The sequence below is a fragment of the Undibacterium umbellatum genome (assembly GCF_014284125.1).
GTDB classification, from domain to species: domain Bacteria; phylum Pseudomonadota; class Gammaproteobacteria; order Burkholderiales; family Burkholderiaceae_D; genus Undibacterium; species Undibacterium umbellatum.
In genome coordinates this window covers 398,990-456,660 of the sequence record NZ_JACOFX010000001.1, presented here as the reverse complement: position 1 = coordinate 456,660, position 57,671 = coordinate 398,990, and the positions used below count along the sequence as shown (strand labels likewise).

The 57,671-nt window shown below is 49.7% G+C and carries 47 protein-coding genes (1 of these 47 cut by a window edge); 35 read left to right on the top strand and 12 right to left on the bottom strand.

Going from position 1 to position 57,671, the window contains the following annotated elements:
• From phaR to H8L47_RS02135, 5 genes are all read left to right on the top strand, one after another.
• Nucleotides 1-408: the 3' portion of a polyhydroxyalkanoate synthesis repressor PhaR gene (gene phaR, locus H8L47_RS02155; RefSeq protein ID WP_186951587.1), read on the top strand. Its footprint begins 150 nt before the window's first position; 408 of the gene's 558 nt are visible here — the last part of the coding sequence; its start codon lies off the left edge, out of view; it ends in the stop codon at nt 406-408.
• 156 nt (nt 409-564) lie between these two features.
• Nucleotides 565-1,947 (top strand): 30S ribosomal protein S12 methylthiotransferase RimO, encoded by a 1,383-nt coding sequence (gene rimO, locus H8L47_RS02150; RefSeq protein ID WP_230413544.1) that lies wholly within the window; start codon nt 565-567, stop codon nt 1,945-1,947.
• Nucleotides 1,947-2,423, top strand: coding sequence for a hypothetical protein (locus H8L47_RS02145; protein WP_186951586.1), 477 nt, complete (start codon nt 1,947-1,949; stop codon nt 2,421-2,423). The genes rimO and H8L47_RS02145 overlap by 1 nt, the downstream gene beginning before the upstream one ends.
• 119 nt (nt 2,424-2,542) lie before the next feature.
• Nucleotides 2,543-3,487, top strand: coding sequence for an alpha/beta hydrolase family protein (locus H8L47_RS02140; protein WP_222616371.1), 945 nt, complete (start codon nt 2,543-2,545; stop codon nt 3,485-3,487).
• Between the two features lie 172 nt (nt 3,488-3,659).
• Nucleotides 3,660-4,841, top strand: coding sequence for a cystathionine beta-lyase (locus tag H8L47_RS02135; protein ID WP_186951585.1), 1,182 nt, complete (start codon nt 3,660-3,662; stop codon nt 4,839-4,841).
• Nucleotides 4,842-4,879: 38 nt separating this feature from the next.
• Here H8L47_RS02135 and H8L47_RS02130 read toward each other — a convergent pair whose 3' ends face one another.
• The 5 genes from H8L47_RS02130 to H8L47_RS02110 all read right to left on the bottom strand — a co-directional run bounded on the left by H8L47_RS02130 (nt 4,880) and on the right by H8L47_RS02110 (nt 10,634).
• On the bottom strand, nt 4,880-5,119 hold the full coding sequence (locus tag H8L47_RS02130) for a hypothetical protein (RefSeq protein ID WP_186951584.1): 240 nt from the start codon (nt 5,117-5,119) through the stop codon (nt 4,880-4,882).
• A gap of 172 nt (nt 5,120-5,291) precedes the next feature.
• On the bottom strand, nt 5,292-8,027 hold the full coding sequence (acnA, locus tag H8L47_RS02125; protein WP_186951583.1) for an aconitate hydratase AcnA: 2,736 nt from the start codon (nt 8,025-8,027) through the stop codon (nt 5,292-5,294).
• Nucleotides 8,028-8,113: 86 nt separating this feature from the next.
• The gene (locus H8L47_RS02120; protein WP_186951582.1) at nt 8,114-8,596 is read right to left on the bottom strand and encodes a hypothetical protein; all 483 of its coding nucleotides are present in this window, start codon (nt 8,594-8,596) and stop codon (nt 8,114-8,116) included.
• Nucleotides 8,597-8,606: 10 nt separating this feature from the next.
• Nucleotides 8,607-9,578, bottom strand: coding sequence for an HpcH/HpaI aldolase/citrate lyase family protein (locus H8L47_RS02115; protein WP_186951581.1), 972 nt, complete (start codon nt 9,576-9,578; stop codon nt 8,607-8,609).
• Nucleotides 9,579-9,644: 66 nt separating this feature from the next.
• Nucleotides 9,645-10,634: a malate dehydrogenase gene (locus H8L47_RS02110; protein WP_186951580.1), complete on the bottom strand. Its 990-nt coding sequence runs from the start codon at nt 10,632-10,634 to the stop codon at nt 9,645-9,647.
• 354 nt (nt 10,635-10,988) lie between these two features.
• Here H8L47_RS02110 and H8L47_RS02105 point away from each other — a divergent pair, with 354 nt between their 5' ends.
• The 15 genes from H8L47_RS02105 (at nt 10,989) to H8L47_RS02035 (ending at nt 30,588) form a co-directional block, all read left to right on the top strand.
• A complete protein-coding gene (locus H8L47_RS02105) occupies nt 10,989-11,801 on the top strand; it encodes a GntR family transcriptional regulator (RefSeq protein ID WP_186951579.1) in 813 nt (270 codons plus the stop codon).
• Nucleotides 11,802-12,006: 205 nt separating this feature from the next.
• Nucleotides 12,007-12,414 carry a succinate dehydrogenase, cytochrome b556 subunit gene (gene sdhC, locus H8L47_RS02100; protein WP_186951578.1) on the top strand — a complete coding sequence of 136 codons (408 nt, stop codon included), beginning with the start codon at nt 12,007-12,009 and terminating at the stop codon, nt 12,412-12,414.
• Nucleotides 12,415-12,783 (top strand): succinate dehydrogenase, hydrophobic membrane anchor protein, encoded by a 369-nt coding sequence (gene sdhD, locus H8L47_RS02095; protein ID WP_186951577.1) that lies wholly within the window; start codon nt 12,415-12,417, stop codon nt 12,781-12,783.
• Between the two features lies 1 nt (nt 12,784).
• Complete coding sequence (gene sdhA / locus H8L47_RS02090) at nt 12,785-14,560, top strand: succinate dehydrogenase flavoprotein subunit (RefSeq protein ID WP_186951576.1); 1,776 nt, start codon at nt 12,785-12,787, stop codon at nt 14,558-14,560.
• A gap of 12 nt (nt 14,561-14,572) precedes the next feature.
• A complete protein-coding gene (locus H8L47_RS02085; protein WP_162041574.1) occupies nt 14,573-15,283 on the top strand; it encodes a succinate dehydrogenase iron-sulfur subunit in 711 nt (236 codons plus the stop codon).
• 140 nt (nt 15,284-15,423) lie between these two features.
• Nucleotides 15,424-15,705: an FAD assembly factor SdhE gene (locus tag H8L47_RS02080; protein WP_186951575.1), complete on the top strand. Its 282-nt coding sequence runs from the start codon at nt 15,424-15,426 to the stop codon at nt 15,703-15,705.
• 60 nt (nt 15,706-15,765) lie between these two features.
• Nucleotides 15,766-17,070 (top strand): citrate synthase, encoded by a 1,305-nt coding sequence (gene gltA, locus H8L47_RS02075; RefSeq protein WP_186951574.1) that lies wholly within the window; start codon nt 15,766-15,768, stop codon nt 17,068-17,070.
• Between the two features lie 285 nt (nt 17,071-17,355).
• Nucleotides 17,356-20,211, top strand: coding sequence for a 2-oxoglutarate dehydrogenase E1 component (locus H8L47_RS02070; RefSeq protein ID WP_186951573.1), 2,856 nt, complete (start codon nt 17,356-17,358; stop codon nt 20,209-20,211).
• A gap of 61 nt (nt 20,212-20,272) precedes the next feature.
• Complete coding sequence (odhB, locus tag H8L47_RS02065) at nt 20,273-21,529, top strand: 2-oxoglutarate dehydrogenase complex dihydrolipoyllysine-residue succinyltransferase (RefSeq protein WP_186951572.1); 1,257 nt, start codon at nt 20,273-20,275, stop codon at nt 21,527-21,529.
• Nucleotides 21,530-21,562: 33 nt separating this feature from the next.
• Complete coding sequence (locus H8L47_RS02060) at nt 21,563-21,895, top strand: PspC domain-containing protein (protein WP_186951571.1); 333 nt, start codon at nt 21,563-21,565, stop codon at nt 21,893-21,895.
• Nucleotides 21,896-21,982: 87 nt separating this feature from the next.
• Nucleotides 21,983-23,410: a dihydrolipoyl dehydrogenase gene (gene lpdA / locus H8L47_RS02055; protein WP_186951570.1), complete on the top strand. Its 1,428-nt coding sequence runs from the start codon at nt 21,983-21,985 to the stop codon at nt 23,408-23,410.
• Nucleotides 23,411-23,555: 145 nt separating this feature from the next.
• Nucleotides 23,556-24,653, top strand: a complete 1,098-nt coding sequence (gene zapE, locus H8L47_RS02050) for a cell division protein ZapE (protein WP_186951569.1) — start codon at nt 23,556-23,558, stop codon at nt 24,651-24,653.
• A complete protein-coding gene (locus tag H8L47_RS02045) occupies nt 24,653-25,057 on the top strand; it encodes a hypothetical protein (protein ID WP_186951568.1) in 405 nt (134 codons plus the stop codon). Before zapE ends, H8L47_RS02045 begins: the two co-directional genes overlap by 1 nt.
• A 219-nt stretch (nt 25,058-25,276) precedes the next feature.
• On the top strand, nt 25,277-29,140 hold the full coding sequence (locus tag H8L47_RS02040; protein WP_186951567.1) for a DUF2339 domain-containing protein: 3,864 nt from the start codon (nt 25,277-25,279) through the stop codon (nt 29,138-29,140).
• Nucleotides 29,137-30,588: a DUF3999 family protein gene (locus tag H8L47_RS02035; protein WP_186951566.1), complete on the top strand. Its 1,452-nt coding sequence runs from the start codon at nt 29,137-29,139 to the stop codon at nt 30,586-30,588. The genes H8L47_RS02040 and H8L47_RS02035 overlap by 4 nt, the downstream gene beginning before the upstream one ends.
• A gap of 27 nt (nt 30,589-30,615) precedes the next feature.
• On the opposite strand, the gene H8L47_RS02030 is transcribed toward H8L47_RS02035, so the two are convergent.
• Together H8L47_RS02030 and upp are read right to left on the bottom strand one after the other, a co-directional pair.
• Nucleotides 30,616-31,782 (bottom strand): pyridoxal phosphate-dependent aminotransferase, encoded by a 1,167-nt coding sequence (locus H8L47_RS02030; protein WP_186951565.1) that lies wholly within the window; start codon nt 31,780-31,782, stop codon nt 30,616-30,618.
• A gap of 43 nt (nt 31,783-31,825) precedes the next feature.
• Nucleotides 31,826-32,458 carry a uracil phosphoribosyltransferase gene (gene upp, locus H8L47_RS02025; RefSeq protein ID WP_186951564.1) on the bottom strand — a complete coding sequence of 211 codons (633 nt, stop codon included), beginning with the start codon at nt 32,456-32,458 and terminating at the stop codon, nt 31,826-31,828.
• A gap of 154 nt (nt 32,459-32,612) precedes the next feature.
• Here upp and H8L47_RS02020 point away from each other — a divergent pair, with 154 nt between their 5' ends.
• Nucleotides 32,613-38,384: a hypothetical protein gene (locus H8L47_RS02020; protein ID WP_186951563.1), complete on the top strand. Its 5,772-nt coding sequence runs from the start codon at nt 32,613-32,615 to the stop codon at nt 38,382-38,384.
• A 342-nt stretch (nt 38,385-38,726) separates the two neighbouring features.
• On the opposite strand, the gene H8L47_RS02015 is transcribed toward H8L47_RS02020, so the two are convergent.
• Both H8L47_RS02015 and ompR read right to left on the bottom strand, forming a co-directional pair.
• Nucleotides 38,727-40,025, bottom strand: coding sequence for an ATP-binding protein (locus H8L47_RS02015; RefSeq protein ID WP_230413543.1), 1,299 nt, complete (start codon nt 40,023-40,025; stop codon nt 38,727-38,729).
• 110 nt (nt 40,026-40,135) lie between these two features.
• Nucleotides 40,136-40,903, bottom strand: a complete 768-nt coding sequence (gene ompR, locus H8L47_RS02010; protein ID WP_186951561.1) for an osmolarity response regulator transcription factor OmpR — start codon at nt 40,901-40,903, stop codon at nt 40,136-40,138.
• Between the two features lie 244 nt (nt 40,904-41,147).
• On the opposite strand from ompR, the gene H8L47_RS02005 reads away from it, so the two are divergent.
• Entirely contained in the window at nt 41,148-41,504 is a 357-nt protein-coding gene (locus H8L47_RS02005) for a hypothetical protein (RefSeq protein WP_186951560.1), read from the top strand.
• Nucleotides 41,505-41,528: 24 nt separating this feature from the next.
• Here the strand turns inward: H8L47_RS02005 and smpB are convergent, their stop codons facing one another.
• Entirely contained in the window at nt 41,529-41,978 is a 450-nt protein-coding gene (gene smpB / locus H8L47_RS02000) for an SsrA-binding protein SmpB (RefSeq protein ID WP_186951559.1), read from the bottom strand.
• A 111-nt stretch (nt 41,979-42,089) separates the two neighbouring features.
• Here smpB and H8L47_RS01995 point away from each other — a divergent pair, with 111 nt between their 5' ends.
• Both H8L47_RS01995 and H8L47_RS01990 read left to right on the top strand, forming a co-directional pair.
• On the top strand, nt 42,090-42,521 hold the full coding sequence (locus H8L47_RS01995) for a type II toxin-antitoxin system RatA family toxin (protein ID WP_186951558.1): 432 nt from the start codon (nt 42,090-42,092) through the stop codon (nt 42,519-42,521).
• A gap of 10 nt (nt 42,522-42,531) precedes the next feature.
• Nucleotides 42,532-42,813: an RnfH family protein gene (locus tag H8L47_RS01990; RefSeq protein ID WP_230413542.1), complete on the top strand. Its 282-nt coding sequence runs from the start codon at nt 42,532-42,534 to the stop codon at nt 42,811-42,813.
• Nucleotides 42,814-42,833: 20 nt separating this feature from the next.
• Here the strand turns inward: H8L47_RS01990 and H8L47_RS01985 are convergent, their stop codons facing one another.
• Nucleotides 42,834-43,337, bottom strand: a complete 504-nt coding sequence (locus H8L47_RS01985) for a DUF4124 domain-containing protein (protein ID WP_186951556.1) — start codon at nt 43,335-43,337, stop codon at nt 42,834-42,836.
• A 103-nt stretch (nt 43,338-43,440) separates the two neighbouring features.
• Between H8L47_RS01985 and guaB the strand changes: the two genes are divergently transcribed.
• From guaB to H8L47_RS01945, 8 genes are all read left to right on the top strand, one after another.
• Nucleotides 43,441-44,901, top strand: coding sequence for an IMP dehydrogenase (gene guaB / locus H8L47_RS01980; protein ID WP_186951555.1), 1,461 nt, complete (start codon nt 43,441-43,443; stop codon nt 44,899-44,901).
• Between the two features lie 42 nt (nt 44,902-44,943).
• Nucleotides 44,944-45,993, top strand: coding sequence for a GGDEF domain-containing protein (locus H8L47_RS01975; RefSeq protein WP_186951554.1), 1,050 nt, complete (start codon nt 44,944-44,946; stop codon nt 45,991-45,993).
• 3 nt (nt 45,994-45,996) lie between these two features.
• Nucleotides 45,997-47,589 carry a glutamine-hydrolyzing GMP synthase gene (guaA, locus tag H8L47_RS01970; protein WP_186951553.1) on the top strand — a complete coding sequence of 531 codons (1,593 nt, stop codon included), beginning with the start codon at nt 45,997-45,999 and terminating at the stop codon, nt 47,587-47,589.
• A 304-nt stretch (nt 47,590-47,893) separates the two neighbouring features.
• Complete coding sequence (locus H8L47_RS01965) at nt 47,894-48,670, top strand: hypothetical protein (RefSeq protein WP_186951552.1); 777 nt, start codon at nt 47,894-47,896, stop codon at nt 48,668-48,670.
• Between the two features lie 292 nt (nt 48,671-48,962).
• Nucleotides 48,963-49,598 (top strand): 7-carboxy-7-deazaguanine synthase, encoded by a 636-nt coding sequence (gene queE, locus H8L47_RS01960; protein ID WP_186951551.1) that lies wholly within the window; start codon nt 48,963-48,965, stop codon nt 49,596-49,598.
• Between the two features lie 6 nt (nt 49,599-49,604).
• Complete coding sequence (gene queD, locus H8L47_RS01955; protein ID WP_186951550.1) at nt 49,605-50,048, top strand: 6-carboxytetrahydropterin synthase QueD; 444 nt, start codon at nt 49,605-49,607, stop codon at nt 50,046-50,048.
• The gene (gene tadA, locus H8L47_RS01950) at nt 50,048-50,572 is read left to right on the top strand and encodes a tRNA adenosine(34) deaminase TadA (protein WP_186951549.1); all 525 of its coding nucleotides are present in this window, start codon (nt 50,048-50,050) and stop codon (nt 50,570-50,572) included. Before queD ends, tadA begins: the two co-directional genes overlap by 1 nt.
• Before the next feature lie 40 nt (nt 50,573-50,612).
• Nucleotides 50,613-51,518: an LD-carboxypeptidase gene (locus tag H8L47_RS01945; protein WP_186951548.1), complete on the top strand. Its 906-nt coding sequence runs from the start codon at nt 50,613-50,615 to the stop codon at nt 51,516-51,518.
• Between the two features lie 85 nt (nt 51,519-51,603).
• On the opposite strand, the gene H8L47_RS01940 is transcribed toward H8L47_RS01945, so the two are convergent.
• Nucleotides 51,604-53,268: an MFS transporter gene (locus tag H8L47_RS01940; protein ID WP_186951547.1), complete on the bottom strand. Its 1,665-nt coding sequence runs from the start codon at nt 53,266-53,268 to the stop codon at nt 51,604-51,606.
• Nucleotides 53,269-53,677: 409 nt separating this feature from the next.
• Between H8L47_RS01940 and H8L47_RS01935 the strand changes: the two genes are divergently transcribed.
• The 3 genes from H8L47_RS01935 (at nt 53,678) to H8L47_RS01925 (ending at nt 57,655) form a co-directional block, all read left to right on the top strand.
• A complete protein-coding gene (locus tag H8L47_RS01935) occupies nt 53,678-54,856 on the top strand; it encodes an acetyl-CoA C-acyltransferase (protein WP_186951546.1) in 1,179 nt (392 codons plus the stop codon).
• A gap of 90 nt (nt 54,857-54,946) precedes the next feature.
• On the top strand, nt 54,947-56,764 hold the full coding sequence (locus H8L47_RS01930; RefSeq protein ID WP_186951545.1) for an acyl-CoA dehydrogenase: 1,818 nt from the start codon (nt 54,947-54,949) through the stop codon (nt 56,762-56,764).
• 108 nt (nt 56,765-56,872) lie between these two features.
• Nucleotides 56,873-57,655 (top strand): SDR family oxidoreductase, encoded by a 783-nt coding sequence (locus tag H8L47_RS01925; protein WP_186952003.1) that lies wholly within the window; start codon nt 56,873-56,875, stop codon nt 57,653-57,655.
• The last annotated feature ends 16 nt before the right edge of the window (nt 57,656-57,671 follow it).

Genomic DNA, 57,671 nt, shown 5'->3' with positions numbered 1-57,671 from the left:
ACTGGCGAAGATTTGACGCGCAGCATACTGTTGCAAATCATTCTGGAAGAAGAGGCGGGCGGTTCACCGATGTTTTCCAGCGTCGTATTGTCGCAAATCATTCGCTATTATGGTCATGCCATGCAAGGCATGATGGGTAATTATCTGGAAAAAAACGTCCAGGCCTTTATCGACATCCAGAACAAGCTGGCCGAGAATTCCAAGGGCATTTATGAAGGCAAGCCTTTCAGCCCTGAAATGTGGACCCAGTTCATGAATGTTCAGGGCCCGATGATGCAGGGCATGATGGGCAACTACATAGAACAGAGCAAGAATTTGTTTGTGCAAATGCAAGAACAAATGCAAAGCCAGACAAAAAACATGTTCAATGTCTTCCCGTTCAATCCTGAAGATGTGAATAAAAAGTAAATAAACAATAAATAAAATACAGCTTGAACAGGTTAGTATTCTGACTTAAGCCCCTGATTCTTCAGGAAATTAATCGCAGATGCGGCAAGTTGGGCTGGCAAAAAGGGTACAATAGCGGATTCGCTTTTGTACCCTTTTTGCTATTAATTATCCCATATGTCTATCTCAGAAATTCGTCGTCAAGAAATGCCTGCTACCCACAAGGTGGGATTTGTTTCCCTGGGTTGTCCGAAGGCTCTCGTCGATTCCGAACAAATCCTGACCCAATTGCGTGCTGAGGGTTATGACACTGCCAAATCCTATGATGGTGCTGACCTGGTCATCGTCAACACCTGCGGCTTCATTGATGCCGCCGTACAGGAATCCCTGGATGCAATAGGCGAGGCTTTGGCTGAAAATGGCAGGGTGATTGTGACCGGTTGTCTGGGCGCTAAAAAAGGTGCTGATGGCAAGGACATGATACAGTCCATACACCCCAAAGTACTTGAGGTGACTGGCCCGCACGCAGTCGGCGAAGTCATGGCGGCAGTGCATAAGCATTTGCCAAAGCCGCATGAACCCTTTATGGATTTAGTGCCTCCACAAGGCGTCAAACTGACGCCCAAGCATTTCGCTTACCTGAAAATATCCGAAGGCTGCAACCATCGTTGCAGCTTCTGCATTATCCCCTCCATGCGTGGTGACTTGGTATCTCGCCCGATTGCCGATGTGATGATGGAAGCAGAAAACCTGTTCAAGGCCGGTGTCAAGGAATTGCTGGTGATTTCCCAGGACACCAGTGCCTATGGCGTTGATGTGAAGTTCCGCATGGGATTCTGGAACGGCAAGCCGGTCAAAACACATATGACGCAATTGGTAGAGGCCTTGGGTGAATTGGCCAAGCAGTATGATGCCTGGGTGCGCCTGCATTATGTCTATCCGTATCCGCACGTAGACCAGATCATTCCTTTCATGAACAATGGACATGTCCTGCCTTACCTGGACGTTCCTTTGCAGCATGCTCACCCTGACGTGTTGAAGCGCATGAAGCGTCCAGCCAGTGGCGAAAAAAATATAGAACGTATCAAGGCATGGCGTGAAATGTGCCCTGAGATCACGATACGCTCTACCTTCATCGCCGGCTTTCCAGGTGAGACAGAGGAAGAGTTTGAGTATCTGCTCGATTTCCTGAAAGAAGCTGAAATTGACCGTCTGGGTTGCTTTGCCTATTCGCCAGTCGAAGGCGCAACCGCCAATGAAATCGCCAATCAATTGCCAGATGAGGTTCGCGAAGATCGCCGCCGTCGCGTTATGGAATTGCAGGAGGGTATATCCAAAAAACGCCTCCAAGCAAAAATCGGCAAAACTATGCGCGTGCTGATCGATTCACTGGATCGCAGCGGTGGCGTAGGCCGCAGTTCTGCTGATGCGCCTGAGATTGATGGCGTCGTCTATGTGAAGCCACCTTTCGAACCACACCGTAAACTCAAGGTTGGTGAATTCGTTGAAGTAAAAATTACTGCGGCTGATGCCCATGATCTGTGGGGCGAAGCAGTCTGATGAGATTTTTACGTTTAGTTTTATTGCCACTGACTCTGCTGTCAGGGTTTGCAGCTCAGGCTGAAGATAAGTCCGAACCTGTTCCTGCTGTGAAATCAGGCTTTGCGCCCATGTCCAATCCTTTTTTTGCCGGTGCAATTGAATTGCGTGGCACCATGGGGAGTGACAAAATCCGTATGCACATACAGCCCAAACCCGAAGACCGCGACAGTGTCGAAGGCTCTTATGTTGTTGCAGGTGGCAAACGCAATAATGGGAAGAAGATTTTGCTGGCAGGCGAAGTCAGTAAAAACAAACTCAGTATGGAAGAGTCAGAGGACGGCGTAGATGTCTCTGGTCAATGGGATGGCGAGCTCAAGGATAATGTGATACGCGGCGTCTGGCAATCAGACGATGGCAAAGTCAGCAAGGAATTTGTGTTGGAATTGTTGCCACCTTCCAAAACAAGGAAAGTCAAAGCTTCCTCTGCTAAATAAAGTTTTAGGTTTGGTGCTCTAGTCATGCACTGTCATCGAATTCATCGAATGATTGCAGACGTGTAGTACGTCTGCAATGTCCGACCTATCTCTATGTGATTTTTTCCTGACCCATAAAAATGCTTACCATACGAAAATTCTGTGCACTTGCTTTACTATCTGCTTCAGTTTCTCAATTTGCACTTGCTGATAGCGCGCCAAATCCTGCATCCTTTGCTACATTTCGCAAGCAGTTCAAGACTCAGGTAAGTTATGACGGCGACTATCGTAGCCCGGTAGGCAACTCACCAGACAATGTGTTTAAGGCCGTACGCTATCAGTCAGCAGTGGGGCAGCTTGCCGCTATGTTGACTTCAGATCCTAAAGACGGAAAAAAACACCCAGCCGTAATCTGGATTACTGGTGGCGATAGTAATTCAATTGATGGAACATCCTTGTCAAAGGTCAAGCCGAGAGCAAATGATCAATCTGCGGCAGCCTATCGCAAAGCAGGTATTGTGATGATGTTCCCAACTTTGCGTGGCGGTAATGACAATCCGGGCAAACATGAAGCGCACTTTGGTGAGATCGATGATGTGCTGGCAGCGGCCGATTATTTGGCGCAACAACCCTGGGTTGATCCGGCCCGAATCTATCTTGGAGGCCATAGTACTGGCGGTACTCTGGTATTGATGACTGCAGAAGCCAGTAAACGATTCAGGGCAGTTTTTTCATTTGGTCCGGTCGCCAATTTGCGTGACTACGGAAACATGATACCTGTTAATTTCGACAAGATCAGCTATGCAGAGCAGGTGTCACGTGCGCCCTATTACTGGCTACCATCTGTCCAAAGCCCTTTATTCATTATCGAAGGGGTAGATGGCAATATCGATTCTTTGGAATCACTACGTAGCAAATCCAGCAATCCCAATATCCAATTTCTGTCGGTAAAAGGAGCGTCACATTTTACGATTTTGGCTCCAGGTAATGATCTTATTGCCAGAAAAATTTTGCTTGATGATGGTGTTGTCAGCAATATCAAATTGACGGAAAGTGAAATGATTAACGAGCTCTCAAAAAAATAGATCAACTCATTTGCTGTCATAGGCTTGTTCCTTTGAAGTCAGTGATACCCCAAAAAGACGCGGCAAGCGTCTTTTTTGCCATCATGGAGTGATGTGCTACATCTGCGCTAACATGCTCCAGATACAATGAACTCATTTTGAGTTGCTTGCGAATCGGGAATCAGGAATCAGCATGTCAGAAAACACTAAACCAGAGCCAGGGTTCAATACCCGTATTGTTCATAGCGAGTATGAAGCACCGGAAGGCTTTGCTGCTTTTTCAGTCGGCATCCATCATGCATCCACAGTCTTGTTTGACAATGTTGCCACCATGCGCGAGCGTAGCTGGCTGGACAAATCGTCTTATACCTATGGCTTGCATGGCACGCCCACTAGTTTTACCTTGGAAGCCAGGCTGGCAGAAATAGAGAAGGGCGAGCATTGCCTGTTGACGCCCAGTGGTCTGGCAGCGATCACACTGGTGAATATGGCTTTCCTGCAAAGCGGTGATCATGTATTGATACCGGATAATGTGTATGGCCCCAGTCGCGATCAGGCTGAATGGCTGTCGCGTAGTTTTGGTATCAGTGTGAGCTTCTACGATCCTTTAATAGGTGCTGGCATCGCCGCTTTGATAGAAGAACGCACCTGCCTGATGTGGGTGGAGGCACCTGGCTCGGTCTCGATGGAGGTGCCGGACGTGCCTGCGATATGCGCAGTTGCCCATGCGCGTGGTGTGCTGGTGGCTCTGGATAATACCTGGTCGGCAGGCATTGCATTTGCAGCTTTTGAGCACGGTGTGGATATCATCATGCAGGCGCTGACTAAATATCAAAGTGGTGGTTCAGATGTATTGATGGGGGCAGTCATTACCCGTGACGAGGCACTCAATGCCCGGCTGCAAATGGCGCACATGCGGCTGGGTTTTGGCGTGGGTATGGATGATGTCTATCTGGTCCTGCGCAATTTGCCGACACTGCAACTACGTTTCAATGCGCACGATCAAAGTGCGCGCAAAATTGCTTCCTGGCTGGCAAGTCGCCCAGAAATCAGCAAGGTTTTGCATCCAACCTTGCCAGATTGCCCTGGGCATGACATCTGGCAACGTGACTTTACTGGTGCGGGAGGCTTATTTTCTGTGTTGTTTGATGCGAAGTTTAGTGAAGAGCAAACTGACCGCTTTGTCGATAGTCTGAAATTGTTCAAGCTGGGTTATAGCTGGGGTGGGGCGCATAGCCTATGCATACCCTATCGCATACAGCATATGCGTACCAACTGGCCTGAATCCGGGATTTTGGTGCGTTTCAATATAGGTCTGGAAGACACACAAGACCTGATAGCTGATATACAGCAGGCTTTGACTATGCTGAACTAGAGAAAAGGCTGCAAGCCTGCAGCCTTTGTCGTGTCGGCTTATTTGCTGGCACTACTTGCCGCCGCGTCAGACGCTGGTGTAGCTGTCGTACTTGCTTCGGATGCTGCAGCTGGCAAACTAGCCGGGGCAGGTGCTGATGCACTGGCAGAAGCTGAATGGACTTCGGTCGGGTTATGGCCTGCAGCTTCACCTTGCATATCGACTTTATCGCCTCCTTTAAAAATCAGGAACAGGCCAGCAGCTGCAAAAATAATAAAGCCGACGAGAATTTTCCACATAATTGTCTCCAGAGTTAAATTTTTAAGATGAACTAAGCTTAGATGAACTTGCTTACATCATTCTTGCATGCTCATGCATTGAAGGAAAAACCAAAGAAAAAAGGTGAATTCCCTGAGAAATTCACCTTTTTCAATTCGTCCCTGCTAGCAGGGACGGGTTTGCTTCTATAGCTTAGGCCGCCAGCAATTGACGCAATACGAACGGCAAGATGCCACCGTGTTTATAGTAATCAACTTCGATAGGTGTATCTATGCGCAACAAGACTTTGACATCTTGTTTTTCACCGTTGGCACGGTTGATGACCAGGGTCACTTCTTGCTGAGGCTTGATTTCATCTTCTATGCCTTTCAGGTCGAAAGATTCATTCCCTGTGATGCCCAAAGTATCGACGCTGTCAGTGCCGATAAATTGCAATGGCAATACGCCCATGCCAACCAGGTTGGAGCGGTGGATACGTTCAAAAGAACGTGCGATTACCGCTTTGACGCCCAGCAATTGTGTACCTTTTGCTGCCCAGTCACGGGAAGAGCCTGTGCCGTATTCTTCACCACCGAAAATCATGGTTGGTACGCCGTCAGCAACATATTTCATTGCTGCGTCATAGATGGCCATAGGTTCGCCGGTTGGCTGGAACAAAGTTTCGCCGCCTTCAACGCGGGAACCATCTTCCTTGGCCGGGATCATCAGATTTTTGATGCGCACGTTGGCAAATGTGCCGCGCATCATGATTTCATGGTTACCACGACGTGAACCGTAGGAATTGAAATCGGCTTTCAGAACGCCGTTTTCTTTGAGCCATTTACCTGCAGGGCTGGATTCCTTGATGGAGCCGGCTGGGGAGATATGGTCAGTCGTGATGGAGTCGCCGAACACACCCAATGCGCGCGCACCAGTGATGCCAGTCGCGGCCGCTTTTGGTTCCATCGTAAAGTCAGCAAAGAATGGTGGCTCAGCAATGTAGGTGGATGCAGGCCAGTTATATACTTGACCTTCAGCGACACCCTTGATGTTTTCCCACAGCTTGCCTGGTGCGCCTTTAACGTCTGCGTAGTTTTCCTTGAAAGTCTTGGAATTCATCGCATACTTCATCAGTTTGTTGATTTCTGCGCTGGTAGGCCAGATGTCGCCCAGGAAAATGTCCTTGCCTTTGACGCGACCCACTGGCTCTGTCATCAGGTCTCTGGTCATGTTGCCAGCGATAGCATAAGCAACAACCAAAGGAGGGGAGGCCAGGAAGTTGGAGCGGATATTCGGGTGTATGCGTGCTTCAAAGTTGCGGTTGCCAGACAAGATGGCAGATGCCACGATATCGTTGGAGGCAATTGCTTCGTTCATCGCAGGTGTCAGGTCACCGGCATTACCGATACAGGTAGTGCAACCATAGGCAGTGACGCCGAAACCCAGTTTTTCCAGGTAAGGCAAGAGGCCAGCTGCTTCCAGGTATTTAGTGACGACGCGCGAGCCAGGGGCCAGCGATGTCTTGATGTGTGGGGCCACTTTCAAACCAGCTTCAACTGCTTTCTTGGCCAGCAAGCCGGCTGCCAGCAAAACGCTAGGATTGGATGTGTTGGTGCAGGAAGTAATTGCAGCGATCAGTACATCGCCGTTCTTGACTTTGACACCATCAGTATTGGTGTAGACAGCATCCAGGTCTTCTGCTTTTTTGTTGAAACCATTTTCGGAAGTTGGTTTCGAGAACAGGTCTGCAAAAGTGGATTTGACATTGCCGATTTCGATACGGTCTTGTGGGCGCTTGGGACCAGCCAGGGAGGGAGCAACTGTGGACAGATCCAGCGAAATTTCTGTGGTGTAGTCGATGTCACCAGCAGCAGGGATACCGAACATTTTCTGGGCTTTGAAATAGCCTTCGAATGCGTCGATTTCTGCCTTGGTGCGGCCTGTGCCTTTGAAGTAATCAATCGTTGCTTCATCAACAGGGAAGAAGCCCATGGTCGCGCCGTATTCAGGCGCCATGTTGGCGATGGTTGCGCGGTCTGTCAGGGACAGGGAGCGTGTGCCTTCGCCAAAGAATTCAACAAACTTGCCAACTACTTTGGCCTTGCGCAGCAATTCCGTGATTGTCAGTACCAGATCCGTTGCAGTACAACCTTCGCGCAGTGCGCCTGTCAGGTTGACGCCGACTACATCTGGTGTCAGGAAGTAAACTGGCTGGCCCAGCATGCCAGCTTCTGCCTCGATACCACCAACGCCCCAGCCAACGACGCCGATACCATTGATCATGGTGGTATGGGAATCAGTGCCTACCAGTGTATCTGGATAGAAAATTTCATTTTTCTTGGCATCTTTGACTTTGTGGACGCCACGTGCCAAGTATTCCAGGTTAACCTGGTGAACAATGCCAAACCCTGGGGGAACCACGCCAAAAGTGTCAAATGCCTGCATGCCCCATTTCATGAACTGGTAACGCTCGTTATTGCGTTGGAATTCCAGTTTCATGTTCAGGTCCAGCGCTTTCTTTTCGCGGAAATGATCGATTTGTACTGAGTGATCAACGACCAGGTCAACCGGTACCAAAGGCTCAATATTTTTCGGATTTTTACCTTGTGTGGCTGCCACATTGCGCATGGCAGCCAGGTCGGCCAGCAAAGGTACGCCGGTAAAGTCTTGCAGTACTACGCGAGAAACAACGAAAGGGATTTCGTCAGTGCGGGCAGCTGTAGCACTCCAGTTAGCTAATTGCTTGACATGCTCTTCTGTAACTTTTTTACCATCACAGTTACGCAGCACTGATTCCAGCACGATGCGAATGGAGACTGGCAGGCGTGAGATATTTACGCCGAGATTTTTTTCCAGTGCAGGCAGAGAAAAGAACTTGCCTTTCTTGGTGTCTGAAATTTTAAAATCCTTCAGGGTTTTGAATGCATCTTTGTACGCATTTTGGCTCATGGCTCTTCCTCTTATTTACAAAAATCAACGGTCAAAAAAAATTCTTACTGCAACAAACTCTCAAGTACGAGGTTTGTTGAAAATGCTTACTTAGCTGGGATTGCTGTTCCTGGTATATTTTCAACTTCGGCAATGATAGGCTCAACTGGTTTGCACTCATTGGCAAGTTGCAGACCCCTGCGTGAATCCAGTAATAGTGCTTTTGTAGGTATACCTATCCAGACGAAGCCTGCTTTACGGTTTTCAAAGCGGTGTGCACCAGTTGTGGTCTCAACGCGTGTCAGTCGATACAGGCGTTTTTTCCAGCGCATTGCCATATGCTGATCGTCATCAGGGTTGGTGTACATTGTCAATGAATTGCCAAGTTCGCACTTGTATTCAAAGTTCTTTTGCTGTTGTACGTCCGGTTCTGGTTCATCATCTTCTTTTGGGGCATCGACTTGTGTTGCTGATTTTGCGGTTTTCGCAGAAATCTTGCTCTTACCCTTCTGGGTTTCAGCAGCGTTTATACTAGTGGAAAGCAGGGCACATGCAGCAAATGCCAGGCTGATAAAAGAAAATAGTTTCATAAAAGTCTCCCTAAAGTAATTCTTGTGCTGCTGCTGGTAATACAAATGGCCCTGACTGGGCCCGTTTTAAAATTGTCCAATAATAGCGGTAACTGGCTCTGTCATGTAACTGTCCTTGCCACTGTGTTGGTCCCCAGGCCTGGTTTTTTGCCTGGGTCAGGATGGCGACAGCGTCAAGGATTTCATTTTCACTGGGTGAAAATGCCTCAATGACGGGGCGTATTTGATCCGGATGTATGCTCCACATGCGGGTGTAGCCGCATTCGCTGGCTGCGCGGCGCGCATCATTTGCTACTACGTTCACATCTATGATCTCTGTGGAGACATTATGTGAAGCGACTTTGCCATATCGGTGGCAGGCGGCGGCGATTTCCAGCTTGGCGCGCAAAACCAGTGGGTGATTGAACTGGCCAGGAGAGCGCATCGCGCTCGCAGGTATGGCGCCAAAATGGGAGGACACAAAATCCATCAAACCAAATGACAGGCATTCAACCTGTGGCAGGGCAGCAATTTGCTGCACTTCTGCAAGTGCGCCATGGGTTTCTATCAAGACGTGAACCGGTATCAATTGGCCGTTACTTTTTTTGCCAAAGTGATTAATGCGTTGCAGTGCGGCTTGCAACTCGGCAGTGTTATTGATTTTTGGTAAAACCAGGTAGGCAAGCGTGTCTGCGCATGTCGGCAGTATCAGTTCCAGGTCTTGTTCAAATGCCGCATGATGTACGTCGTGTACCCGCGCGCCCAGACGCTGGTAATGATTGTCAGAGCTGGCGACCAAAGCTGCGACCAGCTTTGCATGGGCTATCTCATTGCCAGCGGCTGCGCCGTCTTCGCAATCGAGAGTGATATCAAAAATTCCACCTAGTTCCTGTTGTAGCGCAATCGATTTGCACATCAATTTCTCAGATCCTGCGTAATGGTCGCAAACCGGCAATATAACCGGTTGAATTTGATCTTGAAAAAGTACTGTAGATGGGTGCATTACTTAAAATATCATCGTGAACCAAGGCGGATTCCAGCGAGTGCCGGAATCCGCCCCCTGACCTGATTAACCTACCAGGTGTTTGACGCCATCACGCTCTTCTTGCAGTTCTTTGAGGGTGATGTTGATGCGTTCGCGGGAGAATTCGTCGATTTCCAGACCTTCAACGATTTTGTACTCGCCATTCTCTGTCGTTACAGGGAAGCCAAACATGGTGCCTTCAGGAATGCCATAAGAGCCATCGGAAGGGATGCCCATGGTAGTCCATTTACCGTTTGTGCCCAGCAACCAGTCACGTACGTGGTCGATTGCTGCGTTCGCTGCAGAAGCCGCAGATGACAGGCCACGTGCTTCGATAATCGCTGCGCCGCGTTTGCCAACTGTAGGCAGGAATACATCCTTGTTCCAGACTTGATCGTTGATCAGGTCTTTGACAGATGCGCCGTCAACTGTCGCAAAGCGATAGTCAGCGTACATGGTTGGGGAATGATTGCCCCAGACGCACAGTTTTTCAACTGCAGCAACTGGCTTGCCAACTTTGGCAGCGACTTGAGACAAGGCGCGGTTATGATCCAGGCGCAGCATGGCTGTGAAGTTTTTCGCTGGCAGGGAAGGTGCCGACTTCATGGCGATGTAAGCATTGGTGTTGGCTGGATTGCCAACCACAAGAACTTTAACATTGCGTGATGCAACTGCATCCAGTGCCTTGCCTTGTACAGTGAAAATCTGTGCATTGGCTTCCAGCAGGTCTTTGCGTTCCATGCCTGGGCCGCGTGGACGTGCGCCAACCAGTAAGGCGACATCGATATCTTTGAACGCTGTCATTGGATCGCTGTGAGCAGACATGCCTGCCAGCAACGGGAATGCGCAGTCGTCGATTTCCATCATTACGCCTTTCAGCGCTTTTTGGGCTTTTTCGTCAGGAATTTCCAATAATTGCAGAATCACTGGCTGGTCTTTGCCCAGCATGTCGCCATTGGCGATACGGAACAGAAGGGAATAGCCGATTTGGCCTGCGGCGCCGGTTACAGCTACGCGCATAGGGGATTTCGCCATGATGCATCTCCGAAGTGGTGTGAAAACGATGTTCAAACAATTGCAGCGACTGCTAAGCCGACGCTATGAAAAAACTTAATGATACCGTTGAAAGCCCTGTCAGTCAGCCAAAATCCGCTGCAAACATGTTTTCGTCCTTTACATTGAAAGCGTTCGAACTATATTGCTTGGTGTGACAGCTGTGCGTGACAGATTGATAGCTGGTGCTGGCTTGATGCTGACGCCAACTATTTGTACGGGAGTTTAGGTCGTGCAGGGCTAAGTGTCAATCAATATCTTATGTCTTATATAAGACATATCACTTAGTAGTTTGTTCTGGACGTGGTGGGTGGTTTTGTGGTGAAATTGCAGTCTATGAACTCTATCATATCAACCGCGAATAATCCGACTGTTGTACCAACTGCTTCAGGTGCCGGGGTTGGTGCTTCTTCAGCCTCATCCTTGAATGCTTCACCTACCTTCAGTCCGTTATATCAACAGATCAAAGCGCTGATTACCCAGAGTCTGCAATCTGGTGAGTGGAAGCCAGGTGAGTTGATTCCCAGTGAGATGGAATTGGCTAGTCGTTTCAAAGTCAGCCAGGGTACGGTGCGCAAGGCGATTGATGAGTTGTCAGCAGAGAACCTGGTCGTGCGCAGGCAAGGGAAGGGGACTTTTGTCGCTACCCACCACGAGGCGCGTTCGCAATTCCGTTTTTTGCGACTGGCGCCTGATGAGGGTGTGCCACATTATCCCGAGAACCGCATCATTGAAGTCAAGCGCATGCGCGCGCCAGCAGAAGTGGCGCGTCTGCTGGACATCAAATCTGGTGATTCCGTTGTTTTTATTCGCCGCGTCCAATCCTTTTCTGGTGTTCCTACCATTCTTGATGACCTGTGGTTGCCTGGCTCCATCTTCAAAGGTTTGACGGTCGAACGCCTGAATGAATACAAGGGCCCTATGTACGGTCTGTTTGAAACGGAATTTGGTACGCACATGATAAGGGCTTCTGAACAAATCCGCGCGGTGTGTGCAGATGAGGCGGTCGCAAGTTTATTGGGTGTTGGTGTGGGTATGCCTTTGCTTAATGTTGAGCGTGTTTCCTTTACTTACGGCGATAAGCCGGTAGAGTTGCGTCGAGGTTTGTATTTGACTTTGAATCACCATTACAGGAATGAATTGAGCTAAATCAATAAATCAGATACGCCGACCGTTTTTTTTGTTCGACGTGTCCTGACCTTGTGGACGTGTGTTTGCGTGCTCTGCGCCTGCGGAGCTTTAGGTTTAAGATAGCGATATTTTGTAAATTGCGCCGAATTTTGTTGGTGCAATGCACCAAAATGAGCGAAAATTGCAAGGTTTATGTACAGACTAGTTAATGGGGAGATTATTTATGTCTGAAGTAGTAAGAGCCAAGCCACGCTTTGGTGTCATGCGCTTGATAGATGCGACCGGTTACCGGTTGCCGCTAGCAGGCTTCGTTTCCATCTTGCACCGGGCAAGTGGAATGCTGATGTTCCTGTTGTTGCCATTCATCTTGTACCTGCTAGATAAGAGTTTGACTTCAGAGTCGACATTTGCTGAATTGCAGGCTTTGACATCTGGTGTTTTTGTCAAGCTGGTTATTCTGGCTTTGTCATGGGCTTATCTGCATCATTTCTGCGCGGGTGTTCGTCACTTGTTCATGGATTTGCACTATGGTCTGAACAAGGATACTGCGCGTCAATCTGCAGTAAGTGTCTTGGTGATCAGTTTGTCGCTGACAGCATTGGTTGCGTTGAAATTGTTCGGAGTATTCTAAATGGCAAATAATAATATCGGGCCTAAGCGCCTGGTCGTGGGAGCGAGTTACGGTTTGCGTGACTGGCTGGCGCAACGCGTAACAGCCATCGTGATGGCGCTGTATACCATCATTTTGCTGGGCTTGTTTTTGACAGGTAAAAATTTCAATCAGGCTGGCTGGGCAGGCATATTTGCCATGCAATGGTTCAAGCTGGCGACATTCTCTGTTGTTGTTTGCCTGCTGTACCACGCCTGGGTTGGTATGCGCGATGTCTGGATGGATTATGTGACGCACAATGTATTTGTTCGTCTGGTATTTCAAGTTGCCACTATTCTGTGGCTGATTGCTTGTGCTGGCTATGCTGCACAGATTTTGTGGAGAGTATAAAGTGGCTGCAATTAAATCCACAATCCCTAGCCGCCGTTTTGATGCGGTCATCATTGGTGCTGGTGGTTCCGGCATGCGTGCTTCGCTGCAACTGGCTGAAGCTGGCCTGAATGTTGCTGTACTGTCGAAAGTGTTTCCTACCCGTTCTCATACTGTAGCGGCTCAGGGCGGTATCGGTGCTTCACTCGGCAATATGTCGGAAGACAACTGGTACTGGCATATGTTTGACACGGTCAAGGGTTCTGATTACCTGGGTGATCAGGATGCGATCGAATTCATGTGTCGTGAGGCGCCAAAAGTTGTATACGAACTTGAGCATTTCGGCATGCCATTTGACCGTAATGCTGATGGTACGATTTATCAGCGGCCATTCGGCGGTCATACTGCCAACTTTGGTGAGAAGGCTGTGCAACGTGCTTGCGCTGCGGCTGACCGTACTGGTCATGCTTTGTTGCATACACTTTATCAGCGCAATGTGCGCGCCCGCACCCATTTCTTTGTTGAATGGATGGCAATCGACCTTATCCGTGATGCGGATGGTGATGTGCTGGGTGTCGTTGCGCTGGAAATGGAAACTGGCGAAGTCATGATGCTGGAAGCCAAAACCACGATATTTGCTACTGGTGGTGCAGGTCGTATCTGGGCTGCCTCCACCAATGCCTTTATCAATACCGGTGATGGCATGGGCATGGCGGCGCGTGCTGGTTTACCACTGGAAGATATGGAATTCTGGCAATTCCACCCAACCGGTGTTGCTGGTGCGGGTGTGTTGATTACAGAAGGTGTGCGCGGTGAGGGCGGTATTCTGATCAATAGTCAGGGTGAGCGTTTCATGGAGCGCTATGCGCCTACCTACAAAGATTTGGCTCCACGTGACTTTGTTTCCCGCTCCATGGATCAGGAAATCAAAGAAGGTCGTGGCTGTGGTCCGAATAAAGATCACGTCATGCTGGATTTGCGTCACATCGGTGCTGACACCATTCAAAAACGCTTGCCGTCAATCCTCGAAATCGCCCACAAGTTTGCCAACGTGGATGCGACCAAGGAACCGATTCCTGTCGTTCCTACCATTCACTATCAGATGGGTGGTATCCCGACCAATATTCATGGTCAGGTTGTTGCACCTAAAAATGGTGGTAGTGAAGTCGTCAATGGCCTGTATGCAATCGGCGAGTGCGCCTGCGTATCCGTACACGGTGCCAATCGTCTGGGTACTAACTCTCTGCTCGATTTACTGGTGTTTGGTCGTGCAGCAGGCAACCATGTTGTTGCCAGCAAGCTCAAAGAACGCAGCAACAAGGATTTGCCTGCTGATGCAGCGGATCTCGCGTTGTCACGTTTATCCAAGCTGGAAACCAGCACTGGTTCCGAGCGTGTGCAAGACGTTGCCAATGATATTCGTGCCAGCATGCAGCAATACTGCGGCGTCTTCCGTACTGATGAATTGCTGCAAACTGGCTACAAGAAAATTATGGAGCTTGATGAACGTCGCAAGCATGTTTCTTTCAAGGATAAATCCAAGGTCTTCAATACAGCGCGCGTAGAAGCGCTGGAACTGGATAACCTGATCGAAACAGCCAAAGCAACGATTACATCTGCTGCCGCCCGTAAAGAATCCCGTGGTGCTCACGCCCACCGGGATTATGAAGAGCGCGACGACGTTAACTGGATGAAGCATACCTTGTGGTATTCCGAAGGCAATCGCCTCGACTACAAGCCGGTCGTGACCAAACCACTGACCGTAGAACCCTTCAAGCCGAAACCACGTACATTCTAAAGAGATATCGATATGGCACGTACATTAAAATTTAAAATCTACCGCTACGATCCGGACAAGGATGCCAAGCCTTACATGCAAGACTTGACCGTAGAACTGCAAGACACTGACAAGATGTTGCTGGATGCATTGCAACGCATTAAATCTGACGTTGATGACTCTTTGGCGCTACGCCGCTCATGCCGTGAAGGCGTGTGTGGTTCTGATGCGATGAACATCAATGGCAAAAATGGCCTGGCATGTACCACCAATCTGAATGAATTGAGTGAGCCTATTGTCTTGCGTCCTTTGCCTGGCTTGCCTGTCATCCGTGATTTGATCGTGGATATGACGCAATTCTTCAAGCAATACAATTCCATCAAGCCTTACCTGATGAATGATTCTATTCCTCCGGAAAAAGAACGTCTGCAGTCTCCTGCGGAACGTGAAGAGCTCGACGGCTTGTATGAGTGCATCCTGTGCGCATGCTGCTCTACATCATGCCCATCTTTCTGGTGGAATCCGGATAAATTCGTTGGACCGGCAGGTTTGTTGCAGGCTTATCGCTTCATTGCTGATTCACGTGATCAGGCAACTGGCGAACGTCTTGATAACCTTGAAGATCCGTACCGTTTGTTCCGTTGCCACACCATCATGAATTGTGTGGACGTCTGTCCTAAAGGTCTGAATCCTACCCGTGCTATCGGTAAGATTAAAGAACTGATGGTCCGTCGCGCAGTCTAATTCTGTAATCTAGATTCGCAGTCTAGGTTTGCAGTTCAGTTTGCATATCAGCGATGTCTCAGGGCATCGCTGCTATTTCATGCGGTTTTCCAGGTAAGCTGAGAGCCGCATGAAATAGTCAGTATGGAAGAGAATTAATTATGTCTGAGTCACAAGCTATATCCCATCAAAACGACCCGGTAAAGCGTGCACGTTTGCGATGGCGGGCAAGGCGCGGTTTGCTTGAAAACGATTTGATCTTGACGCGTTTTCTGGATGCCAATGAAGAATCCCTGACAGATGAGGAAGTGGATGCCTTCAGCCGCCTGATGGAATTGCCAGACAATACATTAATGGATCTGATTATGGCCAAGAAACAAGCCGAAGCCGAAGTCGATCTGCCTCATGTTCATGCATTATTGCTGCGCCTGCAAACGGCGTAAGTCAATTTGATTTTTGTGTTTTTTTGATTAACGACTCACCTCTTATCTGAAGGAAGAGCCATGACAAATTCTGAAACAAAAGCCACCCTATCATTCTCCGATGGCTCACCAGCCCTGGAAATGCCGATTTACAAGGGCTCAATTGGTCCCGATGTCATCGACATCCGTAAATTGTATGGTTCTACCGGCATGTTCACCTATGATCCAGGTTTCATGTCCACGGCAGCCTGCAATTCTTCTATTACTTATATCGATGGCGACAAGGGTGAATTGCTGTATCGCGGTTACCCAATTGAGCAACTGGCTGTTAATGGCGGCGACTTCCTGGAAACCTGCTATCTGTTGCTGAATGGCGAATTGCCAAATGCTGCGCAGAAAACTGAATTTGTTGCGACCGTCACCAATCACACCATGGTGCACGAGCAGATGCAATTCTTCTTCCGTGGCTTCCGCCGTGATGCGCATCCTATGTCAGTATTGGTCGGTACAGTCGGTGCTCTGGCATCTTTCTACCATGATTCGCTGGATATCAATGATCCGCATCACCGCGAAGTATCAGCGATCCGCCTGATCGCCAAGATGCCGACACTGGTAGCAATGGCCTATAAATATTCTATCGGTCAGCCTTTCGTGTATCCGCGAAATGACTTGTCGTATAGCGCGAACTTCATGCACATGATGTTCTCTACACCATGTGCACCGTACAAAACCAATGAAGTGCTGGTACGTGCTCTGGATCGTATCCTGATCCTGCATGCAGATCACGAGCAAAATGCTTCTACATCGACAGTTCGCTTGGCCGGTTCTTCTGGTGCCAATCCATTTGCCTGTATCGCTGCTGGTATCGCATGCTTGTGGGGTCCTGCTCATGGTGGTGCAAATGAAGCTGCATTGAGCATGCTGGAAGAAATCGGCAGTGTCGACAATATTCCTACCTTTATCGCTCAGGTCAAAGACAAAAACTCTGGCGTGAAGCTGATGGGCTTTGGTCACCGTGTTTATAAAAACTATGACCCTCGCGCCAAACTGATGCGTGAAACCTGCTATGAAGTGTTGCAAGAATTGGGTCTGCAAGATGATCCATTGTTTAAGCTGGCAATGGCACTGGAGAAAATTGCGCTGGAAGACGAATACTTCGTCAGCCGGAAACTGTATCCTAACGTCGATTTCTACTCTGGTATCGTACAACGCGCGCTGGGTATCCCAACTGCATTGTTCACAGGTATTTTTGCTCTGGCGCGTACAGTAGGCTGGATCGCTCAATGGAAAGAAATGATTTCTGATCCTGAGCAAAAAATCGGTCGCCCACGTCAATTGTTTGTTGGCGCAGCTAAACGTGATGTGCCAGCGATAGATAAACGTTAATCTTTAGCTATTATATGTTGTTGTAAAAAGCGAGTCTTCAAGACTCGCTTTTTTTTTCTTCAGTAATTATGCTATGCTTCGCCACGAAAGTAATTTTCACAGATAGCTTTCGTGATCCAATCAAAAATCATATCCAATTAACATGTTTTTTGATTTGATCTCGAGGATAGTTTGAACTAAGCCCTTCCCCACAACTTGATGTGCAATCCGCTAACCGGTCAGGCCGTGTCGCGGAAGGTTAGATTAACCCGCTAATCTCGCGAAACGCGAAGAAAGGTGAGCAAGATGATGCAACAATATAACGCTAACTCTTACTTGTTCGGCGGCAATGCGCCGTATGTAGAAGAACTGTATGAGGCGTACCTCAATAATCCCGGTTCTGTTCCTGATAATTGGCGCGCGTATTTCGACGCCATGCAAAATGTGCCTGCCGTCGACGGCTCTGCCAAACCTGACGTCGCACACGCACCCGTTATTGCATCGTTTGCTGAACGTGCCAAACAAGGCCCGATACGCACAGTCAATGCGACTGCAGACGCTGAAATGGGACGCAAACGCGTCGCTGCACAACAACTGATCGCCGCTTATCGTTTTCTTGGTAGTCACTGGGCCAACCTGGACCCGCTGCAACGCCAGGAACGTCCAAGTATTCCTGAACTGGAACCAAGTTTCTATGGCTTTACCGATGCCGATATGGATATACAGTTCAATATCAGCAATACCTATTTCGGGCCAGAAACTGCATCATTGCGCGACCTGCTGAATGCCCTGCGTGATACTTACTGCCGTTCCATCGGTGCTGAGTTCATGTACATCAGTGACCCGACAGAAAAGCGCTGGTTGCAACAAAAGCTGGAAGCGATACGCTCCACACCATCTTTCTCTCCTGAAAAGAAAAAGCACATCCTTGATCGCCTGACTGCGGCTGAAGGCCTGGAACGCTATCTGCATACCAAATATGTTGGTCAGAAGCGCTTCTCCCTGGAAGGCGGCGAAAGCTTTATCGCCTCCATGGATGAAACCATCCAGCGCGCTGGTGAGCGCGGTGTGGAAGAAATCGTTATCGGTATGGCCCACCGTGGTCGTCTGAACGTACTTGTCAATACCCTGGGTAAAATGCCTCAGGATCTGTTTGCTGAATTTGAAGGCAAACATGGTGACGACTTGCCCGCTGGCGACGTTAAATATCACCAAGGCTTCTCGTCGGATATTTCTACGCCAGGTGGTCCGGTGCACTTGTCGCTAGCGTTCAATCCTTCCCATCTGGAAATCGTTAATCCAGTGGTTGAAGGCTCTGTCAAAGCGCGTATGGATCGTCGCGGCGACAAAGATGGCTCACAAGTTTTGCCTATCCTTGTACACGGCGATGCCGCGTTTGCAGGGCAGGGCGTGGTCATGGAAACCCTGAATCTGGCGCAAACACGCGGCTACGGCACAGGTGGTACTGTGCATATCGTCATCAATAACCAGATCGGTTTTACAACTTCTGATCCACGCGATTCACGTTCTACCCTGTATTGCTCCGACGTTGTCAAAATGATCGAGGCACCGGTATTGCACGTCAATGCAGATGATCCAGAAGCCGTTGTCCTGGCTACCCAGATCGCTCTGGATTACCGTATGGAATTCAAGAAGGATGTCGTCGTTGACATTATTTGCTACCGCAAACTTGGTCACAACGAGCAAGATACGCCTGCATTGACACAGCCTTTGATGTACAAGAAGATTGCTCAGCATCCAGGCACACGCCGTATGTACGCTGACAAGTTGGCTGCGCAAGGCACTATCCCAGCGGATGGCGGCGATCAGATGGTCAAGGCTTACCGTGATGCAATGGATGCAGGCAAGCATACCCATGATCCGGTCATCTCCAACTTCAAAAACAAATACGCTGTTGACTGGATTCCTTTCCTCAATCGTAAATGGACAGATGCTGCTGACACAGCAGTACCGTCAACTGAATTGAAGCGTCTGGCAGAACGCATTACTACCGTGCCTGAAGGATTCAAGCCGCATAGCCTGGTAGAAAAAGTTCTGGGTGACCGTGCAGCCATGGGTCGTGGCGATATGAACCTGGACTGGGGCATGGGCGAGCATCTGGCATACGCATCCCTGGTATCTTCCGGCTATGCTATTCGTCTGACAGGCCAGGATGCAGGCCGCGGAACTTTCGTTCACCGTCACGCTGTCTTGCATGATCAAAACCGTGAACGTTGGGATGCAGGCACTTATATTCCTCTGCAAAACATTTCTGATAAACAGGCACCATTCACTGTCATTGATTCCGTCTTGTCTGAAGAAGCGGTATTGGGCTTTGAATATGGTTACTCCACTGCAGAACCAAATACGCTGACTATCTGGGAAGCACAATTCGGCGATTTTGCCAATGGCGCCCAGGTTGTTATCGATCAGTTCATCAGCTCTGGTGAAGTGAAATGGGGTCGTGCATCAGGTCTGGTCATGATGTTGCCGCATGGTTATGAAGGCCAGGGCCCTGAGCATTCATCCGCGCGTCCTGAGCGTTTCCTGCAACTGTGTGCTGACAATAATATGCAAGTGGTTCAGCCTACTTCTGCGTCCCAGATTTTCCATCTGTTGCGCCGTCAGATGATACGCATGTTCCGCAAGCCTCTGGTCATCATGACACCGAAGTCCTTGCTGCGTAACAAGGATGCAGGTTCACCATTGTCTGATCTGGCCAAAGGCAGCTTCCATACGGTGATTGGTGAAGTTGACGAGAAGATCGATGCGAAGAAAGTCAAACGCGTCATCGCTTGTTCAGGCAAGGTGTATTACGATCTGGTTAATGCCCGTAAAGAGCGCGGCCAGGCTGATACAGCGATTATCCGCGTTGAACAGTTGTATCCGTTCCCGCATAAGAGCTTTGTCGCTGAGTTGAAAAAATTCCCGAACATGGCGGAATTGGTTTGGGCACAAGATGAGCCGCAAAATCAGGGACCATGGTTCCAGATCCAGCACAATATTTTTGAAAGCCTGGAAGAAGGTCAAAAACTTGCTTATGCAGGTCGTCCAGCCAGTGCATCGCCAGCTGTCGGTTACTATGACAAGCACTATGCACAGCAAAAAGCATTGCTGGAAACGGCATTTTCCAAACTCAAAGGCTTTGTCCTGACCAAATAATGACGCGATGCGACATCTGAAGCTGATGTCGCATTTGGCTACCCGAATCGGAGAGTAAAAAATGGCAATTATCGAAGTAAAAGTTCCTCAGTTATCTGAGTCTGTCGCAGAAGCAACCCTGTTGTCCTGGCATAAAAAAGTTGGCCAGGAAGTCAGCCGCGACGAAAACCTGATCGACGTGGAAACCGACAAAGTCGTACTGGAACTGCCAGCGCCTGACGCTGGTGTGATCACGCAAATCATCAAGGGCGACGGCAGCACTGTCGTTGCTGGCGAAATCATTGCGATTATCGATACTGATGCATCTGCAAAAGTAAGCCCTATGGAAGTATCTGCTGCTCCAGTAGCAGTTGCTGCTGCCACATCTGCACCTGCTGATGCAAAATCTTCTGCTGGCGTAGCGATGCCTGCAGCAGCGAAAATCCTGTCAGAAAACAATCTGACTGCTGCACAAGTTGACGGTTCCGGCAAAGATGGCCGTGTTACCAAAGGTGATGCACTGGCAGCCGTAGCCGCCAAACCTGCTGCAGCACCAGTAGTTGCTCCTCTGGCTGCTCCTGCAGCTGGCAAGCCAGCACTGCAACAAGTGGCTGCTCCGACTATCGCCAGCCTGGGTGACCGTCCTGAAGAACGCGTACCGATGAGCCGTTTGCGTGCCCGTATCGCTGAACGTCTGGTGCAATCGCAATCCACTAATGCAATTCTGACGACATTCAATGAAGTCAACATGGCCCCTGTCATGGACTTGCGTAACAAGTACAAAGACAAATTTGAAAAAGAACATGGCGTGAAACTGGGTTTCATGTCCTTTTTCGTCAAGGCTGCCGTTGCTGCATTGAAAAAATACCCTATCATCAACGCTTCTGTCGACGGCAATGATATCGTTTATCACGGTTACTTTGATATCGGTATCGCAGTTGGTTCTCCGCGCGGCCTGGTAGTACCTATTCTGCGCAATGCGGATCAAATGACAATTGCTGAAATCGAGAAGAAAATCGGCGAATTTGGTGCCAAGGCAAAAGACGGCAAACTGACACTGGACGATTTGTCTGGTGGTACTTTCTCTATCTCGAATGGTGGTACTTTCGGTTCCATGTTGTCTACACCTATCATCAACCCACCACAATCCGCAATTTTGGGCGTGCATGCGACCAAGGACCGTGCTGTGGTTGAAAATGGTCAGATCGTGATCCGTCCTATGAATTACCTGGCTATGTCATATGACCATCGTATTATTGATGGACGTGAAGCAGTTCTGGGTCTGGTGGCAATGAAAGACGCGCTGGAAGATCCAGCACGCCTGTTGCTTGATCTGTAATTCTGGTTCAACCTACAAAGCGAGAATCATTTCGTGAATATCGCTGACGAAATCAAACGTCTGCATGAACTGCATCAGGCAGGAGCCCTGTCTGATGCAGAATTTGCACAGGCCAAGGCCAGATTGCTGGCAACCGGCGACACTTCTGCGTCTGGCAATCAACAAGGCCAGGGATTTAACCATCTGAACCAGTTCCGCAGGTCTAAAAAAGACCAATGGCTGGGTGGTATCTGTGGTGGTTTGGGACAATTTACCGGACTGGATTCCTGGATCTGGCGTTTGATGTTTGTCTTCTTCAGTCTTTACTTTGGTGCCGGCGTAGTGGCTTATCTGCTGGCCTGGATATTCATCCCCGAAGACAGCTGAAAAGCACAAAGCGAAGAGTGAACTTCACGGCTAAAGTCATGGCTGGATTCAGCGCTAAATTCATATACACAAAATCAGGATATTTTCATGAGCAAACAATTTGACGTTGTCGTTATTGGTGGTGGTCCCGGTGGCTATATTGCAGCAATCCGTGCTGCCCAACTGGGGTTTTCTACTGCCTGTATCGACGCATGGACCAATGAAAAAGGTGGCCCGGCTCCAGGCGGAACTTGCACTAACGTAGGTTGCATCCCATCCAAGGCACTGTTGCAGTCTTCCGAGCACTATGAGCATGCTGGCCATGCTTTCGCTGACCACGGTATCAATGTACAAGGCCTTGGCCTGGACGTTGCCAAAATGCTGGGTCGCAAGAACACTATCGTCAAGCAAAACAATGACGGTATCCTGTTCCTGTTTAAAAAGAATAAAGTGACTTTCTTCCACGGCCATGGTTCGTTTGTTAAAGGCGATGCAGGTGCTTATGAAATCAAGGTTGCTGGCAAGATGGAAGAAACCATCACTGGCAAACACATCATCGTGGCAACGGGCTCGAATGCACGTGCATTGCCTGGTGCTGCATTTGATGAAACGACTATCCTGTCGAACGATGGTGCATTGAAGATCGCAGAAGTACCGAAAAAACTCGGTGTGATTGGCGCTGGCGTCATCGGTCTGGAAATGGGTAGCGTCTGGCGTCGTCTGGGTGCTGAAGTGACAGTGTTGGAAGCATTGCCAACTTTCCTCGGTGCTGTGGATGAGCAAATCGCTAAAGAAGCGCACAAGCTGTTCGTCAAACAAGGTCTATCCATCAATCTGGGTGTCAAGATCGGTGAAATTGTCAATGGTGGCAAAGATGTGACTGTCAACTACACTGACGATAAAGGTGCTGAACATAAAGCTGTTTTCGACAAGCTCATCATTTCCATCGGTCGTACACCTAACACCAATGGTTTGAATGCAGAAGCAGTGGGCCTGCAACTCGATGAACGTGGCTTCATCGCTGTTGATGGTGATTGCAAAACAAACCTGGCAAATGTTTGGGCAGTGGGTGACGTGGTACGTGGCCCTATGCTGGCACACAAGGCAGAAGAAGAGGGCGTAGCCGTGGCTGAGCGTATCGCTGGTCAGCATGGTCATGTTAACTTCAATACCATCCCTTGGGTCATCTACACATCACCAGAAATTGCATGGGTAGGTCGCACTGAACAGCAATTGAAGGCAGATGGTGTGGCATATAAAGCCGGTACTTTCCCATTCATGGCGAATGGCCGTGCTCGTGCTTTGGGTGATACCTCAGGCATGGTCAAGTTCCTGGCTGATGCAACGACAGATGAAATCCTGGGCGTGCACATTGTTGGTCCTATGGCGTCTGAATTGATTTCCGAAGCAGTGGTTGCGATGGAATTCAAGGCGTCGGCAGAAGACATCGCCCGAATTTGCCATGCACATCCATCCCTGTCTGAAGCAACCAAAGAAGCAGCATTGGCAGTTGACAAGCGTTCACTGAATTTCTAATTCAGCTTGTATGTTTGAACTTGGGGCGCAATATCGCGCCTCTACTGGCAACGCACTCTGTCCTCAGTTTAATTGGGGTGGAGTGCGTCGCTTTTTACCCACTTGCCTCGTACAGGCAAGTCAGCAAAGATAGTATCCCTCGCCCATGAATGTCATAGAGTATTATCAGGATGCCTTGAGTCAACGCGGTTTTCAGGCCGACGAAGCACAAAAGCGTGCGGTTGACCGTTTGCAGACGGCCTATGAAGAATGGGTGGAGTATAAGGGTAAGCGCGCAAATAGATTGACGCGCTTGATTACCCGCCCTGAAGTGCCACGTGGCGTTTACATGTGGGGTGGAGTAGGGCGCGGCAAGTCATTTTTGATGGACAGTTTTTTTTCCGTTGTGCCCGTCGTCAGGAAAGCCCGTCTGCATTTCCACGAATTCATGCGTGCCGTGCACAGGCAGTTAGATGAGCTCAAAGGAGTGGCAGATCCACTGGATGAAGTCGCCCGCAGAATCGCAAAAAAATACCGTCTGATTTGTTTTGACGAATTCCATGTCTCAGACGTGGCAGATGCGATGCTGCTGTACAACCTGCTCAATGCCCTGTTTGAAAATGGGGTGTCCTTCGTAATGACATCCAATTACCAGCCTGATACCTTGTATCCTGATGGCTTGCACCGTGACCGCATGTTGCCGACCATCGCCTTGCTGAAAGAAAAGCTTGATATCCTGAACGTGGATTCTGGTAATGATTATCGCAAGCGCGCACTGGAGCAAGTACAGGCTTACATGACGCCACTCAATGCCGCTACTGACAAGGCATTGCGTGACAGTTTTGCACGTGTTGCAGAAACCAGCGATGAAGATCCGCATGTTGATGTTGAAGGCCGTAATCTGAAGTCACTGCGTCGTGCCGGCAGCGTTATCTGGTTTGATTTTGCCACGCTTTGTGGTGGTCCGCGTTCACAGAATGATTATCTTGAAATCGCAAGTCGCTTTCATACAGTGATATTGTCTTCAATTCCGCGCATGTCAGCAGCCATGTCGTCCGAGGCCAGGCGGTTCACCTGGTTGATAGACGTGTTTTATGACAACAAGGTCAAATTAATTATGTCCGCAGAAGTGCCGCCTGAGGAACTTTATACCAACGGTACCTTGTCTAATGAATTCCACAGAACAGTGTCCCGCATTATAGAAATGCAATCAAAAGAATACATGGATGCTGATCAACGCCAACTTGCGGAGAGTATTGTTTAATGAATCGTCTATTGTCTGTCACTCTCGCATTGCTCGTGCAAATGATGCTTGCTGCACATGTGCTGGCCATGCCAGGTAGTAATGAGTTGACGTTAATTGCCAATTTGACTGTCAGCCTGGATCAAAAATATGCAGCAGGTAGCATCACCACCTCAGAACAAGCAGAGATCGCATTGAAAGAAAGTAATGCAGCGCAACTGCGCTTGCAAAGCTGGTATGAGCAGTCAGAACGAGCTTGTCATCAGACTTTTTTTGTCAACGATTGCCTTAGTGATGTCAAACTGCAGCGTCGCCTGTACATCGTGTCCCTGCAACGAATTGCTCTGGAAGCCAAGGCACTGCAGCGCAAATTACGTATCGATCAGTTGGATAAGGAATTGGCGCAAAAACAGATCAAGCCGTAAGCTATACAATGTTTGTAACTGACTGTAAGCCCATATGCCAGTTCATTTCCAAATGCCTGGATGTATTTGTTCTGTATTCGGATGAACTGAAAATACGGCACATGTATTTTAGTAACGATTCCCCAATGCAGACAGCGATATAAGTATTGCAAGTCTTTAGAAATTTCCTTACAGTCTGTCGTTAGCCTCATTGGCATTGTGTATTCAAGGAAATAATCTATGTGGTTTGTTGGCGCAATCATAGGCTTTGTGTTGGGGGTGGCGACCGGTTCAGGTGCGGCCATGTTCTTTTTTGCAGTAATCGGCGGCTTTGTTGCCCATCTGATTGGGCGTTCGCGCAAAGTCGATGCTACTGTCCATCAATCACCACCTCCCTCAAATCAACATACCGGGACTGATGGATTGGCGGAAATGCGCCAAAAAATCTTTAAGCTCGAACACCGATTGCAAACGCTAGAGCGCGAAATGGCAGAGCTTAAAGCTGGTGGTGTCGTCAGCAAAAATGCAGAAGTTGCTAGTGAGCGATCTCATGAGCCATTTGTTGAAGAGAAAACTCAGCAATCCTTGGCTGCAACAAAAATCAATGATGCAAGTTTGAGCCTGCCTGCGCCACCGGCTATAGAACTCAGCGCACAGCCAGATTTGGTTCTGCCTGTTGCCAAAGAGCAGGTGGATCTGGATCCTCTGGATTTGCAACTGACATCTCTTGACGATACTGTCTCTGCACAAAATCCTCCAGTCATATCCGAGGCTAGTCCGCCTGTTGTTGCTACCAAGGTTGAAGTGCCAGTTAATACCGTTGCCACGAAACCTGAAGTAGTAAAGCGTCCACCTCCGCCGCCACCCAAGTCTTTGCAAGAAAGTTTGCCAGCGCCTTTGGCGAAACTTATTTTTGGTGGTAATGCCCTTGTCAAGGTCGGAGTATTGATCTTATTCCTGGGCCTCGCTTTCTTGCTGCGCTATACCGCTGAACGGGTTACTGTACCTGTGGAATTACGTTATGCCGGAGTGGCTCTGTCTGGCGTGGCATTGCTGGCGCTGGGCTGGTTCTTACGCAACAAGCGCAGAGACTATGCCTTGATCTTGCAGGGTATGGCGATAGGTGTGTTTTATCTGACCACGTTATCAGCGATGAAATTACATACCTTGATTTCTCCTGAAGTCGGTTTTGGTTTCATGTTCATGGTGTCGGTGCTGAGTGCCATATTGGCGGTGCTGCAAAATGCTCCAGTGCTGGCCATTGTTGCGGCTATCGAAGGTTTTGCTACACCTGTTTTGATTTCCACCGGTGAAAACCGTCCGCTGGGTTTGTTCACTTATTTGGCGGTGCTGGATATCGGTATCTTCGTGGTTGCCTGGTTCAATGCCTGGCGTGTGCTGAACCTGATCGGTTTTGTTGGCACCTTCGCCCTGGCATTGGGTTGGGCAGAGCGAAGCTATACCGATAGTCAGTACGGCATTGTTCAGCCATTCCTGATTTTCTTCTTTGTCTTGTTTGCCTTGATAGGCTTGCTGTTTGCCCGCCGGACACTGAAAGAAGCAGAAGTTGAAGAAGGACCGCTGGCTACCCTGAAGCGGGTAGGGCGGGTCGATAGTGCCCTGGTATTTGGCAATCCCATTACCGCTTTTGGCATGCAATACATGATGGTCAAGCATACCGAGTTTGGCGCCGCCTTTTCTGCTCTGGCGGTCGGCTTCTTTTATTTGCTATTGGCCAGATTTGTGTTTTCTAAAGCACGGCAAGGCTTGGCTTTGCTGGCTGAGGCCTATGTCATAGTTGCCGCCATCTTTGCCACGCTGGCGATCCCGCTGGGGCTGGAGGGTACATGGACAGGTGCGGCCTGGGCAATCGAGGGCGCAGGCATGTACTGGCTGGGCATACGTCAGCAACGCCCCTATGCGCGTGGCTTTGCTTACGTGGTCATGGTCGGTGCGGCTTACAAGCTCTTGCACGGTATTTACGTCAATCCCGAGGCTAGCGGCCCGCTGTTGCAGGGCGGTTTGCTGGGGCCAGTCTTACTGGCAATAAGCTGCTTTGTCGTCTGGAATTTGCACAGAAAAGCAAAGCCAGAGAATATTTCTAGCTGGGAAACCACTCCAAATGCCGCTTTACCCTGGCTTGGCGTTGCGTCGCTGGCGTTGTTGCCCTGGATACTCTTGACACCGCAATTTGCGGCTGCGGCGTTGGCCGTCATGGCCTTGCTGGTATCGTCAATTGCCCGTCGATATGCGTTGAAGGCGTTTGAACATATCTCTGCCACTTTGCAGGCAGCTGGGCTGCTGTCATTCATGATGACTCTGCATGTCGCCGCCAGTGGTAATGCTGCGCTGGAAGATGGCTGGAAAGGTGGCCTGGCAGCCATTATCATCGCTGGCAGCATCCTGTTTAGTGCGGGTCACTCCATGGTGGCGACCAAACGGGCGGCACAAGCGCAGTCCTTGCCACCTGACTGGTCAATCTGGAACCAATTGGCCATCATCAGTGGTAGTGGTTTGCTGCATCTGGCCATGTTGTTTGCTATTAACCTGACACAGGCATCATTGATCTGGCCATTAACTTCCTGTCTCTTGCTGTGGGTGGGATTGCGCATGTCGCATGGCGCCTTGGCGGGTTTTGCTGCAGTCTTGCAAATCATTTCTGCCGGTTTGTGTTTGCTGGAGCCTGGCAAGTATCAGGGTACTGCCTTTGGACATCTGGGCTTTCTTGTACCTTTGTCTTTGGCTATGTCCGCCTGGTTCAGCGCTGATGCTATCCGCGCCGAGGCTGCCAGAATGCGAGCGGTGTTACTGGAATTGGGTGGATTTGGCAATGCGGCGAATACTACCAATTCAGACACGCCCGTACAAAAACGTCCATCTGTCTGGCTTAACCCTTGGTGTAACAGTAAGCTGGCTTTGGGCTTGCCTATTGTGTGGGGTCTGGCATGGTGGTTAACTGCCTGGTTCCCAGAAAGCCTGGAAACTCTGGTACGTACAGATGACCGCAATTATTCTTCAACTGTCGCCATTGTGATAGGTCTGGGCAGCTCAGTCCTGATGGCGGCACTGGCTGCATGGCGCAAGTGGCCACAAATGGGTTTTGCCACCATCGTCACTTTGCCACTATTGATTTTTGCTGGCCTGATAGGTGCGGTGAGTACGGATAGTCTTTACTTGCCATCGGCAAACCTGGGTTGGCTGGCTTGGCCGTTGGCACTGGCCTGGCATTTGCAAATACTGAAAAAGCAGCAAAGCTGGATGACAGCATGGCCGCGACTCTTGAGCCTGACGCATATAGTCGGTTTCTGGTTCTTCCTGTTATTAGCTGCCCGCGAAGGGCAGGCACGCCTTGCGCCACTGGCTGACACCTGGTCAAGTTGGCCATTGCTGGGTTGGGTGCTGGTTCCTGCCCTGGTCTTCTGGTTCATTGGTGCGAAACCGCTGGCAGCCAGATGGCCGCTTAATTCTTATCGTAAAGCGTATATAGAACAGGCCTGCGCGCCCGTTGCCCTGTATTTGCTGGCCTGGTGCTGGATGACCAATGCCTTCAGTGCCGGTGATGCCAGTCCCTTGCCTTATCTGCCTTTGCTGAACCCGCTGGAATTGGGGCAATGGCTGGTGCTGGCGTCCTTATTGCACTGGTGGCGCGCTTTACCTGCGGCAGCGCTCAAGACAGATACGAAATATGCTGCGACAGCAATGGCTGCCGCTACTGCCCTGGCTTTGTTGACGGGCATGGTCTTGCGTAGCTGCCACCATTTCGCTGGTGTACCGTGGGATGCCGATGCCTTGTTTGCATCACGCCTGAGTCAGGCGGCTGTTTCCATTACCTGGGCAATTTGTGGCGTGGCGGTCATGTTGTTTGGTAATCGCCGCATGTCACGCGGTATCTGGATTGCCGGTGCAGCCTTGCTGGGTGTTGTGGTCTTGAAGCTGTTCCTGATAGAGCTGGCTGATCGTGGCGGCTTGTACCGTATCGTCTCTTTCATCGGCGTCGGCATTTTGTTGCTGGTGGTCGGTTATTTTGCACCAGTGCCAGTGAAGCCCAAAGAAGCGCAAGCCTCAGAGCCGGACCAAGTAAAAGATCAGGAGCAGGCGCAATGAGTATGATTCGTGCAATCGCAAAATTGTCAATGCTGGCAGCAGCAAACCTGACCGTTGTCCTGGCAGTGCAAGCCGCCAATCCGCAGGTACTGCATGCCACCATCGATACCAAAGGAGTTGGCCCCTACTTCTTGCTGGACATACCTGTCAGGATTTATCCAGGCAGCCTGCATCCTGACTTGCATGACCTCAGGGTACGCAATGCCGAGGGTGTTTTTTTGCCTTTCGCCTGGACAGATATAGCTACTACCAATGCTCAACTAGAAAGCAATGCAATAAGCGCCTTTCCTTTAAAGGATATACAAAGCAGCAGTTTTAGCAGCTTCAGGCAAAACAGGGATGGTACGCTGACACCTTTATCGAATTGGCAAATCAGTAAACATAACCCGGTTCCTGCCTGGATACTGGATGTCAGTAGGGTCAAGGGGCGTTTATTGCAAGCCAAGTTCAAGATCGCCGACAACGCAGATGGCACGTTCGCTTTCACGCTGGAAAGCAGCGATGACCTGAAAAACTGGCAGTCACTCAGTAGCGAACAATTGGTGCAGTTGCGGCATCAGGGTTCGCTGTTGCAAAATCTGGATATCAGGCTGCATCATGTCGCTACAAGGTATTTGCGTTTGCGCTGGAGTAATCCAGACACCGCCCCGTGGATAGAAAGTGTATCAGTCGATAGTCAGCAAGAAGTGTATGTGCCGCCGGTGTTGCAATGGAGTAAGCCAATTGCGGCACAGGCTTGTAGCAGCACTCACTGTGATTATGCCCTTCCTGAAAATACGCCTATAGACAGCTTGCGTTTGCTGGTGAGTGAGGTGAATACTCTGGCAAATGTGACGGTGCTAGGGCAGTTGGCTGCAATTGCACCTGTCTCTTCCTACCATCACAGACATAGTCCTTTGTATCCCTTGCATGTCTTGAGACATCAAAAGCGTGCAGCCCAAGTGCAGGAAGACAGACGTGTCTGGCTCAATGAAAGTCTGGTATACAAAATCAATCTGCCTAATGGTGAAGCAAAGTCACCCGACTTGTTGATGGATGGTGCCAGTTATAAAGCCTTGCGCCTGCAAACCAGTGGCCCTTTCAATATGCTGGGTAAAACTGCACCTGCAATACAAATCGCCAGCCTGCCGCGCCGCTTGGTGTTTCTGGCGCGTGGCAAGCCACCGTATCAACTCCAGTGGGGAGTCGAAAACAAAGAGGGCGCAGCATTGCCACTGACAACCCTGATTCCCAAAATGGATGTGAGTCAACCTGTGCAGGCAGATATCGCCAGTGTTGAGATTGCCGACTATGTCGCACCGCAGGTGGCAAGCAAACCTGCTGAGAAAGTGCCGGCTAAAGAACATAAGCCCTGGCTATGGGCGGCACTCGGTGTTGGTTTGCTTTTGCTGGGTGGGATGGTGTGGTCTTTATTGAAAAACATCTCGGAAGATAAAGCCAAGACTTGAATTGGCTTAAATTTGAGATTGATGCAGCTAAATGTTCTGCAGGCGCTGCAAAGCGTCTTGCAGAGTTGCATCTTGCTTGGCAAAGCAAAAACGCACTATGCCCGATTCTTTGCCTTGCTTATAAAACGCGGATACGGGAATAGCGGCTACCCCAATTTCAGTCGTCAGCCAGCGGGCAAAGTCCAGTTCTGTCATGTTGGAAGCTGCTGAATAATCAACCGACTGGAAATACGTGCCAGCACATGGCAACAGACGCAGGCGAGAGTTGGCCAAGCCCGTCCTGAACAGATCGCGTTTCTTTTGATAGAAATCCGGCAGTTCCAGATAAGGCGCAGGATTGTTCATATACTGCGCCAGTCCTACCTGCATGGGCGTGTTGACGGTAAAAACATTGTACTGATGGACCTTGCGGAATTCTGCCATCAACGCTGCCGGTGCCGTCACGTAACCGACCTTCCAACCAGTGACATGATAAGTTTTGCCAAAGCTGGAAATGATAAAGCTGCGCTCTGCCAGTTCAGGGTAGCGCGACAATGATTCGTGTCGCCCCCCATCAAACACCATGTGTTCATAGACTTCATCCGACGCTATCAGGACTTTGGTGTCGCGCACGATGTCGGTCAAGGCTGCAATATCAACTACACTCAATACCGACCCGGTCGGGTTGTGTGGCGAATTCAGCATGAGCAAACGGGTCTTGTCCGTGATGCTGGCTTTGACTTTGTCCCAGGGGATGGTGTAGCCATCCGCACCCAGTTCCATGCTGACAAATACCGGTATGCCGCCTGCCAGCTTGATGCTGGGTACGTAGCTGTCATACGCTGGTTCTATGACAATGACCTCATCGCCAACATGCACACAGGCCAGTAATACCGTCAAAATACCCTGGGTGGCACCAGCTGTGACTGTAATTTCAGTATTCACATCATAGGCATGACCATAGATGCTTTTGATCTTGGCAGCTATCTGCTCGCGTAATTGCGGCATGCCTGGCATGGGGGGATATTGATTGTAATTATCCGCCATAGCCTGCGTTACCATGGTTGGCAGGGCAGGGTCACAGCTAAAGTCAGGGAAGCCCTGGCCCAGATTGACCGCTTTTTTATCGGCTGCCAGTGCAGACATCACTGAGAAGATGGTGGTGCCCACTTCGGGCAATTTGGATTCAGGTACGAAGCGGGCAACGGTCGTCATCAGTGAAGTTCTTCAAAAACTATAAACTATTAATATAAAGCGATTACTTGGTGCCAAACAAACGGTCACCCGCATCGCCCAGGCCAGGCACGATATAACCGTGTTCATTCAGATGATCATCGATAGACGCAGTGACGATAGGTACGTCAGGATGGGCAGCGTTCATGACCTTGATGCCTTCAGGTGCGGCCAACAGGCACACGAATTTTATCGTCGTAGCGCCACGCAGCTTCAGGCGGGTGATGGCTGCGGCGGCTGAGTTGCCAGTTGCCAGCATAGGGTCAACCACGATTACCAGTCGGTCAGCGATATCTTCAGGCACTTTAAAGTAATACTCGACAGGTTCCAGTGTTTCTGGGTCACGGTACAGGCCGATATGGCCTACGCGGGCATTTGGCAGCAAATCCAGCATGCCATCCAGAATACCATTTCCAGCGCGCAAGACAGAGATCACGCACAATTTTTTGCCGCTGATGGTGGGCGCGTCTATCGTCGTGATCGGCGTTTCAATCTTCACCAGTTCAATAGGCAGGTCACGGGTGACTTCATAGGCCAGCATCTGGCTGATTTCACGCAGCAGGCGGCGGAAATTATCCGTAGGCGTGTCCTTGCTGCGCATCAGTGTCAGCTTGTGTTGCACCAGTGGGTGTCTGATTTCGGTAACGAGTTCGTTCAAGGTAATTCTCCGGCAATGTTGAGTTGACCGCTATTTTACGTCCCAGCCAGCATTAAGGGAAACGGATAAATCAGGAATTGAGGTGTTTTTCCACTTCTGCTCCAGCCATCATCAAATTTTTCTTGATTGATAATTCAGTATAAGAAGTTCCGGCATGGCAGGGCCCGCAATGACGGTGAACGACTATCAGATCAGGAGTGCAGAAATGGACAGCAATCAGGCGTTGTTAAATAAATTATCTCTGGGAGACTACTCCCTCGATCGCCATGGCGACCGCAAGGACAATTATTTGCCACCAGAAGAGGCAATTGAGTCCAATACCCGCATCGATGTGAAAGGTATTCGTGAAGCCATCGCACGAGTGGAGGCAGAAGCCAGAGCCACCGTAGCAGCCGAAACCAGGTTCAAAGCAGAATCGCAAGCCAGGATATTGGCAGAAACCAGAGCGCAGGCAGAAGCAGAATCCGCCGAACTGGCACAGCGCAAACTGGCACTGGAACAAGAAGCTGTCTCTGGCACCCAGGCAAAACTGATGGCAGAGCGCCAGTCCCGTGCCGCCAGTGAGGCTAGAATCGCCGCCACTGCTGAAGAAACCAGGAATCTGCAAGAACGCACACTGATAGAGTCACGGGCCCGTGAACAATCAGAGCAGCGCGCCAAACTGGAACAACAAGCCATAGAAAAAGCTGAACACCAGTTCAAAGCAGAGTCAGAACTGGCATCGCAAGCCCATGCAGAAGCAGAAAAGCTCGCTACTCAAACTGCCAATGCCCGCAACTGGGCAGCAGAACGCTTTGCCGCTTCACAATCTGCCCGCCAACAGGCAGAAGAACGCGCCCGCGCTGACGCGCGTATCACCGAACTGGCACGCGAACGCGAAAAACGCGACCGTGAAGCCCGCGAAACTGCAGAAATGCTGGCCAAAGTCCGCAGCGAATCCCTGCAAATCAGCAAAGAACGCGACCAGGCAGAAGCCATGGCGCTGGAATATGCTATCAACCGCGCCCCAGTAGAGTTGCGCGCCCGTGAAGATGCGTTGGCACGAGTTGCTTTGGAGCAAGGTCAAGAGGCAATTGCACAGGCCAGAATGGAGTCGGAAAGAAGAGCAGCAGAAGCCATACAGTTGCGCATGCAGTCAGAAGAAGACTTGCGCATCGCTGCTAATAAACGCGAACAGGCAGAAAAAATAGCTGCGGCCACCGCACAGGCCCGTCGCGAAGCAGAAGACAAAATCCGCATGGTGACCGAGTCACGCATACGCGCAGAGCGCGAACTGCAATCAACTGCTATGACGCGCATAGAAAACGAGCAGCAAGCCGACCTGCAAGCAAGGGCAAGACAGGCTGCAGAAGCTGCATTGGCAGAAGAGGCCCGTCAACGCCGTCTGGCAGAGCAGGAAGCTGCCGACAATGCCCGTCAACGTGTTGTCGAAGAACAGCGTGCCGCCACACTGGCTAAAGAGCGCCTGGAAATCGAAAAGCAAGCTGTACAAGATGCCCGTGAAAAAGCTGATTCTGAACAACAAGCCCTGAGTGCCAGCGCTTTTCAGGCTGAATTGCTGAAACGCGCCAACCTGGCAGCCGCTGACAAAGCCAAAAAAGCCCAGGAACTGATGATGGCTGAAAAATTGCGCGCAGCAGCAGAGCAAAAAGCCGCAGCTGCGTTGCAAGAAAAATTGACTGCCGAACGCAAAATGACAGAAGAAGCCGAAGCTATGGCTAAGGCTGAATTGTCCCATGCAGAACTCTTGCGCATGCAAGAGCAGGCAGAACATGCACGTCGTATAGCCCAGGAATCTGAATGCGTGGCAGAAAAACTGAACCTGGAAAAAACCATGGAGCAGGTGGAATTGCAGCAAAAAATGGCCGCAGCCGCTGCCAGAAAAAACCAAGATGCCAGCGAACTTCTGCGCGTCCAACAGCAACGCACTAATGACGAGGTGAAAGCGATGGAACTTCAGGAAGAAAAATTACAGACAGAGCGTCGCCGTGCCAATGCAGTGCAACAAGTGCTGAAGGCGACCCAGGAAAAACTGCAACTCGAACAAGCCGCTCAGCAAGAAGCTGAAGCCAGGCTGCGCGCCGAAGAAGAGGCCAAGGCAATTGCCACTGCCAGAGAGCAAGCTGAACGCGAAGAAAGACTGGCGCTGGAAGCTACACTGGATGCGGAAAAAACTGCTCTCGAACAAACAGAACTGCAAAAAGATGCCCAATGCAAGGCAGCTAAAGTCGCTTTGCTGATAAGCCATCAAGCCACAGAAATGGCACGCGCAGAACAAATGCATCTGGAAGCAGAAAAGCAAGCTGCCAGAGCTGCCCAAGAAAAACTGGAAGCAGAAAAATCAGCCGCAGAGCAAGTCATCGCCCGCGCCCACGCTGACCGCGAACATACCGATGTTTTGAACGCACGCCAGCAACAAGAGGCAGAAGCCCGTGCAGCGCGTCAGGCCATGATCGCTGCAGAACAAATACGTCTGCAAAAAATGCAGGAACATGCAGATCTGCAAAAACAATCTGCGGTACTGGCACAAACCAAGGCCGTTGAAGCTGAAGAACTCGGCAAGACCTTGCGCTTGCGTGCAGAGTCCGAACAAAAAGCCTTGAACCTGGTCCAGCAAAAACTGGAAGCAGAAAAACGCCTGACAGCAGAATTGCAAGCCAAGGCATCTGTAGAGCAAGAGCAACGCGACCAGCATCTGGCCCGTCTGCAATCTGAACAAGCTTTGCGTGTTGCCATGGAAAGCAAATTAGCAGAAGAGAAAAAACTGCTGGAACAAAACAATCAACAAGCCAAGGCTGAACAGCAAGCAGCAACCGCCGCTGCAGCAAGGGTAAAAGCTGCAACCCAGTTGGCGCAGCTTGAACAAGGAAAAGCGAAGTCTCAGCAACAGGCAGCCCAGGCGCTGGAAGAACAAGCCAGACTGGAAAAACAGAAAGCAGACGCTGCTGAACTGGAAGCAAAAGCAGCAGCAGAAAAACTGGCATCAGAAAAAATCGCTACAGAAGCGGCTACTGCCAGAGCAAAAGCAGAACAGCAACATGCACAAGCCGCAGCCGTCAGGGCCAGGGCAGAGCAAGAAGCCAATGAGTTGGCAGCCGCCAAACTGCAAGCTGAACAAGCATTGCAAATCCAGGCGCAAGCCTATGCTGCCAGTCAGCATAAAGCGCATGAGCTGGTCATTGAAAAGAACAAAAAAGTTGCTGAACTTGACGCTGTCTTGCAACAACGTCTGGCTAATGATCAGGCCTTGCTGGATACCACGGCAGCCAGATTGCAGGCTGAACAAGAGGCACACGGAGACGTGCAAAGTCGCTTGTCCAGCGAGGCAGAAGCACAGCAATTTGCTGAAGCCCGTGCCCGCGCAGAAAAAGTCATCCGTGCCGCAACTGAGGCTACACTGGCATCAGAAAAAGCCCTGTTCCAGGAACTGGCCGCCCATGCCGATGCACAAAGCCTGATGGCTGAGTTGCTGGCACAACGTCTTCAACAAGAGCAAGCATTGCTGGTTGCACAACAACAACGTGTCGCTGCTGAACAGGCGGTACTGGAAAGCCTGACTGCCAAACAACAGGCTGAGTTGGCAGCGACAGCAGAGGCAGAAGCGCGCCTGGTGGCAGAACAAGCGCAGCACAAGTTGATTGCTGAGCGCCACGCTGCTGAAGCACAAGCACGCGAACTGGCAGAAAAATTCAACGAAACCGAAAAGCAATGGCTGGCACAAGCAGCTCAGGAAGCACTGATCAAACGCCAGGCAGCTGTTGCACTCGAAGAAAAAACCGCCTTGTTGCTGGAGCTGAGCCGCGCCAGCCAGGAAAAAATCGCTGTTGAACAACAAATCAGCGCCGAACTGAAAACTAAGCTGGAGCAGGAGGAATCAGCAGAAATCACCCTGCAAGCCAAGCTGTCCATAGAACGTGAATTTGCAGAAGCCGCAAGCGAACGCGCCTATAAAGAACAAGAAGCGCTGGAAGCAACATTGCGCCTTGCCAATGCAGAACAAGCTTTGCTGGCCCGTTCTGCAGAACATGCAGAAGCACAGCGTCTGGCAGCAGAAGCGACAGAAACCAGATTGCGCGAAGCAGAAGCTCTGACGATGACTGAAAACCAGCGCGCCTCCAGCGAACTTGAAGCATTGAGCCTGGTGCAGCAAAAATTGGCTGCCGAACAAAAAGCAGCGCAAGAAGCTGAACAGCGCAAACTGGCTGAGCAAGAATACCTGAGCCTGTGTGAAATCCGTGCTAATGCCGAGCAAGATGCCAATGTTGCCATCCAGGCCAGACTGCAAAGCGAAAAAGAAGCAACTGAGCTGGCAAATGCACTGGCAATATCCGAACAACAAGCCACTGAAGCAGCACAGACTCGCGCAGAAGAATTGTTTATCCTGCAACAAGCAGAACAGCAACGCGCAGAACTGGCACAGCGTGAGATCATCACCATCCAGCAACAAAAACAGATGGAGATGGATAGCCTGCAAATGACACAGGATGCCTTGCGCCTCATTGAAGAAAAAATGGAAGCCGAACGTCTGGTCATGACGGCGACAGAAGAACGCGTACGTCTGGAATCAGAACTCGCTGAACAAAGCAAACAACGCGCAGAACAACTGCTGGTCGCTAACGCACTGGAACAAGAAAAACTGGCGCTGGAACGAGAAATTGCAGAAGCAACAGCCCTGCAAATCGCTGCCGATGAACAATCATTGCCAGAACTGCGCGCCAAATTATTGGAAGAAAGCCAGCTTGAAACCCTGGAGGCGCAGCGGCTGGAAAAAGAACAAGCTCTGGCTGCAGCTATCGCTGCCCGTGTTGATGAGGAAAATGCACTGCTGGCCCAAGCCGAGCAAGCATTGGCTGCAGAGGCCGAATTGAAGGCCCAATTTGCATTCAAACTTCAAGTTGCTGAAACACAAAGACTGGAAAAAGAGCAAGCGCTCGCCGCAAGCTTTGCTAAGCGTGTCGAGAAAGAAAATGCCATGCTCAAGCAAGCGGAGCAAGCTCTGGCAGTGGAAGCTGTGTTGCAGGCTGAACTGGCATCCAAGCTGGAGGCTGCCGAAGCACAACGCCTGGAAAAAGAGCAGGTGCTCAACGCAGCTATCGCCAAACGTATGGAAGAGCAAAGTGCCTTGAAAGCCAAACTGGAAGAACAATTGTCCCTCGAAGCAGCATTGCGAAAGGAGCTGCAACAGCAATTGAGCGCTGTTGAAACACAAACTCAGCAAAAACAACAAGCACTGGCAGATGTGGCAGCCAAACGCATTGCCGATGAAACGGCCTTGCAAGCACAACTGGAAAAACAAGCTGCCGACGAAGCGGAACTGCAAGCCATGCTGCAAACACGTTCTGAGCAACAAGCTGCTGCTCAAGCCTTCATTGAACAAGCTTTGGCATCTGCCAGAGAGTGGCAGGATCAAAACAGGCTGCTAATTCAGCAGCAGCAAGAAGAGTTGCAAGCTGAGGCAGAAATGGCAAAACAAACGCTGGAAGCGGAACATCAGGAAGCTGAGCAACTTGCTCAAGCGCTGATCAGTAAACTACTTAGCAATAGGCAAACATCAGAAGAATGGCGTCAACAGGTTGAGCAAATGTTGGCAGCAGCACCAGTCAGTGTGGCCTATGATGCATCACTTCAGCAGGGCGACGTACAAAAACGCTTCCGTCTTCGTCCATCAGTTATCGCAGGTTTATTGCTGTGTGCTGGTATTGCAGGTTTTGCTGGTTTCAATAATTTTGCCTTGAATGGCACTGCTGCTTCGCGCGCAGTCCCCCAAAAAACAGCAGTCCTGGAACAAGTGGCACCAGTGCAAAAAGTGGACACTGGCTTGCACATGAGTTATGAATTAGCTATTCCCGCTGACTCTGCTCCGGTTCAGGCAGAAGAAGGTAGCAAGATTGCAGCGACTCAATTGGCTTTTGCCGGTAATCGTTAAGCTTAACAGGGCCTAAGCAAAACGCCGCGCAAATTGCGCGGCGTTTTGTTTGATGCCGGAGAATTCAACGAATTTGTGCCAATGTCTAACACAATTCCATGGTCGAAAATACCTGCCATTTCGTCTGGGGGGCGGGCGCCATATTGAATAGTGACAGCGATCGCTGGCCTAGCAGTGACTTGCAGGTTTCACAAACTACGACTGTGACTTTGTATAATTCAAACGGGGCTTGCTTCATATTGTCGAAAGTAACGAAAACTTCTTTACCAATGAAAGTGCGACATTTCAGCTGGGTGAATCTGTTGTTTTTGCCACAAGAAGGTGACGCCTGTGCATCAGGGCTCAAGTTTCTTTTGCTTCCTGCAGTGCAATCACAATAACAAATCCACCTTCAGCGTGATTGTAGATACGCAATTTGCCGCCATGGCTTTTGATGATGCGGTCAACAATGGCTAGACCCAGGCCTGAGCCATTGGCTTGGCTACGCGAGGCATCGCCGCGAGTGAATGGGCGCAATAATCGGACAAGATCCTGTTCTTCCACGCCTTGACCGTGATCGCGGAAACTAATTTGTATGCCTAGCTTTCTATCCTTATTCTTGCGCGAGCATTGTACATCCAGAGTAATCACCGGGGAGCCTGATGTTTTACCGTAGCGACAGGCATTTTCTACAATGTTATTGAACAGTCGTTTGAGCTCGGTCAAGTTGCCATTGACATGGATACCTGGGGTAATGGCAGTGCGCAAGCGCAGATTCTGGAAGCGAAAAGCTTCATCCATGACTTGTTGCATAACTTCGCTGACATTGATGCGCTCAAATTCGACTTTGTCCAGTGGCTTGGCATAGTCAAGAAACTGGCTAATGATGTCATCCATCTGTTGCAGGTCGGATTGCATGCCGGTTCTGGCATCGTCACTCAGGCTGGCCATTTCAACTTCCAGTTGCATGCGTGCCAGTGGCGTACGCAAGTCATGCGAAATGCCGGCCAGAATGATGGAGCGGTCAGTTTCTATCCTGACCAGATCTTCCATCATGGTATTGAAACTGAGATTTGTTTCGCGAATTTCTTTGGGTCCTTTTTGCGGTAGCGGCGGCGGTTGCTTACCCTTGGCGACTGCTCGTGCCGCATTGCTTAAGCGGGATAAAGGATCATTAATCAATTTGGAAATGATAGCCGCACCCAACAATGTCAAGAACAAGGTGAGTATGGCCCAGCTCAATAATTGCTGGCCTATGGGCGGATCAAGCCTGCTCTGTTCCAATCTCAGCCAGTAGTGGTCATCTTCAATGTCAAAGCTGATCCAAAAGCCGTTGATGCCATTTATCTGACTGGCAAAGCGAGTGTTGTTGCCCAGTCCTTTTTTCATCAGAGGGCTGGATTCGAGAAAGAAAGGCGTTAGCTCGGGTTCTTCGACGCGGTCGCTGTCTTCCAGCAAGTAAATTTGTACGCCTTCTTTCGTGGCCAGGTCACGCAGAAGTTCCTGGCGTTTTTCTGGCGCTGAGTGAGTGAGGGCGGCGCGTGTGATCGTGACGATGGATACGATTTGTGCCGCTAGCTGTTGTGCTCTTGGTGTGGTTTCCAGGGTGCGGAAGTTTGACATCCAGGCAATCATACTTGCAGTCACGAGCGCGGCCAGCATGAAAAAGGTGCGCCAGAACAGTCCGCTTTTTAGCCATTCTAGACTGTTCAGATAATCACGCATTCAAAATTGACAGAAATAACAACAAAAAGTAAGGGTTAGGTAAAGTGTTAATTTGACTGGCCATCCGGGATAAAGACATAGCCCAGACCCCATACTGTTTGAATGTAAAGTGGGTTACTGGGATCGGGTTCTATCAGTTTCCGCAGACGTGAAATTTGTACATCCAGGCTACGGTCAAATACTTCGTATTCGCGACCACGAGCCAATTCCATGAGCTTCTCTCTGGACAGTGGTTGGCGGGCATGGCGGGCAAAGACTTTAAGTACAGAAAATTCACCTGTAGTCAGGGAGATATTCTCATTGTGTTTTTTCAGGGTACGCGTACCAAGATCAAGTACAAAGTCACCAAAGGCAAAGGTTTGCGGGCCGTCTGAAGGCGCGCCTGGTAATTCATCAGGAGCTTTGCGGCGGAGTACAGCGTTGATGCGGGCCACGAGCTCACGTGGGCTGAATGGTTTGGGTAGATAGTCATCCGCACCCATCTCCAGGCCTATGATGCGGTCAACTTCTTCGCCTTTGGCGGTCAGCATGATGATAGGCGTTTTATCGCCAGCGCCACGCAGGCGGCGGCAGATTGCCAGGCCATCTTCGCCCGGTAGCATGAGATCCAGTACCAGCATGTCATAGCGCTCACGTATCCAGAGTTTATTCATGGCCTGGGCATTCTCAGCGCTGACAACCTGGAATCCCTGCTCTGTCAGATAGCGGCGTAGTAAATCGCGCAAGCGCAGATCATCATCGACAACCAGAATTTTAGCCTTGGGGCTGCTGGAATTGGTGTTTGGGGATTCTGTGGTGGGGGGCGTAGTGTTCATGGGCTTAATGGTACTGTCATCGAATGTGCTTGCATACAAAATTACTGTTCTGAATTACAAACTGTTACACACTTTACGGAATGGGACTGCGTAATTCTTATCACTATCGTAAACTAAAATCAGCTAATTTGATGCTAGCAAGTCAGGGGCTTTTACGCATAGAATGGCAATCCGCAATAATTTGTTTATATTTTTAGCTTGCATTATTAGCTAAGCCACTGCAAGTGCACACGTTTTCAAGTCAATGAATATACCGTACAAAAAAATTTCTGTCCTGATGCTGTCGCTGGCAATGGTGGGCAGCGCATTGGCAGACGGCAATCGAGACTCAGGTTTGTGGGGGCGTTTCAATGCCGGTAATTCACAGCTTAAAGACGAAAATGTTCGCAAGGATGACAAGCAACGTGAACGTCAAATTAATAAACAAGGTGAGAAAAGCAGTTTGCTGGAGCGTTGTAGTGACGCACGCCGGATAGGCGAACGCGCTTGCGGTGCTGCAGAAAATGTCCAAAAACCTAATCGACTCAGCCCAGAAGAGCGGCGCGCATTGCGCCGCCAGATTCAGGATGTCGGACACGAATTATATAAACCCGTGCGCTAATCCTTTCTTTGTCATTCCGCAAAATTAACGGCGGTTTTGCTTCATGACTTTTTGTTGTTCACGTTGCCAGTCTTTCTCTCTCTCAGTGTCACGCTTATCGTGTTGCTTCTTGCCTTTGGCCAGACCGATCTGACATTTGATTCGTCCTTTAACAAAATGCAGGTTCAGCGGCACCATGGTGTAGCCAGATCGCTCAACTTTTCCTATCAATTTACTGATTTCTGCCGCATTTAACAATAATTTACGAGTGCGGACAGAATCGGGATGAATATGGGTGGAGGCGGTTGGCAGGGCGCCGATATGGGCGCCAAACAGGAAGATTTCGCCATTCTTGACAATGACATAGGCTTCTTTCAGCTGCGCGCGGCCTGCGCGTATGGCTTTCACTTCCCAGCCTTGCAGGACGATGCCAGCTTCGTATTGTTCCTCGACAAAGTAATCGTGGAATGCTTTTTTATTATCAGCGATGCTCATGTAGGATGAAAATTGGTCAATTTAGAGTGTGGAAATGCATGAATGCATTTTGGTCCTGTCTATGACTCGGTTAAAATGCGAACCTGTGATTCTACCAAATGGTTCTTCTTGATGGCAGTTGTACATAAAACAGTTTTTGTAGCTTACAGCACAGAGCAAATGTTTGCTCTGGTTGATCAAGTTGAAAATTACCCTCAATTCTTGCCGTGGTGCGGTGAGGTGAAGGTGGCTGAGCGCACTGAACATGAGCTGGTCGCCACTCTCTCCATTAATTATCATGGTTTGAGGCAACATTTTACAACTCGCAATATCAATCAACGCCCTCATTCCATGCAGATGAATCTGGTGGAGGGGCCGTTCAAGCAATTATCCGGATGCTGGAAATTCACCGAATTAAGAGCAGATGCCTGCAAAATCGAATTTGATTTGAACTATGAGTTTTCCAGCAAATTGCTGGAACACCTGATAGGTCCGGTTTTTTCCAAGATCGCCAATAGCTTTGTTGATTCTTTCTGTGCACGCGCCGAGGCTTTGTATGGGTGAGCATACTAGCATGCAAGTACAGATCTGTTATGCGGGTATGGACAAAATCAGCTTGCTGGATTTACAGGTTGCCCCTGATGTCACAGTGCTGCAAGTAATAGAGCAGAGTGGCATTATCGAAATCCATCCTGAAATTGAGGTTTCAGTCCTCAAAGTTGGGGTTTTTGGCAAGCTGAAAACTCTGGATGCCAAATTGCACGCAGGGGATAGGATAGAAATCTACCGTCCCCTGATCGCCGATCCTATGGAAGCACGCAGGCGCAGGGCTAAAAAGCAGGCTCAGAACCAGTAGGGATTGCCCCGAGCAGTTTTTTAGCAGCCAGCCAATGCTTTTTTTACGTCAGCAGCCTCTTGCTCGCGCTGGGCATCGGTCAAATAGCTTTTTTCACCGTTTTTATCGGTGCGACTTATGCGGACCCCGGAATTCAGGGTTTGTTGGTAGCCGCGGGCTCTGTCGCAATTTTTTGCCTTGTCCGCGGCTGCTGTCTTTTCTTCTTCCGCTTTTTTATCTTTTTCAGCTTGTTCGGCCTTGCGTTTGTTGAAGTCCTCGTTTTTACTGGCTGTTGTGACCGGTTTTTCCAATTTTTGGGTTGCTTCACTAGTAGTTGACGCTGGTTTGTCGTCTGCGGCAGTTGTTGTAGGTTTGGCTATTCCACCTGGCGCTTTGAGTATCTTACTCTTGGGGACTGATGCAGGAGGCGGCATGTCCGAATACTGCTTGTGGCCTTTTTCGTCCAGCCAGACATATTGAGCTTGGGCGCTGGCGCAGAAAATAGTCGTCAATAAGATGGAGCAGGCAAAGCGGGTAATAAACATGATGTGCTTTCAAAAAACATGGAATTATGCAAGAGTTTTACACGGAGCAAGACGACTTCGCAAGTTTTCTGTATAATTCGGTTTTGCGCCTATAGGAAATGCTATGCGTTTACTCCAAAAAGCACTCACGTTCGATGACGTGCTACTCGTCCCTGCATACTCGAACATACTCCCAAAAGATACCTCGCTTGCGACCAAATTGACTCGCAACATCAATCTGAATATCCCCCTGGTATCAGCTGCGATGGATACAGTCACCGAAGCACGCCTGGCAATAGCCATGGCTCAAGAAGGTGGTATTGGTATCATCCACAAAAATCTGACGGCAAAAGAGCAAGCCCGCGAAGTTGCCAAGGTTAAGCGATTCGAGTCCGGTGTATTGCGTGATCCCATCACCATCCCGCCTAACATGAAAATCCGCGAAGTTATTGCGCTGTCGCAGCAACACGGTATCAGCGGCTTCCCTGTGGTTGAAGGCAAGACGGTAGTTGGCATTATCACTAACCGGGATTTGCGTTTCGAAGAAGAACTGGACGCAGAAGCACGCGCCAAAATGACCCCACGGGAAAAACTCGTGTTCGTCAATGAATCAGCAGATCTTGCAGAGGCCAAGCGCCTGATGAACAAGCACCGCCTGGAGCGTGTGCTGGTTGTCAACGAGGCATTTGAGCTGCGCGGCCTGATTACTGTCAAAGATATCCAAAAATCAACAGAACATCCTTTTGCATCCAAAGATGAGCAAGGCAAGTTGCGTGTAGGTGCAGCTGTTGGCGTTGGCCCTGATAACGAAGAACGCATAGACCTGTTGGCAAAAGCCGGTGTCGATGTGATTGTTGTTGATACTGCCCATGGTCATTCCAAAGGTGTGCTGGATCGCGTGCGCTGGGTGAAAACCAATTACCCGCATATTGAAGTCATCGGCGGCAATATAGCCACGGCAGCTGCTGCGCTGGCCCTGGTTGAGCATGGTGCGGATGCAGTCAAGGTTGGTATTGGACCTGGCTCTATTTGTACTACACGTATCGTCGCTGGTGTAGGTGTGCCGCAAATTACAGCGATTGCCAATGTCGCCAATGCGCTCAAAGGTACTGGCGTACCTTGTATCGCTGACGGTGGCGTACGTTTTTCTGGCGATGTCTCCAAGGCATTGGCCGCAGGTGCATCTACAGTCATGATGGGTAGCATGTTCGCCGGTACTGAGGAAGCACCAGGTGAAGTAATCCTGTTCCAGGGACGTAGCTATAAATCTTATCGTGGCATGGGCAGCCTGGGTGCGATGGCAGATGGTTCTGCCGATCGTTACTTCCAGGATGCTGCCAATAATGCTGACAAACTGGTGCCAGAAGGTATTGAAGGGCGCGTGCCTTACAAAGGCAGCGTCCTGGCGATTCTGTATCAACTGGTTGGTGGCGTACGCTCTTCCATGGGGTATTGTGGATGTGCGACCATAGATGACTTGCATACCAAATCCGAGTTCGTTGAAATTACTTCTGCCGGTATGCGTGAGTCACATGTCCATGACGTGCAAATCACCAAGGAAGCACCGAATTACCGTGCTGACTAAAGAGTAATGCATGGCCCGAATTGAGGATGTCCGGAGAGTGGTATGTCAACGAACTTAGAGCGTTCCAGTCCGACTACGACGACACCGGTCAGCTCGGGTTTTGAGCGCCTGGTCTCAGAGAAGATGGAATTGCGCGTGGGGCGGTTTGAGCGTCTCGGCATCAAGTTGTTCAATGTAGCCAACTGTTTCATCAGCCTTGGGCAACTTGGCGCCAGATTTGAATATCTGGTTCATTCCATCACTAACATGGAAGCAGAGTTCAGTGACTCGATACCACCGGTCGACGAGATTCTGGTCATACCTGATTTGCTTCTGCATGAGCATCTGGGGAAGCACCCAATGGTAGTGGGTGCGCCCCACATACGTTTTTTTGCTTCCAATCCTATCTTTGATCATACCAATCAGCTCATAGGTAGCGTTGTCCTGATTGATTATCAGCCCCGTGACCTGGATGACGAAGAAAGGCAATCGTTATCTGATCTTGCTTCAATGGCTGAGCGTGAAATGGCCTTTGGCGCCCTGTACCAGAGCCAACTCGAAATCATCAAGCAAAACCGCAACCTAAAACGCGATTCCTTGATCGATCCCCTGTTGGGTACGTGGAACAAATCTGCCATCGTTCGCTCATTGAAGCTGGAAATGGAGCGTTGCGCCAAAGCCATGAAGCCTCTGGCCTTGCTGATCGCCAGCGTTGATCAGATGGAATTTTTGCGTGAAGTGCATGGAGTTGCCGCGACCGACATGATCCTGGTAAAAACTGTTAGTCGCATCCGCTCTTGTGTACGGCCATTTGACGCCCTGGGGCGTTTCGGCACCGATTTGCTGTTGGTTGTTCTGCCAGGTGCATCGCATCTGGTTGCTACGGCTGTGGGAGAGCGTATTCGTGCCTCTGTGATGATGCACCCGGAAAATATCGATTCGGTGAATGCTGCGTTAACAATCAGCGCTGGTACTGCATCGACAGATATTTTCCCTGAAGCTGAACCGGAAACCTTAGTTAGCCTTGCAGAAAAAGCCCTGCTTTCCGCCAGAAATGCAGGAAACAATTGTGTTGTCCAGGCTACGCCTGTGCAACCTGACATGATAATTTGATTTATGCACTCAAAAATTCTTATCCTTGATTTTGGTTCCCAAGTCACACAATTGATCGCTCGCCGCGTTCGTGATGCAGGTGTTTTTTCTGAAGTTCATCCTTATGATGTCAGCGATGAATTCATCAAAAATTATGGCGCAGCCGGCATTATTCTATCCGGCGGCCCCAGCAGTGTGACTGAGGGTGATACTCCTCGTGCACCTGCTGCCGTCTATGAAGCCGGAGTGCCTATATTTGGTATTTGTTATGGTATGCAAACCATGGCAGAACAGCTTGGTGGCAAGGTTGAAAATGGCCTGGTACGTGAATTTGGCTACGCCGAAGTCCGCGCTCGCGGTCATACCGCCTTATTTCGAGAAATCAATGACTTTGTTACTCCAGAAGGTCATGGCATGCTCAAGGTATGGATGAGCCACGGTGACAAAGTCAATGAAATGCCGCCAGGTTTCAAATTGATGGCATCCACAGACAATTGCCCCATAGCGGCAATGGCTGATGAAGAGCGCCGTTTTTACGCCGTGCAATTCCACCCGGAAGTAACTCACACCCTGCAAGGCGAAGCCATACTTGGCCGCTTCGTGCATGAAATCTGTGGCTGCAAATCAGACTGGAACATGCCTGACTACATCTCCGAGGCCGTTGCTTCCATACGTGCCCAGGTGGGTGATGATGAAGTCATCCTTGGTTTGTCCGGTGGAGTGGACAGCAGCGTGGCAGCAGCCTTGATACACCGCGCCATCGGCGACAAGCTGACCTGCGTATTCGTAGACCACGGCCTGCTGCGTCTTGACGAAGGCAAGATGGTCATGGAAATGTTTGCCAACAACCTCGGCGTCAAAGTCATCCACGTTGATGCGACTGCACAATTCATGGGCCACTTGGCCGGTGTTAGTGATCCAGAAGCCAAACGCAAGATCATAGGCCGCGAATTTGTTGAAGTCTTCCAGGTTGAATCTGGCAAGTTGAGCAATGCCAAATGGCTGGCACAGGGCACGATTTACCCAGACGTCATCGAAAGTGCGGGCAAGGGTAAAAAAGGTTCGCACACCATCAAGAGCCATCATAACGTCGGCGGCTTGCCAGACACATTGAACCTCAAATTGCTTGAGCCTCTGCGTGAACTGTTCAAGGATGAAGTACGCAAACTGGGCGTTGCCCTGGGCCTGCCACACAGCATGGTCTACCGCCATCCTTTCCCTGGCCCTGGCCTGGGTGTGCGCATCCTCGGTGAAGTAAAAAAAGAATTCGCCGACCTGCTGCGTCGCGCTGACGCCATTTTCATCGAAGAATTGCGTAGCACCTATGTCGACCCGCATGCGGAAAAGCCGCAAAGCTGGTATGACGCCACTAGCCAGGCATTCGCTGTATTCCTGCCGGTTAAATCCGTCGGCGTCATGGGCGATGGCCGTACTTATGAATATGTAGTTGCCCTGCGGGCCGTACAAACCCAGGACTTCATGACCGCCCACTGGGCACATTTGCCGCACGAGTTACTGGGCAAGGTGTCCAACCGCATCATTAACGAAGTGCGCGGCATCAACCGCGTTGTCTATGACATTTCAGGCAAGCCGCCTGCGACGATAGAATGGGAATGATTTTAGGTCTGGCAACATCAGGCAACTAAAAGCACGAAACACCCCGGAAGCTCGCGTCATTGCGGGCTTTTGCATTTTTGGTCTGGCAATATTTATTGTCAAAAATACGTGTTCCATATATCTATAGATGATAGTATTTTGATGTAGTTTATGCCCTTCGGGAATCGCGCGTAAAAATTATATTCTGGCGCATTGCTATAGACTGTACGCATCTGCCACCAGGTGGCGCGACTGTGTCGGAGCAGTTTTACGCAGATCTAGTCAGGCCTTAAATTCATACGTTTTTGCTCACTACACTAACCCTATGACCTTATTCCGTAAATTCAGTCTGTCAATTCTCATTTGCTGCGCATTCGCTTCTTGCGGCGGTGGTAGCCAGGGTAGTGCGCCAAGTGAGCAGGTGATCGTGAAGGAGCTAAATGCCAGTAATTTTGATCGGCTATTTGCAACTTATCTGCTGGAGCAATACCGCACTGTGAAGGAAATGCAGTTGCTTCTTGATTTTCGATTGCTTGCGGACTGGTCGACGTCGGCAATAATAGCTTGCCCCAACGGTGGCACAATCAAAAATTTTGCCTCCATTCGCTTCGAGTTTGATAAATGTGCAACGTCGAAGGGGATTATTTTTTCTGGTATGCTCGACAGTGACACCATCGGCATTCTCTTCCAGCAGAGTTTAACTTTTCAAAAGCTGAAATACCGCATGGCTGATGATACGCAGGATCAGGAATTAAATGGCCGCTACCTAAGTGGATATCGTAATCCAAATACTTTTTCATATTCCTATTTAGTAAATGGGATAGCAAATACCTATTCGCGAAGTTCAATTCAAGCTCCTGACCCGGTCAAAATCGTTACCACCGAATTTAATCTTGAATTAACTGATGTCAATCGACAAGGCCTTGATGTTCCTCATATAGTAAATGCAAAGGATGGCTCAAACATCACTATTGCCAGCCTTGGTGATGGAAGTGTGCGACTCGATTTACGAAATAGTGCTGGAGCAGCAATTGTCAGTACAAAGCAATACACTGCAAATGAAGTTGCTAGTATTCTAGTTTCTGAGCGTAAATCCAAGTAAGCGGACTTTGCTTTTTCTTTTTGGGTACGTCAGGCAAGCCTTGGCTCATTTTGGGGAATTGATATTTTCTTGATAAAATTTCAAAAGGGCTCAGGCGATTAGCCCTGAGTTTCGTCGAAGCAAGAAGGCCAATATGGCACTCCGTGGTATCATGTGTCCCTTTTGCGTTCCAAAAACGCACTAAATTTCATATACTGCATTTTTTCATGCAGTTAAAAAGAGAGCGGCTTTGTCAAAAGCCTTGCCTGTGCAGCCTTTAAAGTTGCTGCTGACAATCATGCGGGAATAAGACGTGACTTATAGCGTCAAAGAAATTTTTTATACTCTACAGGGCGAGGGCAATCATGCCGGGCGCCCGGCAGTGTTTTGTCGTTTTTCTGGCTGCAACTTGTGGTCGGGGCGCGAAGAAGACAGGTCAACTGCGGTTTGTCAGTTTTGTGATACTGATTTTGTTGGTACAAACGGCGAGGGTGGTGGCAAGTTCAAGCTGGCCGCCGAGCTGGCTGCGACGATCAATGCTTTGTGGCCAGTGGCCTATACTGCAAGTAAGTATGTGGTGTTTACTGGTGGCGAACCCTTGTTGCAACTTGATGCTTCCTTGATTGATGCCATGCATGCAGTGGGTTTTGAGATTGCCATAGAAACCAATGGTACTTTGCCTGTGCCTGAAGGTGTGGACTGGATTTGTGTCAGCCCTAAAATGGGTTCAGAACTGGTCGTGCGCAAGGGTAGTGAGCTCAAGGTGGTGATCCCGCAGTTTGGTCAGGACATGGCAGCATATGCAAATCTTGATTTTGAACATTACTTTGTACAAGCCATGGATGGCCCTTTAAGAGACGATAATTTGCGTCTCGCAATTGAATTCTGCAAACAGCATCCGCAATGGAAGCTGAGTTTGCAAACCCATAAACTATTACAGATTCCTTGAGTTTTCATGTTAACGATTACCAGAAAGTTGGAATTCGATGCAGGCCATCGCATTCCCGATCACAGCAGCCAGTGTCGCAATTTGCACGGTCACCGCTACACCCTGCAAATTACTCTGACCGGTGAGGTCGTCCAGAAGGATGGCGAGTCGGATAACGGCATGATCATGGATTTTGGTGATATCAAGGCGCTGGCCAATGAACATCTGGTGAATCTGTGGGACCATTCCTTCATCGTCTACGAGAAGGATTACATCATCAAGAATTTCCTGGAGAAACTGCCAGGTCACAAGACGGTGGTGATTGACCGCGTTCCGACAGTGGAAAATCTGGCCAAGATCGCTTTTGATATTTTGAAGGTGGTTTATCACGGCAGGTTTGGCCGCACCCTGGAATTGACCAAGGTTACCCTCTATGAAACCCCAAATTGCTGGGCTGAGATAGACGGGTAATGGTTGAAGAGCAAAATCTGCCACCGCAAGGGCAGCAGAACCAGCAGAGCCTGCGTGATATCCAGTTCATGCAGGCAGCCTACCAGCAAGCCTTGCTGGCCAGAAATGAAGGTGAAGTGCCGGTTGGTGCTGTCGTCGTTAAAGACGGCGTGATCATCGCCAGCGGTTATAACCGCCCGATAGGCAAACACGACCCAACTGCCCATGCTGAAATCATGGCCCTGCGTGCAGCGGCTGAATTAATCGGCAATTACCGCCTGCCAGGATGTGAACTCTACGTGACCCTTGAGCCTTGCATGATGTGTGCAGGAGCGATGATGCATGCCAGGCTGGCACGTGTTGTTTTCGCTGCCAGTGATCCCAAAACAGGTGTGGCTGGCTCTTTGCTGAATGTATTCGAGAACGGGCAATTGAATCATCACACGCAAGTCACCGGTGGCGTATTGGCAAGCGAATGCAGTACTATGCTGAGGGATTTTTTTGCTCACCGGCGTGCTGTGGCGGCGCAAAAAAAAAACTGGTAGCTACTGAGAACTCATCCTCTACACAAGACTGAAGCACACTATGCTAGAACAAAGCACACAAACCGGAATCGCCATCATAGCCCCTAGCGGTGCTCCTTTGGATGACAGTCTCATAGGCCGTGGCTTGCAGCGTTTGGCCGGACAAGGTTTTAAGGTGCACAGCTACTATGAAGCTGATGCTAAATTCCAGCGCTTTGGTGCGACTGATGCCGAACGTGTCAGGCAAATTCATGAAGCTGCGCATAATCCTGATGTGCAGATAGTCATGGCCCTGCGTGGTAGCTATGGCATGTCAAGACTGATGCCATTGATTAACTTTGACTTGTTGGCAAATAGCGGCAAGTGCTTTGTTGGTTACAGTGATTTCACTCTGCTTCATCTTGCAATGTTGCAACGTGGGCGAATGAGTGTTGCCGGCCCCATGCTGTGCGATGATTACATACGTGAACAGCCAGTTGAATATACACTGCAACAATTCAAATCATGCGTCAGTAATTCCACACACGTCGTCGAATTTGAAACCGGCACAGATCAAGAAGTGCTGGTGCAGGGCAAGTTATGGGGGGGGAACCTGGCCATGTTGACGCATGCTATTGGCACGCCATACTGGTCTGAAGTCCAAGACGGTATATTGTTCCTGGAAGACATAGGCGAGCACCCATATCGCATAGAACGCATGCTGTTGCAATTGCATTTTGCCGGTGTACTGAATAAGCAAAAAGCCATAGTCCTCGGCAACTTTTCCGCCTACAAACTGGCTGTGCATGATAACGGCTATGACTTCAATGCCATGTTAGCTTATATAGGCAGCCTAATTGGGGTGCCATTGATAACTGGTCTGCCATTTGGGCATGTATCGACCCGCGCAAGTCTGGTGGTTGGCAGTGATGCTCAATTGAAAGTTGTTGCGGGGCAAGCCAGTTTGCATATGCATTACACTTTGTAGATAAGCAAATTGAAAAAGCCCGCTCGTCATTTGACGAGCGGGCTTTTGTGTTTCTTGCGTATTGCTTGGTTGAACTCAGCTAATATCAATCAGCCGCATAGATATCATTATCTTTGGTTTCTTTGACGAAGAAGACGCCAATAACAAATGTTGCCAGAGCGATGATGATTGGGTACCACAAGCCGTAGTAAATATCGCCCTTGAAAGCCACCAGAGCAAATGCTGTGGTTGGCAGCAAACCACCAAACCAGCCGTTACCGATATGGTAAGGCAGGGACATCGAAGTGTAGCGTATGCGGGTTGGGAACATTTCCACCAGCATCGCAGCGATAGGACCGTATACCATCGTTACATACAGCACCAATATGACCAGCAAGAGCAAGACCATAGGTTTGTTGACTTGTGCAGGGTCAGCTTTTGCTGGGTAGCCTGCAGCTTTAATTGACTCAGCCAGCTCTTTGGAGAAAGCCTTGTCTTTTGCAGCTGCTTCGTCTTTTGGCAAGCCGTTGGCGTTGTATGAAGTGATGACTTTGTCACCAACTTTAACAGAGGCAATGGTTCCAGGTGCAGCAACTTCATTCGAATAATTGACTGAAGCTGCGGCCAACTTAGCCTTGACGATGTCGCAGGAAGAGGTAAATTTCTTCGTGCCGGTAGGGTTGAACTGGAATTGGCAATCACCTGGGTCTGCAGTGACCACGACTGGTGCATTTTTCAATGCTGCCTCTAGCGCAGGGTTGGCATAATGCGTCAATGCGCTGAAGATAGGGAAGTAGGTTAATGCAGCGATCAAACAGCCAGCCATAATGATAGGTTTGCGGCCGATTTTATCGGACAAGGAACCAAACACGATAAAGAATGGCGTACCAATTACCAAGGATGCTGCAATCAGGATGTTGGCAGTAGGGCCGTCCACTTTCAATGTTTGCTGCAGGAAGAACAAAGCATAGAATTGCCCTGTGTACCAGACCACCGCCTGACCGGCAGTCAAACCCAGCAATGCCAGAATAACGATCTTCAGGTTTTTCCATTGACCGAAAGATTCTGTCAAAGGCGCTTTGGACGTTTTCCCCTCGGCCTTCATTTTCGCAAAGGCTGGCGATTCATTCATGGACAAACGGATCCATACAGAAATTGCCAACAAGAAAACCGAGACCAGGAAAGGGATGCGCCAGCCCCAGCTAGCAAATTCTTCTTCACCAATTGCCATGCGAGTACCAAGAATCACCATCAGGGACAGGAACAGGCCCAGCGTAGCTGTCGTCTGTATCCATGCTGTGAAGGCGCCGCGCTTGCCATGCGGCGCATGTTCTGCCACATAGGTTGCCGCACCGCCATATTCACCACCGAGCGCCAGACCTTGCAGGATACGCAAAGTGATCAGGATAACCGGCGCAGCAATACCTATGGTTGCATAGTTGGGCAACAAGCCCACGCAAAAGGTGGATGCACCCATGATCAGGATGGTGACCAGGAAGGTGTACTTGCGGCCTATCATGTCGCCAAGGCGTCCGAACACCAGTGCGCCAAAGGGGCGTACGATAAAACCTGCAGCAAATGCCAGCAATGCAAAGATGAAGGCCGTGTTGGGGTCAGTGCCGGCAAAGAACTGTTTGGCAATGATGGATGCGAGTGAGCCGTATAGATAAAAATCGTACCATTCAAAGACGGTGCCCAGCGAAGAAGCAAATATAACCTTGCGTTCTTCGGATGTCATGCCGCCTGACTTTGCGATAGGTGCTGTCGCCATGCTTGTCTCCTGTTTTTTAAGTATATTAAGTGTGCTAAAAAATGGTCAGAAACATACAATCACATTTCCGACATAATTTTTATTGCAAGCAAAGTGTGCAAGCTGAAACTTACGGCTTGCTTGCTTGAAACTTACAGAAACTTACAAAATAGCTATCCTGATTATGTAAAAAAGAGCAATATTGATGAGTAGAATGAGATGAAATTAATTTGCGAACGGTCGTACTAAAATGTGATATTCTCTTTTTTGCGCTTGATCTAAAGGCTTTTATTCCGGCATTTCGATTCAAGCAAAACAGGGCTATGGAAGTTTGTTCCTGCATGTTGGTTTGCAAAGGGCAAATTACTATTTATGATGGTTATCAGCAGTTCCAGCCTGTACACATACTTATATTAATCAGGAGATCTACATGTCTGACGCAGTTATCGTATCCACCGCCCGCACAGGCCTTGCAAAATCCTGGAAAGGTGCTTTCAACATGACGCATGGTGCCACTATGGGTGGTCATGTATTGAATGCAGCCATTACCCGCGCAAAGATTGAAGCAGGTGAAGTGGAAGATGTCATCATGGGTTGCGCAACACCAGAAGGTGCAACTGGCAGCAATATCGCCCGTCAGATCGCTTTGCGTGCAGGTTGCCCGGTAACTACTGCTGGCATGACGGTCAATCGTTTTTGCTCTTCAGGTTTGCAGACCATTGCTCTCGCAGCACAAAGAATTATTGCAGGTGAAGGCGATGTATATGCGGCAGGCGGTGTCGAATCTATTTCTTGCGTACAAAACGAAGCCAATAGCCACATGATTGTTGAAACCTGGTTGAAGCAACACAAGCCAGAAGTTTACTGGCCTATGCTGCAGACCGCAGAGACAGTTGCCAAGCGCTATGGTATCCCACGCGAACGTCAGGATGAGTACGGCGTACAAAGCCAGTTGCGCGCAGCCGCTGCACAAGCCGCCGGCCTGTTTGATGCTGAGATCGTGCCGATGACGACCATCATGGGCGTTGCAGATAAAGCGACTGGCATGCTGGTTACCAAAGAAGTGACTATTTCTGCAGATGAAGGCATACGTGCAGATACAACACTTGAAGGTGTCTCCAAAATCCGTACTGCCGTTCCAGGCGGTGTTATTACTGCTGGAAATGCCAGCCAGTTTTCCGACGGTGCATCTGTTGCCATTCTGATGAACAGCAAATTGGCTGAAGCCAAGGGCTTGCAGCCACTGGGTATTTTCCGCGGCTTTGCTGTCGCTGGTTGCGAACCGGATGAAATGGGTATAGGCCCAGTGTTTGCCATTCCAAAATTATTGAAAAAAGCTGGGCTCAAAGTTGAAGACATAGGCTTGTGGGAATTGAACGAGGCATTTGCCGTGCAAGTCTTGTATTGTGCGGACAAACTCGGCATCCCTATGGATAAATTGAATGTCAATGGTGGTGCAATTGCAGTGGGCCATCCATATGGTGTTTCAGGCGCGCGCCTGACTGGCCATGCATTGATAGAAGGCAAACGTCGTGGTGCAAAATATGTAGTGGTGACCATGTGTATCGGTGGCGGCCAAGGCGCTGCAGGTTTGTTTGAAGTAGTCTAAGCTGGATGCATGTCGGGTGCCCTGACTGCATGAAGTTGTCATGCGGTCAGGGCAAAATGAGTACCTCACCTCTTTTGTCCAGATAAAGCCATGCAATCTAAAATTCTTTCCCGCCGTGATCTTGAATTCATGCTGTATGAATGGCTGAATGTAGAGTCACTGAATCAAAGGCCACGTTTCGCCGACCATAGCCGCGAAACTTTCAATGCCGCTCTTGATACCTGCGAACAAATAGCGACAGACCTGTTCGCTACCCACAATAAAAAAAATGACCAGCAGGAGCCGCACTTCGATGGCGAAGAAGTGCATATGATTCCTGAGGTGAAGACGGCCCTGAAAGCCTTTTGCGAAGCAGGCCTGATGGCCGCTGGACAAGACTTTGATGTCGGTGGCATGCAATTACCCTGCGTCGTTGAAAAAGCTGGTTTTGCTTATTTCAAAGGCGCGAATGTAGGCACGGCATCTTATCCATTCCTGACCATCGGCAATGCCAATACCTTGCTCAAATGCGGCACGCCTGAGCAAATAGAGACCTTTGTCAAACCCATGCTGGAAGGCCGCTTCTTTGGTACCATGTGTTTGTCCGAACCGCAAGCTGGCTCCAGCCTGTCTGATATCGTCACCAGAGCTGAACCACAAGAAGATGGAACTTACCGGCTGACTGGTAACAAGATGTGGATATCGGCAGGTGAACACGAACTGGCCGAGAATATCGTGCATCTGGTGCTGGCCAAGGTGCCGGACGCAAGTGGCAAGCTGATACCTGGTGTGAAAGGTATCTCACTTTTCATCGTGCCGAAAAAACTGGTGAATTCGGATGGTAGCATCGGTGAGCGTAATGACGTGGTGCTGGCTGGTCTGAATCACAAAATGGGGTATCGCGGCACCACCAATTGCATGCTGAATTTTGGTGAAGGTAAATTCAAGCCGCAAGGAAAAGCTGGCGCGATAGGTTACCTCGTAGGCACTTTGCACCGTGGCATGGCTAACATGTTTCACATGATGAATGAGGCACGTATAGGTGTCGGTTTGGGTGCTGTCATGCTGGGCTATACCGGCTATCTGCATGCGCTCGATTATGCCCGTAACCGTCCTCAGGGACGTGCACCGCTAAACAAAGACCCTGCAGCACCGCAAGTGCCCATCATTGAACATACTGACGTCAAGCGCATGTTGCTGGCACAAAAAGCCTATGTTGAAGGTGGACTCGCATTGAATTTGTTTTGTGCCCGCCTGGTCGACGAAGAGCGTACCGCGCCATCGCCTGAAGCGCGTACCCACGCAGCACAGATGCTGGAAATATTGACGCCTATCGCCAAATCCTGGCCATCACAATGGTGTCTGGAAGCGAATAATCTCGCTATACAAGTCCATGGTGGCTATGGCTACACCCGTGAATATAATGTAGAGCAGTTTTACCGCGACAACCGCCTCAATCCAATACACGAAGGCACGCACGGTATTCAGGGGCTGGATCTGCTTGGCCGCAAAGTTGTCATGCAAGAAGGTGCCGCGCTGGAAGCGTTGGGTGAAATCATGCACAAGACCCTGGCGAGAGCTGCCGCACATCCTGAATTGCTGGCCTATACTAAATCACTGGCACGTGTGCTGCAAAGGTTGGCAAGCGTTACCCAGCAATTGCACGGGGTGGGGGATGCCAATAAAACCCTGGCAAATGCTTCCGCTTATCTTGAGGTTTTTGGTCATGCCGTTGTTGCCTGGATGTGGCTGGAACAAGCTACATTATGCCTGAACAAAGAAAATCACCATGATGCTGGTTTCTATGCCGGCAAACTGCAGGCTTGTAAATACTTCTTCCACTGGGAATTGCCACGCGTTCATCCTCAGCTGGATTTGCTATCGAATATCGATATGACGACTTTCGATATGCAAGATGCCTGGTTCTGAATCATAGCCCTGAAATTATTAAAAACCCATAACAAACGATGCCCTTCCTGTCTGCGCGCAGGCAGGTGGTAGTCGCACATACTGGAGACAAAAAAAATGAGCAAAGCAATTCGTACAGTACAACAATTATTTGACTTGCATGGCAAGACAGCCCTGATTACTGGTGGTTCACGCGGCCTGGGTCTGCAAATGGCAGAAGCACTGGGTGAGCAGGGTGCTAAAGTGGTGCTGTCTTCGCGTAAACAATCTGACCTGGATGAAGCTGTCGCCCACCTGAAAAGCCGTGGTATAGATGCCAGCGCAATTGCTGCCGATTTGTCTAAAGAAGCAGCGGTACAACCATTGGTAGATGAAACACTATCCCGTCTTGGGCATATCGATATCCTCATCAATAACGCTGGTGCTACCTGGGGCGCACCGGCAGAAGATTATCCGGTTGATGCCTGGGACAAGGTCATGAACCTGAATATCCGCAGTATCTTTTTGATCTCGCAGGCTGTCGGTAAGCGTTCGATGATACCGCGCAAGTATGGCCGCATCATCAATATTGCCTCTATCGCTGGTCTGGCTGGTAATGCACCTGGCACCATGCAGACGATTGCCTATAACACTTCCAAGGCTGCCGTCATTAACTTTACACGTACCTTGGCTGGTGAATGGGGTGTGCATGGCATTACTGTGAATGCGATTGCCCCAGGATTTTTTCCCTCCAAAATGACCAAGGGCATACTGGAGAACCTCGGCGAAGAAAAACTCGCCAAAGAAGCACCTCTGCAACGCATAGGTGATGATGAAGATTTGAAGGGTGTAGCCATGCTGTTTGCCAGTGATGCTGGCAAGCATATCACTGGTCAGACCCTGGCAGTGGATGGTGGGGTTTCTGCTGTATGACGGAGGCGAATTCTCA

What these genes read in the sequence shown, in the direction of transcription:
- H8L47_RS01940 (WP_186951547.1), bottom strand. Translation starts at nt 53,268, where the DNA reads ATGGCGACAGCACCTATCGCAAAGTCAGGCGGCATGACATCCGAAGAA.
- H8L47_RS01935 (WP_186951546.1), top strand. Translation starts at nt 53,678, where the DNA reads ATGTCTGACGCAGTTATCGTATCCACCGCCCGCACAGGCCTTGCAAAA.
- guaA (WP_186951553.1), top strand. Translation starts at nt 45,997, where the DNA reads ATGCACTCAAAAATTCTTATCCTTGATTTTGGTTCCCAAGTCACACAA.
- tadA (WP_186951549.1), top strand. Translation starts at nt 50,048, where the DNA reads ATGGTTGAAGAGCAAAATCTGCCACCGCAAGGGCAGCAGAACCAGCAG.
- H8L47_RS02080 (WP_186951575.1), top strand. Translation starts at nt 15,424, where the DNA reads ATGTCTGAGTCACAAGCTATATCCCATCAAAACGACCCGGTAAAGCGT.
- H8L47_RS02070 (WP_186951573.1), top strand. Translation starts at nt 17,356, where the DNA reads ATGATGCAACAATATAACGCTAACTCTTACTTGTTCGGCGGCAATGCG.
- H8L47_RS02035 (WP_186951566.1), top strand. Translation starts at nt 29,137, where the DNA reads ATGAGTATGATTCGTGCAATCGCAAAATTGTCAATGCTGGCAGCAGCA.
- H8L47_RS02120 (WP_186951582.1), bottom strand. Translation starts at nt 8,596, where the DNA reads ATGAAACTATTTTCTTTTATCAGCCTGGCATTTGCTGCATGTGCCCTG.
- H8L47_RS02115 (WP_186951581.1), bottom strand. Translation starts at nt 9,578, where the DNA reads ATGCACCCATCTACAGTACTTTTTCAAGATCAAATTCAACCGGTTATA.
- H8L47_RS02030 (WP_186951565.1), bottom strand. Translation starts at nt 31,782, where the DNA reads ATGACGACCGTTGCCCGCTTCGTACCTGAATCCAAATTGCCCGAAGTG.
- H8L47_RS01945 (WP_186951548.1), top strand. Translation starts at nt 50,613, where the DNA reads ATGCTAGAACAAAGCACACAAACCGGAATCGCCATCATAGCCCCTAGC.
- gltA (WP_186951574.1), top strand. Translation starts at nt 15,766, where the DNA reads ATGACAAATTCTGAAACAAAAGCCACCCTATCATTCTCCGATGGCTCA.
- H8L47_RS01985 (WP_186951556.1), bottom strand. Translation starts at nt 43,337, where the DNA reads ATGTTTATTACCCGCTTTGCCTGCTCCATCTTATTGACGACTATTTTC.
- H8L47_RS01930 (WP_186951545.1), top strand. Translation starts at nt 54,947, where the DNA reads ATGCAATCTAAAATTCTTTCCCGCCGTGATCTTGAATTCATGCTGTAT.
- H8L47_RS02045 (WP_186951568.1), top strand. Translation starts at nt 24,653, where the DNA reads ATGAATCGTCTATTGTCTGTCACTCTCGCATTGCTCGTGCAAATGATG.
- H8L47_RS02145 (WP_186951586.1), top strand. Translation starts at nt 1,947, where the DNA reads ATGAGATTTTTACGTTTAGTTTTATTGCCACTGACTCTGCTGTCAGGG.
- queD (WP_186951550.1), top strand. Translation starts at nt 49,605, where the DNA reads ATGTTAACGATTACCAGAAAGTTGGAATTCGATGCAGGCCATCGCATT.
- rimO (WP_230413544.1), top strand. Translation starts at nt 565, where the DNA reads ATGTCTATCTCAGAAATTCGTCGTCAAGAAATGCCTGCTACCCACAAG.
- H8L47_RS01965 (WP_186951552.1), top strand. Translation starts at nt 47,894, where the DNA reads ATGACCTTATTCCGTAAATTCAGTCTGTCAATTCTCATTTGCTGCGCA.
- H8L47_RS02085 (WP_162041574.1), top strand. Translation starts at nt 14,573, where the DNA reads ATGGCACGTACATTAAAATTTAAAATCTACCGCTACGATCCGGACAAG.
- guaB (WP_186951555.1), top strand. Translation starts at nt 43,441, where the DNA reads ATGCGTTTACTCCAAAAAGCACTCACGTTCGATGACGTGCTACTCGTC.
- odhB (WP_186951572.1), top strand. Translation starts at nt 20,273, where the DNA reads ATGGCAATTATCGAAGTAAAAGTTCCTCAGTTATCTGAGTCTGTCGCA.
- H8L47_RS02105 (WP_186951579.1), top strand. Translation starts at nt 10,989, where the DNA reads ATGAACTCTATCATATCAACCGCGAATAATCCGACTGTTGTACCAACT.
- smpB (WP_186951559.1), bottom strand. Translation starts at nt 41,978, where the DNA reads ATGAGCATCGCTGATAATAAAAAAGCATTCCACGATTACTTTGTCGAG.
- acnA (WP_186951583.1), bottom strand. Translation starts at nt 8,027, where the DNA reads ATGAGCCAAAATGCGTACAAAGATGCATTCAAAACCCTGAAGGATTTT.
- H8L47_RS01990 (WP_230413542.1), top strand. Translation starts at nt 42,532, where the DNA reads ATGCAAGTACAGATCTGTTATGCGGGTATGGACAAAATCAGCTTGCTG.
- H8L47_RS01995 (WP_186951558.1), top strand. Translation starts at nt 42,090, where the DNA reads ATGGCAGTTGTACATAAAACAGTTTTTGTAGCTTACAGCACAGAGCAA.
- ompR (WP_186951561.1), bottom strand. Translation starts at nt 40,903, where the DNA reads ATGAACACTACGCCCCCCACCACAGAATCCCCAAACACCAATTCCAGC.
- sdhD (WP_186951577.1), top strand. Translation starts at nt 12,415, where the DNA reads ATGGCAAATAATAATATCGGGCCTAAGCGCCTGGTCGTGGGAGCGAGT.
- lpdA (WP_186951570.1), top strand. Translation starts at nt 21,983, where the DNA reads ATGAGCAAACAATTTGACGTTGTCGTTATTGGTGGTGGTCCCGGTGGC.
- H8L47_RS02040 (WP_186951567.1), top strand. Translation starts at nt 25,277, where the DNA reads ATGTGGTTTGTTGGCGCAATCATAGGCTTTGTGTTGGGGGTGGCGACC.
- H8L47_RS02015 (WP_230413543.1), bottom strand. Translation starts at nt 40,025, where the DNA reads ATGCTGGCCGCGCTCGTGACTGCAAGTATGATTGCCTGGATGTCAAAC.
- zapE (WP_186951569.1), top strand. Translation starts at nt 23,556, where the DNA reads ATGAATGTCATAGAGTATTATCAGGATGCCTTGAGTCAACGCGGTTTT.
- H8L47_RS02005 (WP_186951560.1), top strand. Translation starts at nt 41,148, where the DNA reads ATGAATATACCGTACAAAAAAATTTCTGTCCTGATGCTGTCGCTGGCA.
- sdhC (WP_186951578.1), top strand. Translation starts at nt 12,007, where the DNA reads ATGTCTGAAGTAGTAAGAGCCAAGCCACGCTTTGGTGTCATGCGCTTG.
- H8L47_RS01975 (WP_186951554.1), top strand. Translation starts at nt 44,944, where the DNA reads ATGTCAACGAACTTAGAGCGTTCCAGTCCGACTACGACGACACCGGTC.
- H8L47_RS02140 (WP_222616371.1), top strand. Translation starts at nt 2,543, where the DNA reads ATGCTTACCATACGAAAATTCTGTGCACTTGCTTTACTATCTGCTTCA.
- H8L47_RS02130 (WP_186951584.1), bottom strand. Translation starts at nt 5,119, where the DNA reads ATGTGGAAAATTCTCGTCGGCTTTATTATTTTTGCAGCTGCTGGCCTG.
- H8L47_RS02020 (WP_186951563.1), top strand. Translation starts at nt 32,613, where the DNA reads ATGGCAGGGCCCGCAATGACGGTGAACGACTATCAGATCAGGAGTGCA.
- H8L47_RS02110 (WP_186951580.1), bottom strand. Translation starts at nt 10,634, where the DNA reads ATGGCGAAATCCCCTATGCGCGTAGCTGTAACCGGCGCCGCAGGCCAA.
- H8L47_RS02135 (WP_186951585.1), top strand. Translation starts at nt 3,660, where the DNA reads ATGTCAGAAAACACTAAACCAGAGCCAGGGTTCAATACCCGTATTGTT.